Origin of the sequence: Paenibacillus tianmuensis (genome assembly GCF_900100345.1) — a bacterium.
In the GTDB taxonomy this organism is placed as follows: domain Bacteria; phylum Bacillota; class Bacilli; order Paenibacillales; family NBRC-103111; genus Paenibacillus_G; species Paenibacillus_G tianmuensis.
This window is the reverse complement of sequence record NZ_FMTT01000016.1, coordinates 1-50248: the sequence shown is the minus strand read 5'-3', so window position 1 is coordinate 50248 and position 50248 is coordinate 1. Positions and strand designations below refer to the sequence as shown.

Annotated in this window: 37 protein-coding genes, 1 pseudogene and 1 riboswitch; of the genes and pseudogenes, 33 read left to right on the top strand and 5 right to left on the bottom strand. The window is 56.4% G+C overall.

Features of this window, described 5'->3' with window-relative positions; translation table 11 throughout:
- Both BLO51_RS12570 and BLO51_RS12565 read left to right on the top strand, forming a co-directional pair.
- On the top strand, positions 1 to 1625 hold a 1625-nt coding region (locus tag BLO51_RS12570; RefSeq protein ID WP_483825084.1), incomplete at its 5' end, for a coiled-coil domain-containing protein.
- A gap of 3 nt (positions 1626 to 1628) precedes the next feature.
- Positions 1629 to 2195 carry a CvpA family protein gene (locus BLO51_RS12565; RefSeq protein ID WP_090671949.1) on the top strand — a complete coding sequence of 189 codons (567 nt, stop codon included), beginning with the start codon at positions 1629 to 1631 and terminating at the stop codon, positions 2193 to 2195.
- A gap of 173 nt (positions 2196 to 2368) precedes the next feature.
- Here the strand turns inward: BLO51_RS12565 and BLO51_RS12560 are convergent, their stop codons facing one another.
- Both BLO51_RS12560 and BLO51_RS12555 read right to left on the bottom strand, forming a co-directional pair.
- The gene (locus BLO51_RS12560; protein WP_090671945.1) at positions 2369 to 2743 is read right to left on the bottom strand and encodes a cupredoxin domain-containing protein; all 375 of its coding nucleotides are present in this window, start codon (positions 2741 to 2743) and stop codon (positions 2369 to 2371) included.
- A 139-nt stretch (positions 2744 to 2882) separates the two neighbouring features.
- Positions 2883 to 4331 (bottom strand): aminotransferase-like domain-containing protein, encoded by a 1449-nt coding sequence (locus BLO51_RS12555; RefSeq protein ID WP_090671942.1) that lies wholly within the window; start codon positions 4329 to 4331, stop codon positions 2883 to 2885.
- Positions 4332 to 4490: 159 nt separating this feature from the next.
- Here BLO51_RS12555 and BLO51_RS12550 point away from each other — a divergent pair, with 159 nt between their 5' ends.
- Positions 4491 to 5108, top strand: a complete 618-nt coding sequence (locus BLO51_RS12550; protein WP_090671939.1) for a LysE/ArgO family amino acid transporter — start codon at positions 4491 to 4493, stop codon at positions 5106 to 5108.
- Between the two features lie 60 nt (positions 5109 to 5168).
- On the opposite strand, the gene BLO51_RS12545 is transcribed toward BLO51_RS12550, so the two are convergent.
- On the bottom strand, positions 5169 to 5537 hold the full coding sequence (locus BLO51_RS12545; RefSeq protein ID WP_090671936.1) for a phage holin family protein: 369 nt from the start codon (positions 5535 to 5537) through the stop codon (positions 5169 to 5171).
- Between the two features lie 193 nt (positions 5538 to 5730).
- On the opposite strand from BLO51_RS12545, the gene BLO51_RS12540 reads away from it, so the two are divergent.
- The 21 genes from BLO51_RS12540 (at position 5731) to BLO51_RS12435 (ending at position 27735) form a co-directional block, all read left to right on the top strand.
- Positions 5731 to 8118, top strand: a complete 2388-nt coding sequence (locus tag BLO51_RS12540; RefSeq protein WP_090671933.1) for an endonuclease MutS2 — start codon at positions 5731 to 5733, stop codon at positions 8116 to 8118.
- A gap of 177 nt (positions 8119 to 8295) precedes the next feature.
- The gene (locus tag BLO51_RS12535; RefSeq protein WP_090671930.1) at positions 8296 to 8976 is read left to right on the top strand and encodes a PspA/IM30 family protein; all 681 of its coding nucleotides are present in this window, start codon (positions 8296 to 8298) and stop codon (positions 8974 to 8976) included.
- Positions 8977 to 9067: 91 nt separating this feature from the next.
- Entirely contained in the window at positions 9068 to 9490 is a 423-nt protein-coding gene (locus tag BLO51_RS12530; RefSeq protein ID WP_090671927.1) for a DUF350 domain-containing protein, read from the top strand.
- Positions 9491 to 9686: 196 nt separating this feature from the next.
- The gene (locus tag BLO51_RS12525) at positions 9687 to 10193 is read left to right on the top strand and encodes a hypothetical protein (RefSeq protein ID WP_174551241.1); all 507 of its coding nucleotides are present in this window, start codon (positions 9687 to 9689) and stop codon (positions 10191 to 10193) included.
- 126 nt (positions 10194 to 10319) lie between these two features.
- Complete coding sequence (locus tag BLO51_RS12520; protein ID WP_174551240.1) at positions 10320 to 11630, top strand: MFS transporter; 1311 nt, start codon at positions 10320 to 10322, stop codon at positions 11628 to 11630.
- 72 nt (positions 11631 to 11702) lie between these two features.
- Positions 11703 to 12632, top strand: a complete 930-nt coding sequence (gene cysK, locus BLO51_RS12515) for a cysteine synthase A (protein WP_090671922.1) — start codon at positions 11703 to 11705, stop codon at positions 12630 to 12632.
- A gap of 147 nt (positions 12633 to 12779) precedes the next feature.
- Positions 12780 to 13076 (top strand): hypothetical protein, encoded by a 297-nt coding sequence (locus tag BLO51_RS12510; protein ID WP_090671919.1) that lies wholly within the window; start codon positions 12780 to 12782, stop codon positions 13074 to 13076.
- A gap of 280 nt (positions 13077 to 13356) precedes the next feature.
- Complete coding sequence (locus BLO51_RS12505) at positions 13357 to 13833, top strand: Lrp/AsnC family transcriptional regulator (protein ID WP_174551243.1); 477 nt, start codon at positions 13357 to 13359, stop codon at positions 13831 to 13833.
- Between the two features lie 15 nt (positions 13834 to 13848).
- On the top strand, positions 13849 to 15042 hold the full coding sequence (locus tag BLO51_RS12500) for an aminotransferase class I/II-fold pyridoxal phosphate-dependent enzyme (RefSeq protein WP_090671913.1): 1194 nt from the start codon (positions 13849 to 13851) through the stop codon (positions 15040 to 15042).
- A gap of 136 nt (positions 15043 to 15178) precedes the next feature.
- Complete coding sequence (locus BLO51_RS12495) at positions 15179 to 15448, top strand: aspartyl-phosphate phosphatase Spo0E family protein (RefSeq protein ID WP_090671910.1); 270 nt, start codon at positions 15179 to 15181, stop codon at positions 15446 to 15448.
- A gap of 125 nt (positions 15449 to 15573) precedes the next feature.
- The gene (locus tag BLO51_RS12490; RefSeq protein ID WP_090671907.1) at positions 15574 to 16092 is read left to right on the top strand and encodes a hypothetical protein; all 519 of its coding nucleotides are present in this window, start codon (positions 15574 to 15576) and stop codon (positions 16090 to 16092) included.
- A gap of 56 nt (positions 16093 to 16148) precedes the next feature.
- A riboswitch (cobalamin riboswitch) is annotated at positions 16149 to 16350 on the top strand.
- A gap of 182 nt (positions 16351 to 16532) precedes the next feature.
- The gene (locus BLO51_RS12485) at positions 16533 to 17558 is read left to right on the top strand and encodes an ABC transporter substrate-binding protein (protein WP_090671904.1); all 1026 of its coding nucleotides are present in this window, start codon (positions 16533 to 16535) and stop codon (positions 17556 to 17558) included.
- A 1-nt stretch (position 17559) separates the two neighbouring features.
- Positions 17560 to 18600, top strand: coding sequence for a FecCD family ABC transporter permease (locus BLO51_RS12480; RefSeq protein ID WP_090671901.1), 1041 nt, complete (start codon positions 17560 to 17562; stop codon positions 18598 to 18600).
- A 175-nt stretch (positions 18601 to 18775) separates the two neighbouring features.
- Positions 18776 to 19558, top strand: a complete 783-nt coding sequence (locus BLO51_RS12470) for an ABC transporter ATP-binding protein (RefSeq protein WP_090671896.1) — start codon at positions 18776 to 18778, stop codon at positions 19556 to 19558.
- Complete coding sequence (cobT, locus tag BLO51_RS12465) at positions 19555 to 20637, top strand: nicotinate-nucleotide--dimethylbenzimidazole phosphoribosyltransferase (RefSeq protein ID WP_090671892.1); 1083 nt, start codon at positions 19555 to 19557, stop codon at positions 20635 to 20637. Before BLO51_RS12470 ends, cobT begins: the two co-directional genes overlap by 4 nt.
- Before the next feature lie 29 nt (positions 20638 to 20666).
- Positions 20667 to 21212, top strand: a complete 546-nt coding sequence (gene cobU / locus BLO51_RS12460) for a bifunctional adenosylcobinamide kinase/adenosylcobinamide-phosphate guanylyltransferase (RefSeq protein ID WP_090672131.1) — start codon at positions 20667 to 20669, stop codon at positions 21210 to 21212.
- Between the two features lie 266 nt (positions 21213 to 21478).
- Positions 21479 to 22459 (top strand): adenosylcobinamide-phosphate synthase CbiB, encoded by a 981-nt coding sequence (gene cbiB / locus BLO51_RS12455; protein WP_090672125.1) that lies wholly within the window; start codon positions 21479 to 21481, stop codon positions 22457 to 22459.
- Entirely contained in the window at positions 22438 to 23280 is an 843-nt protein-coding gene (cobS, locus tag BLO51_RS12450) for an adenosylcobinamide-GDP ribazoletransferase (protein ID WP_245719643.1), read from the top strand. The genes cbiB and cobS overlap by 22 nt, the downstream gene beginning before the upstream one ends.
- A gap of 11 nt (positions 23281 to 23291) precedes the next feature.
- A complete protein-coding gene (locus tag BLO51_RS12445; RefSeq protein WP_090671889.1) occupies positions 23292 to 26072 on the top strand; it encodes a cobyric acid synthase in 2781 nt (926 codons plus the stop codon).
- Positions 26069 to 26638 carry a cob(I)yrinic acid a,c-diamide adenosyltransferase gene (locus BLO51_RS12440; RefSeq protein WP_090671886.1) on the top strand — a complete coding sequence of 190 codons (570 nt, stop codon included), beginning with the start codon at positions 26069 to 26071 and terminating at the stop codon, positions 26636 to 26638. Before BLO51_RS12445 ends, BLO51_RS12440 begins: the two co-directional genes overlap by 4 nt.
- Positions 26635 to 27735: an RluA family pseudouridine synthase gene (locus BLO51_RS12435; protein WP_090671883.1), complete on the top strand. Its 1101-nt coding sequence runs from the start codon at positions 26635 to 26637 to the stop codon at positions 27733 to 27735. Before BLO51_RS12440 ends, BLO51_RS12435 begins: the two co-directional genes overlap by 4 nt.
- A 74-nt stretch (positions 27736 to 27809) precedes the next feature.
- Here the strand turns inward: BLO51_RS12435 and BLO51_RS12430 are convergent, their stop codons facing one another.
- A complete protein-coding gene (locus tag BLO51_RS12430) occupies positions 27810 to 28550 on the bottom strand; it encodes a YdcF family protein (RefSeq protein ID WP_090671881.1) in 741 nt (246 codons plus the stop codon).
- Between the two features lie 165 nt (positions 28551 to 28715).
- Here BLO51_RS12430 and BLO51_RS12425 point away from each other — a divergent pair, with 165 nt between their 5' ends.
- The 6 genes and pseudogenes from BLO51_RS12425 to BLO51_RS12400 all read left to right on the top strand — a co-directional run bounded on the left by BLO51_RS12425 (position 28716) and on the right by BLO51_RS12400 (position 33918).
- On the top strand, positions 28716 to 29093 hold the full coding sequence (locus BLO51_RS12425) for an arsenate reductase family protein (protein WP_090671878.1): 378 nt from the start codon (positions 28716 to 28718) through the stop codon (positions 29091 to 29093).
- Between the two features lie 26 nt (positions 29094 to 29119).
- A complete protein-coding gene (locus BLO51_RS12420) occupies positions 29120 to 30205 on the top strand; it encodes a site-2 protease family protein (protein ID WP_090672121.1) in 1086 nt (361 codons plus the stop codon).
- A 267-nt stretch (positions 30206 to 30472) separates the two neighbouring features.
- Positions 30473 to 30691 (top strand): annotated as a pseudogene (locus BLO51_RS30295) (LL-diaminopimelate aminotransferase); the annotation flags it as partial.
- A 141-nt stretch (positions 30692 to 30832) separates the two neighbouring features.
- Positions 30833 to 31915: a Gfo/Idh/MocA family protein gene (locus BLO51_RS12410; protein ID WP_090671876.1), complete on the top strand. Its 1083-nt coding sequence runs from the start codon at positions 30833 to 30835 to the stop codon at positions 31913 to 31915.
- Positions 31916 to 31939: 24 nt separating this feature from the next.
- Positions 31940 to 32959 (top strand): Gfo/Idh/MocA family protein, encoded by a 1020-nt coding sequence (locus BLO51_RS12405; RefSeq protein ID WP_090672119.1) that lies wholly within the window; start codon positions 31940 to 31942, stop codon positions 32957 to 32959.
- A complete protein-coding gene (locus tag BLO51_RS12400) occupies positions 32956 to 33918 on the top strand; it encodes an AraC family transcriptional regulator (RefSeq protein WP_090671873.1) in 963 nt (320 codons plus the stop codon). The genes BLO51_RS12405 and BLO51_RS12400 overlap by 4 nt, the downstream gene beginning before the upstream one ends.
- Before the next feature lie 146 nt (positions 33919 to 34064).
- Here BLO51_RS12400 and BLO51_RS12395 read toward each other — a convergent pair whose 3' ends face one another.
- Entirely contained in the window at positions 34065 to 35303 is a 1239-nt protein-coding gene (locus tag BLO51_RS12395) for a cytochrome P450 (RefSeq protein ID WP_090671870.1), read from the bottom strand.
- Between the two features lie 624 nt (positions 35304 to 35927).
- Here BLO51_RS12395 and BLO51_RS12390 point away from each other — a divergent pair.
- The 3 genes from BLO51_RS12390 to BLO51_RS12380 all read left to right on the top strand — a co-directional run.
- Positions 35928 to 37721, top strand: coding sequence for an ABC transporter ATP-binding protein (locus BLO51_RS12390; RefSeq protein ID WP_245719642.1), 1794 nt, complete (start codon positions 35928 to 35930; stop codon positions 37719 to 37721).
- Positions 37696 to 39480, top strand: coding sequence for an ABC transporter ATP-binding protein (locus BLO51_RS12385; RefSeq protein WP_090671864.1), 1785 nt, complete (start codon positions 37696 to 37698; stop codon positions 39478 to 39480). The genes BLO51_RS12390 and BLO51_RS12385 overlap by 26 nt, the downstream gene beginning before the upstream one ends.
- A gap of 48 nt (positions 39481 to 39528) precedes the next feature.
- A partial coding sequence (locus tag BLO51_RS12380) for a non-ribosomal peptide synthetase (protein ID WP_167670188.1) occupies positions 39529 to 50248 on the top strand: 10720 nt, incomplete at its 3' end.

Sequence of the window (50248 nt, the reverse complement as noted above, 5' to 3'; positions counted from 1 at the left end):
TGCTGACGGAGCAGACGCGCGAAGCGGAAGCGCAGGCGGCAGCGGCGAAAGCGCAGCAAGCGGAGCTGGAGCGACAGCTCGCAGCCGAGCGGGAGCGCGGCCGCGAGGAAGCGGCCGCAGCAGAGGCGCTGCTGGCGGAGCAGGCGCTCGAAGCGGAGGTCCAAGCGGCCGTAGCGAAAGCGCAGCAGACGGAACTGGAGCGGCAGCTCGCAGCCGAGTGGGAGCGCAGCCGTGAGGAAGCAGCGGCAGCGGAGGCGTTGCTGGCGGAGCAGGCGCGCGAAGCGGAGGCGCAGGCGGCCGCGGCGGTAGCGCAGCAAGCGGAGCTGGAGCGGCAGCTCGCAGCCGAGCGTAATCGCAGCCGCGAGGAAGCAGCCGCGGCAGAGACGCTGCTGGCGGAGCAGTCATGCGAAGCGGAGGCGCAAGCGGCAGCGGCGAAAGCGCAGCAAGCGGAGCTGGAGCGGCAGCTCGTAGCCGAGCGTGAGCGCAGCCGCGAGGAAGCAGCCGCGGCGGAGGCGCTGCTGGCGGAGCAGACGCGCGGAGCGGAAGCGCAGGCGGCCGTGGCGAAATCGCAGCAAGCGGAGCTCGAACAGCAGCTCGCAGCCGAGCGGGAGCGCAGCCGCGAGGCGGTAGTCGCGGCGAAGGCGATGCTGGCGGAGCAAGCGCGCGAAGCGGAGATGCACTACGCCGAGCGTGCGGCGGAGCTGGAACAGCAGCGCGCCGCCGAGAGTGCGGAGCTGAAGGAACAGAAGCGTCGGCTGGAGGTGCAGCTTGGCGAGCAACTGGAGAAGACACGCGAGCAGTTGCAGCTCGGCGACGGACTGCAGTCAGAGCTGGAAGCCCTGCGCGGAAAGCGGCGAGAGCAGGAAGAGGAGCTGGCGCTGCAGCAGGAGCTTTACAACGAGCTCGAAGGCGAGCTGGCCGAAGCGAAGCAGCGGTTCGACGAAGAAGCGGCCGCCTTGGCGTCGCGCGTCGCGCAGCTCGGACAGAGTCTTAGCGAGCGGGAAACTGAGCTGCAGGCTAAGCTTCGTGAGCAGAAGGAAGAGATTGGCCTGCATGAGGAGCTCTATGACGAGCTGCAAGGGCAGCATGACGAGCTGGTGCGGCGTTTGGCTGAGCAAGAAGCGGGCGTGCGCGAAGCGGCGGCTGCGCAGGAGGCGCGTCACGAGGAATTCCAGCGCCTTCTCAGCGAGCGTGAACGCGAGCTTGGCGAACTGCTCCGGGAACGCGAAGCGGCCGTAGAGTTGAGCCGCGCCCTGCAGGAGCAGTGTGCCGCGCTAGAGGATCGGCAGCAAACGACACAGAGCGAGCGGGTGACGTTAGAGCATCGATTGGCTGCGCAGGAAGCGAGAATTGCCGAGCTGACCGAGCAAGCGGTGCAAGGAGCTCAGCTGCGGATCGAGCTGGCAGAGCAAAAGGACGAGCTAGAGCTTCAAGTCGAGCTGTATAGGGAGCTTCAACAGCAGCTCGCTGAGCAGATAAAACAGCACAAAGCGTTGCAGGCCGAATACGGACAGCATCAGGGGAAGGCGGAGCAAGTATTCGAAGAATTGCAGAACTTGAAATCCGAGTACGAGAAGCTCCAGATCGAATATAATGAATGGATCGAGCTCGTGGAGAAGGAATAGCGAATGAACGGATTGGATTACACCGTTCTGGCAGTGCTCGCCGTCGGAACGGTTCTAGGGTTCGCGCGCGGCTTTATCGGCCAACTGATATCGGTCATCGGTCTCGTGGCCGCGTACTTGATCGCCTTTTTCTTTTATAATGATGTGGCGCCGCTGGTGGGAAGTACGCTTGCGTTATCTGGACATGAAACGTACCAGAAGTATGAATTTTTAGCCAAAGGCTCGAAGCTGGATACTTACGTGTATAATGCGTTGGCGTTTGCAATCTTGTTCTTCGGAGTCAAAATCGCATTCAGCATCGGCGGGCGACTGCTGAACTGGCTGGCGGCGGCGCCGGGACTCAAGCAGGTCAATCAATGGAGCGGCGCAGCGCTCGGCTTTGCGGAAGCGGCAGTTATCGCGGTGATCGCCGTCCATGTCATGACCGTGATCCCGAACGACGGCGCGCAAAATCAGCTTAAACACTCCATGCTGACGCCATACGTTCTGGAACATACGCCGATTTTGACCGATAAGCTGCAGGAGCTTTGGAACAACCGCAGCGGTCAGGTCAAAGCGGGGGAATCCTGAAACCGCAGATCGCATAACAGAAAAAAGGGCTTGCTTCATCGCTTGGAATAAACCAAGCCGCGGAGCAGGCCCTTTTATATACTTTAATGAACCAAATTTTAGATAAAAAATGGCCCCGTCTGTCCCGCAGGACAAACGAAACCGCTTTGGAAAAATTCGCCGTCAGGCTGTTCTTATTCCACAATAAGCTTGGATTTCATCGTAGCATGACCTGACCCGCAAGGTAGCGAGCAGACGATATCGTAGGTGCCGGTCTTGTCGATTTTTACCGTTTTGGTCTTGTTATTATTGTCCAAACCGACGTTTACACCACTGATTTGAACGGCATGCATGCCTTGCTTGTTTTCCAGCGAAAACGTCACATCCTCGCCTTTTTTCACTTTATATTCTTTTTGATCGAACTGGAAGTTCGTGGCCACCAATTTTACCTGCTGAGCCGCCGAATTGCCGTTGGCCGGCTCGGAAGCCTTCGGGGCTTCTTTCGCACCGCACGCGGACAAGGCAAAGATCAACCCGACTGCTGCCATACTTACAATCCATTTTTTCATTCCAGTAAGTCCCCTTTCACAACCATCATGGAATATTTTTCTTACCCCATGATACAGCAATCATCGGCCTTATGGCTGTGTCGGAACGGTGACAACAATATGAAAACATCGTGTCGCCCCCTGTCAAACCTTACTTTGGTTAGGAGCTAAGCTCCCGGATCAGTCCTGCAAGCTTCCGAAGGCCAAAATTAAGGCGTTCTGTCGATTCGAAGGAATAAGAGAGCCGGATGAAAGGGCCGCCGAGCGAATCGTACACCGTCCCGGGGTTAAATAGAATGCCCTCCTGCAGCGCGCGTGCGAACAGTGCATTCATGGAGACGGGAGGCACGATTCGCAGCCATATGTAAAAGCCGCCCGCGGGCACATTCCATACCGCAAGCCCCGACAAATGCTTCTGCAGCATGTCCAACACATCGTCGCGTCTTTGCCTTAGCACGGTACGCACCCGGTTTAAATGCTCTTCATGAAAGCCGCGTTCGAACCATTCCGTCAGCGCCCATTGGGAAAGCGAGCTTGACCCGTAATCGGTCTGCATTTTGAGATCCGCAAGCCGCCGGATGACCGGCTCCGGTCCGACGATCCAGCCGGTGCGCAGGCCCGGACCAACCGTCTTGGAGACGCTTCCCAAGTAAAGGACGAGTCCGCTTGGATCGCGCGCTTTCAAGGGCGGAGGCGGCGGGGCATCCAACCATAGCTCGCGATAGACGTCATCCTCGATCACCGGCAGCTGCAGCCGCTCGCATTCCCGCAGCAGCTCGATGCGCCGCCGCTCCGACATGACGATGCCCGTCGGGTTGTGGAAGGACGGAATCGTATACAGCATCCGGTTCGGCTGGGGCTTCAGTTCGGTCAAACCGCGAAGGCGAATGCCCTCCGAATCCATCTCCAGCCCCGTTAACCGGACCCCGGCGGAGTGAAATACATGCAGGGAATGCAGATAGGAGGGGCTCTCCGTAATCATGGTGGCTCCCGGTTTGACGAGTCCGAGGGAAATAAGCTGCAGGGCTTGCAGCGCTCCTGAGACGATCAGGATGGAGGCCGGAGAAGCGACGATGCCGAGCGCTTGCAGGTGGTGACTTAGCTGCTCCCGCAGCGGCAGCAGCCCACGCGGTTCTTCGTAGCCGAGCGTGTGAATGCGGGAGGCAAGCCGTCCGAACACCTCCCCGAGCAACTGCTGCGGATATAGCGACGGAGACGGCTCTCCCGTACTTAAACGGATGATCCCGGCTTGAAATTCCGTCTCATTGATCGTTTGGATAGTTGGCAGATTCGGCCGGTGCCAGCCAGCCTGAACATACGAATTCCAGTCAGGCGGGGTGAGCGAGGTTAGCAGGGACCACGGATTGTTCACCACTTTCGTGCCGCGGCGGCCGTCGCCTTCAAGCAGCCCGTCGGCGATCAGCTCCTGAAGCGCCGTGACGACTGTGGACCGGTTGACGCCGAGCGCCTCGGCCAATTGTCGCTGCGTCGGAATGCGGCTGCCGACCGGCCACTCGCCGTTTTCGATTTTGCGTTTCATATAGGTCTTGATTTGCAAATAGAGCGGCAGCGGCGAATTCTCGTCCGGCTGCCAGTCGATGCGATACATAAGCGGCCATCCCTCCGTACGAAGTCGGTTACTCTAATTGTAGCAAACATTGTTTTGGTTGGGTACTTTACCAACCGTTTGGTTGAAGACTTTTTCGCCGGGGGAGGTATGATGGACGAAGACCAGATTTATTCAGATAGCTTCAGGAGGAGAGAGGACATGCAAGCGGTACTGCACGGATTTATTTTGGCTTTGGGGTTGATCCTCCCATTAGGGGTACAAAACCTGTTTATTTTCCAGCAAGGGGTTGTTCAGCGGAGGTTCGTCCTTGCGCTGTCTGCTTCGGTTACAGCGGCCCTATGCGACACGATTCTGATTTTGGCCGCCGTTTTAGGGGTTTCCGTCGTCATTTTGGCGTTTGCTTGGGTGAAGACGGTGCTGCTTATCGCGGGCGCCGCCTTTTTGCTCTATTTGGGCTGGAACGCTTGGAAGGCCGCATCGGCTTCAGGACCGTCCGTCCAAAGCTCGCCCGAATCGTTCCGGATTTCGAAGCAAATTGCCTATACGGCGTCAATCTCGCTGCTCAATCCGCATGCGATCCTCGATACCGTCGGCGTGATCGGGACGAGCTCGCTGAACTATACGGGAGCGGACAAAGTCGGTTTTACCGCTGCGGCCATCATCGTATCGTGGCTATGGTTTATCGGGATCGCCACCGTCGGGCGGATCACCGGAAAGCTGGATGCTTCCGGACGTTTCCACGCTTGGTTAAACCGGATATCGGCTCTGATGATTTGGGGGACGGCTTGTTATTTGATTTACTCCTTATTTGTATGACCATATTCCGTGAAGACGAAGAAAATCGGCCGCAGACGCTCATGCCTGCGGCCGACTTGCTTACTTGGCGTTCTCACGACCGGAACGGCCTTGCTCAAACGGTGTTTTCACCGGAATGAACAGGTCGATGATTCCGATAACCAAGGCAGCCAAAATTGCACCGATAATGCTTGTCGATACGCCGCTCACGATAAACTGGGCGAGCCAAATGATCAGCGCGCTCGTTAGAAAACCGACAACCCCCCGGCCAAACGGAGTGATCTTTCTGCCAAAGATTCCTTCAATGACCCACGCCGCGATCGCGATGACCAAGGCCAGGAAAAAGGCGCTCCAGAACCCTCCGACCTTAAATCCGGGAACGATCCAACTGACAATCAGCAGCATTAAGGCGGAAACGATAAACCTGACGAGATGTCCAAGCAAGTGCATCGTGCAGCTCCTCCTTCGTGTCTTTGCGGTATTCATCAAACGCTTTCGGTGCACCTTATAGGTTTTCCCAAGTCTTCGGCTTTATGAATGGTAATCCTTAGCGGAAATTCATTAGCTTTACTCCCCCGACTTGGATATAATAGCAATTAAGAGCTTTTATCGGCAAGAAAGGCAGGTTTCTATAACGAAAACGATGAATACGAACAAGACATCATACAATCAAAAAATATTGGCTACGCTGGATTTCCGGGCGGTGCTTGAGCGCTGTGCGAACTATGCCGCGACATCGCTCGGCAAAGGCCGGGTGGAGGAGCTTGAACCGAGCGGCGACTTTCATGAAGTGAAGCGCAGGCTGCAGGCGACTGACGAAGCGGTCAACGTGGACCGCTTGAAGGGCGGCGCGCCGTTCGGCGGCATCCGCGACATCCGGACTGCGGTTCATCGGGCGCGGATCGGCGGCATGCTGAACCCGGTCGAGCTGTTGGATATTGCGATGACGAATCAAGGCGGCCGCCGGCTGCGCAGGTTTCTGGAAGCGACGAACGAAGATTACAGCATTCCGCTGCTGCTTGACCTGCTTGAACCGATGACCGACCATAAGGAATTGGAAGAACGGATTCGCGGGTGCGTCGACGAGAACGCTCAAGTGATGGATACCGCAAGCCCGGAGCTGCTGAAAATCCGTCAAGAGCTGCGGTCGAGCGAATCGAAAGCCCGCGAGCGGCTGGAACAAATGGTGCGCACGCCGTCCATTCAAAAGATGCTGCAGGACAATCTCGTAACGATCCGGGGAGACCGGTACGTCATTCCCGTAAAACAGGAATACCGCGGTCATTTCGGCGGCATGATCCACGATCAATCGGCTTCCGGGGCGACGCTGTTTATCGAGCCGGAAGCGGTCGTGCAAATGAACAACCGCGTGCGTGAATTAAAGCTGAAAGAAGAGGCGGAGGTCGAGAAAATTCTCCGCATGCTGTCCGCCTTCGTAGCGGATAGCGCGGATACGCTGCTCGTCAACGTAGAGTCGCTGACGGAGCTTGACTTTATTTTCGCCAAAGCGGGCGTCGCGCGCGAGATGAAGGCGACGCTGCCGCTGCTCAACGACCGCGGCTTCATCAAGCTCAAGCGCGGACGACATCCGCTCATTCCTGCGGAAAAGGTCGTTCCTCTTGACGTGGAGCTGGGCAACCGTTATTCGACGATCATTGTGACCGGACCGAATACGGGCGGCAAGACTGTTTCGCTTAAGACGATCGGTCTGCTGTCGCTCATGGCGATGGCGGGGCTGTTCATCCCGGCCGAGGAGGGCAGCCAGCTTTGTGTGTTCGATACGATCTTTGCGGATATCGGGGACGAGCAAAGTATCGAGCAGAATCTTAGTACGTTTTCCAGCCATATGACCAATATTATCCGGATTCTCAAAGAAATGACGCCCAAGAGCCTTGTGCTGCTCGATGAGCTGGGAGCCGGGACCGATCCTGCGGAAGGCTCGGCGCTGGCCATATCGATCTTGGAGCATATGCACCAGATGGGCTGCCGGATCGTAGCGACGACGCATTACAGCGAGCTGAAGGCGTATGCCTTTGATCGGCAGGGCGTCATTAACTCCAGCATGGAGTTCGACGTGCAGACGCTGCGTCCGACGTATCGGCTGCTTGTAGGCGTTCCCGGACGAAGCAACGCGTTCGCGATTGCTGAGCGCCTCGGTCTGGCGAAAACCATTATCGATCATGCCCGCGGCCAGGTCGGCGAGGAGGATCAGCGCGTCGAATCGATGATCGCTACGCTCGAAGAGAACCGGCTGCAGGCCGAGGCCGAGCGCGAATCGGCGGAGCGTAACCGCCGCGAAGTCGAAACGTTGCGCGAGCAGCTTGCCGCCGAACGCCGGCGCTTCGAGGAGCAGAAGGATAAGCTGTTCGAGCGTGCGGAGCGCGAGGCGGAGGAGGCGGTGGTGAAAGCCCGCCGCGAAGCCGACGAGATCATCACTGAGCTCCGCAGAATCCAGCGCGAGGAAGCGGGCGGAGTGAAGGATCATAAGCTCAGCGAGCTGAAAAGGCGGATGAACGATGCGGCTCCCGAGCTCCGAAGCAACTCCAAGGCCGGTACGCCGCGCAAAAAAGCCGATCGTATCGAGCCGGGCGACGAAGTGCTGGTGACGAATCTCGGCCAGCGGGGACATGTGGTCGAGATCGTGAGCGAGACGGAATTTACCATACAGCTCGGTATTCTCAAAATGAAAGTGAACAAAGCGAACCTGGAGCTTCTGAAGCAAGCCTCCACCCAGAAAAAGCCCCAGCAGCAGGCTACTTCCAGCCTGAAGCGGACGCGCGACGAGAACGCCAAGATGGAGCTGGACTTGCGCGGGACCAATGTGGAAGAGGCGATTATCGAAGTGGACCGCTTCCTGGACGAATCGTACTTGGCGAATTTCGGCCAGGTGTTCATCATTCACGGCAAAGGCACCGGCGTGCTGCGGACCGGCATTCAAGAATTTTTGCGCAAGCATAAGCACGTCAAGAGCTTCCGCATGGGAGCTTACAACGAAGGCGGCGCAGGGGTCACCGTGGCCGAACTGAAATAGAAGCAGCCCGCTCTTCCTTCGGTCGTAGCGGGACCGCACTCATCGTTAAAAAAAATTTTTCGACAACTGAAACTCCGGCCCGCATCTTCCGTAATATACGAGTGTAAGCATCGATGTTTGTGAAGCTCTGCAGGCTGAAGCGATATTTTCAAACCAACGTACAGGAGGAATTTTAACATGGGAATTTTCAAAAGATTGCGTGACATGACGATGGCTTCGATTAACGATCTTCTGGACAAAGCGGAAGACCCGGTAAAAATGCTCAATCAATTCCTTCGGGATATGGAAGAAGATATTTTGGAAGCCGAGTCGGCGGTTGCAAAGCAAATCGCGATTGAGAAGAAGTTCAAGCAGCAGTACGAGGAAGCGCAAGAAATGGTTCAAAAACGCGAGGAGCAAGCGCTCAAGGCGCTGGAATCCGGCAACGAGGATTTGGCCCGCCGCGCGCTGCAGGACAAGAAAGAGCATCAATTGCGCTTTGACGAAATGAAGCAGCAGTACGATACGGCGAAAGCCAACGCCGATCGTCTGCGTAACCAATTGTCCGAGATGAAGGACGAATTCAGCAAGATGAAGAACAAAAAGGATATTTTGGTAGCCCGTGCGGAAGCGGCCAAAGCCCAAAAGCAAATCAATCAGGCGATGAACGGCTTCGGTACCGACAATGCGGCGAAAGGCTTCGACCGGATGAGCCAAAAGGTGATGGAGCTTGAAGCGCAGGCTGAAGCGAGCAACGAGCTGCGGTCCAAAGACAAAAGCCTCGACGACGAGTTCGAAGCGCTCAACAAAAACGCTGGCGTCGACGATGAACTGGCAGCGCTTCGTGCGAAGCTGGCGGCCAAGAAGCAAGCGGAGTAAGCGACATAAGGAGACTGAAGGCCTGACGCCTTCAGTCTCTTCGATGTTAAAAACTCACCTTGATTGAGGCGAAAGGCAGGGCGGATTGTTAATGGCGGATAAAGAGGTGGATTTTTTGCTGAGCAACCCTTATGTTGAGACGCTGGCGTTTTTTTCGATCGCTGTGCTGGCGCTGATTGTCTTTTTGGCGATTTTCGAGCTGGTAACCAAGTATAAGGATTGGGACGAGATCAAGAACGGCAATTTGTCGGTAGCGATGGCGACCGGAGGCAAAATATTCGGGATATGCAACCTGTTCCGTTTTGCGATCTTGAATAACGATTCGGTGCTGCATGCGTTGATTTGGGCAGTGTACGGCTATTTACTGCTGCTGGTGGCTTATTTTATTTTTGAGTTTTTGACGCCGTATTTCAAAATCGACGAGCAAATCCAGAAGGACAACCGGGCCGTAGGCTTTCTTTCCATGGTCATTTCAGTTTCGCTGTCCTATGTGATCGGCGCCAGCGTGACCTGATGCCGGGGGCCGGCGAAGGGCCGGCCACAACCGGATCGTTCTTCAAGACCGGAGGAGGAAGAGTCCTTGTGAAATATTTATGGGGCACCTTATTTGCGCTTGCGCTTGTTTTTTTGGGCGCGGGCGTTTACTATTTTATTAAATTTGCATAGCGTGAAGGCGTAAAACAGACCTTCACCCGCCGCCGCTAAGGGGGATGACGCGCTTGTCGCAATCAGAGAATCAGGTTTGCCCGTGGTGCCATACAGAGATCGTATGGGACCCTGAAATCGGTCCGGAAGAGGAATGTCCGCACTGCTTTAACGAGCTGGGCGAGTACCGTAGCCTTAATTTGCAGGTGGAGCGTTCCGAATCAAGCATCCAATATGACGAAAAGGAAGAACCGGATAACGAGCTGGAGTTGTCGGATGAGGAATTGCAGCTGGCAGACGACTACGGGGAAGGCGTTCAGCAGCTGCTGGATAGTCAAGAGGAAGCGCCGGAATGTTCATCTTGCCACAGCTTTATGCTGCTGGCCGGCACCGAACCGGCTTCGGAGGCCTTTGTTCCGTTCGTGCATCCGGCGCTTGGCAAGCCGCTTCAAGCTTCATTCGGCGTTCAGGTTTACTTGTGCCCGTCCTGCTTCAAAGTTGAACGGCAGTTGACGGAAACAGACCGGCTCGCGTTGGTCGAGCAGCTTCGGGAGCATGGAGCCAAAAAATAAGAACTACTAAAAAAGGAATTCGGAGCAGGCGTTTGCCGGCATCCGGGTTCCTTTTTTTGGCCTTCATTCATGATTTCCGCCGAACAGGGAAGCTTAATTAAGACATTACGGATACAAGGTGAGAGCATGCATTCCGGAGCTAAACATTTTCCGCACGATTGGGTGCGAGGCAAGGATCGTGCGGGGGAGCACAGCTGGCGTGACGTGGAGCAGGCAGACCCGGCCGGCGGAGAGCCGAAGAAGAAAAAGGGCGGCCCGTTGTCAGGGCAATCCCGGCTTCTGCTGACGGTGAGCGGCTTGTTTGCCACGGCCAACGCCCTGTCCGGCACATTCGTCAATGTGTATCTATGGAAAGCGAAGCATGATTTTACGGTTATCGGATGGTTTACGCTCATTCATCATTTGACGATGGCGCTAACGTTCTGGATTGCTGGCAAATGGGTCAAAGAGCATAACAAAATGAACTGCTTGCGCACGGGGGTTGCGGCTGCGGCTGTCTTTTACATGCTGGTGCTGTGGTTCGGAGGGAGAGCGGCAGACTATTTCGTGCTGCTCGGAGCCGTTCAAGGCCTGTCATCGGGCTTGTTCTGGCTTGCGTTCAACGTCGTCTACTTCGAGGTGACGGGTCCGAACGACCGCGACCGGTTCAACGGCTGGGCGGGCCTGCTCGGATCGGGCGCCGGGATGATCGCGCCTTGGATTTCCGGTTATTTGATCGTCCGGATGCAAGCGGCGACGGGCTACCGGCTCATTTTTACCTTGTCGCTGATTGTGTTTGTGGTCGGGGTGATTTTCAGCTTTTTCCTGAAAAAGCGCAAAATGTCCGGGACCTACGAATGGTTTCTGGCCTGGCGGTGCTTAAGATATCAGGATACGGCTTGGCGCAAGGTCGGGCTTGCGCTTGCGGCCCAAGGCGTGCGGGAGGGCGTATTCGGCTTCATGATCGGGCTGCTGGTGTATGTTCATACGGGGAGCGAAATGTCGCTGGGCAATTTCTCGCTTATCACTTCTGCGGTAGCGCTGCTTAGTTTTTTGGTGGCGGGCAAGCTGCTCAAGCCCCGATTTCGGGGTAAAGCGATGCTGCTCGGCGCGGTGATGCTGGTGCTTGTTATTTTACCGTTTTTTTGGAAAGTCAATTTTTTTACGCTGCTGCTGTTCGGGGTGGGCGCGGCCGTGTTTTACCCGCTGTACAGCATTCCCATGACCTCCATCGTCTTCGATCTCATCGGGCGGGAGGAGGAGAGTGTGAAGAAGCGGGAGGAGTATATCGTCATGCGGGAGCTGGCGCTGAATACGGGCAGATTATTCGGCACCGCTGTGTTTATTGCCGTCGTATCGTTTACGCAGTCGGCCGCCGCCATGAACTGGCTGCTGCTTGGCATCGGCAGCTCGCCGCTCGCCGTATGGTATTGGATGCGCAAGGCCGAGGTGGCGTGAACTCCCGTTAGCTTGCTAAAACCATACCTTCCCGATAAAATAAGAGGGATAGGGAAGGGAGCGGCAGGCAGCATGAAGAGGACTACCGGAAAAATGGTGAACAGCATTACGGAACTGATCGGCGATACACCGGCTGTGCGCATCCGCAGGCTCGTTCAGGAAAACGATGCGGAGCTGTATGTGAAGCTGGAATATTTCAACCCGAGCGGAAGCGTCAAGGACCGTGCGGCGTTCAATCTGATCGTGCAGGCGGAGAAGGACGGCCTGATCGGCCCGGGCGCGACGATTATCGAGCCGACCAGCGGCAATACCGGGATCGGCCTGGCGATGAACGCCGCGGCCAAGGGCTATAAGGCGATTCTGGTTATGCCGGACAATATGACGAAAGAGCGGATCAATCTGCTGAAAGCATACGGAGCGGAGGTTGTCTTGACGCCCGCCGAGCAGCGGATGCCCGGCGCGATCCGCAAGGCGGTGGAGCTGCAGGCGCAAATTCCGAACAGCTTTATCCCGCAGCAGTTTGAGAATCAGGCGAATCCGGACATTCACCGGACGACGACGGCGCTGGAAATCATCGAGCAGATGGAGGGGCGGCTGGATGCGTTCGTCGCGACGGCCGGAACGGGCGGTACGATTACAGGCACGGGCGAAGTGCTTCGCGAGAAGCTTCCGGGAGTGCAAATCTACGTCGTCGAGCCGCAAGGCTCTCCGGTTTTGTCGGGCGGCGAGCCGGGACCGCACAAGCTTGTGGGTACCAGCCCTGGTTTCGTGCCAAAAATTTTGAACACCGGCGTCTATGACGAAATTGTGCAGGTATCCGACGAGGATGCGTTGCAAACGACGCGGGACCTGGCGCGTCTCGAAGGCATTCTGGTCGGCCCGTCCGCCGGAGCGTCGGTATGGACGGGACTTCAAATCGCCCGCAAGCTCGGCCGCGGAAAGCGCGTGCTGTGCATTGCTCCGGATACCGGGGAGCGCTATTTGAGCATGGTCATTTTTTAAAGAACGGCAGGCTTGTCCGATATGGGCAAGCTTATTTTATTTGTAAACTGTACGAGGCGTGTTGAATAAATATTCAATTAAATGTATAATAATCAATAGAGATCAATCTCGACAACGAAAAGCAGTATGGAAGAGAGGGAACCAAGGATGAAAATCGCGCTGCATAACGAGCTTCCGGGCGAAGCGCAGTTTCAGCAGTTGATCGACTCCGTGTCCGAACGGACCGGCGAGCGCCGGCCGCTGGCTTACGAAGCTTTATGCGACGGAGGCCCTGTCATCGCGGCCTACGACCAAGGAGTGCTGATCGGCCTCGGGCGGCTGGTAAGCGACGACATCGGACAGCAAGCGTTTGAATGCAAAATCAGGCCCGGCTATGAACGGCGGGAAATTGAAGCTTATATGTGCAAACTGCTGGCCGTTTCCCCGGTACCGAGTCCCTGCTGATACGGGCTGCCCATAAGCCGTTATCGACCTCCGAGCGTTCGGAGGTTTTTTGCTGTGGATGATGAAGTCTGTTCCCGTTGGCCGCCCAAAGGCGAGCCTGCATAATTTTACTTTGCCAAAGCGTGGTTGACGGGTGTAATATGGAGTAATAAGCCATTGGTTCAGGCACTCGTTACGAGGCTGCGACCCCGCAGGCTTTCCGGCTCACGGTCGATTCGCCGGGTGAGGCCGTTTGCTTCGTATAACTAGTAGGAGGGCGTTGTCATTGGAACAATTCAAAATGAAAATCATCGATCTGCTGAAGGAAGACGCGAGACGTACGCCGGCTCTGATTGCGACTATGTTGGGGGCGTCCGAAGCCGAAGTAGCGGAAGCCATCCGCGAGCTGGAGGAAGCGAACATTATCGTCAAATATGCGACGGTCGTCAACTGGGCCAAGGTGGACGATGAGAAGGTCACCGCCCTGATTGAAGTGCAGATTACGCCAGAGCGAGGGCGGGGCTTCGATGCGATTGCCGAGCGCATTTACTTATATCCGGAAGTCAAATCGGTTTATTTGATGTCGGGGGCCTACGATCTGCTGGTGGAAATCGAAGGGAAGACGCTGAAGGAAGTGGCGTCGTTCGTTTCCAACAAGCTGTCTCCGATCGACCGGGTGCTTTCGACCAAAACGCATTTTATTCTTAAAAAATACAAACAAGACGGAATCGTCTTTGAAGATCATGAGGATGACCGCCGTCTTTTAATCTCGCCGTAAAGGACGCTGAAAAGCATGATTGAGTCAAAACAGGTACAGCAGGTCAAGTCAATGCGCGGGTATTTGGCGCCGCTCGTGCAGGAAATACCGCCTTCGGGGATTCGCAAGTTTTTTGACTTGGTAAGCGGGAGCAAGGATATTATTTCTCTTGGCGTCGGGGAGCCTGATTTTCGTACGCCTTGGCATGTCCGGGAATCGTGCGTTTATTCGTTAGAGCGCGGCAATACGAAATATACGCCTAACGCCGGCCTGCTCGAGCTGCGCGAGGCGATCGCGGAGTATTTGTACGAATCGTTCCAACTGCTCTACGAGCCGTCGGACGAAGTCATGGTGACGGTCGGAGGCAGCGAGGCCATCGATCTTGCGCTGCGCGCTTTGATCGCCCCGGGAGACGAAATTCTCATTCCGGAACCGACTTACATTTCTTACAGTCCGATCGCGCGGATCAGCGGCGGCGTTCCCGTCGGAATCGAAACATTCGCCAAGGACCAGTTCAAGCTGAAGCCGGAAGCACTGAAAGCGGTCATTACGCCCCGCTCGAAGGTGCTCATCTTGTGTTACCCGAGCAACCCGACCGGCGGTATCATGACGTACGAGGACTGGCTGCCGATCGTGAAAATTGTGGAAGAGAACGACTTGGTCGTCATTTCCGACGAAATCTATGCCGAGCTGACCTACGAGCAAAAGCATGTCAGCTTCGCGTCGATGCCGGGCATGCGGGACCGCACGATTCTCGTGAGCGGCTTCTCCAAGGCGTTCGCCATGACCGGATGGCGGATGGGGTATGCTTGCGGGCATCAGGACCTCATTTCGGCGATGCTGAAAATCCATCAGTATACCGTGATGTGCGCTCCGTCCATGGCGCAGGTGGCTGCGCTCGAAGCGCTCACGAATGGGATGGAGGAGAAGGACAAGATGGTCGAGTCCTACAACCAGCGGAGACGTTTAGTCGTCCATGGCTTTCGGGAGATCGGCCTGCCGTGCCATGAGCCTCAGGGCGCGTTTTACGCCTTCCCTTCCATTGAGTCCACGGGACTGAGCTCGGAGGAATTCGCCCAGCAGCTGCTGTTTGAGGCCAAGGTCGCAGCGGTGCCGGGACATGTATTCGGCCTCGGCGGAGAGGGCTTTATCCGCTGCTCGTATGCGACATCGGTCAATCAATTGACTGAAGCAATCGACAGGATTGGAAATTTCATAAAAAAGTTGTAATTTCGTCAAAATAAATCATTTTCAAATCCCCCAAAAACTGGTATCTTATAGGTATGAAAGTTTTATGTCTTATGACTTAATCATAAAACTTGTCAACTTAGGTCTGATGACGACGAACCAGTGGGAGGGATGGGGGATGGCTTTTCCGGAATATCAGCTTCGGCATTATCTGAACGTCGGCTGGATTCGCGACAGCGAGCACAAGGCCAAGTGGACTTTTGGAAAAAGAAAACAGGCCTCATCCGCCGTTTCGCTGGAAGATGACATCTACAAGCTCCGGCGTCAGCTGGAACAGCTTGTACAGAACGGGAACAGCCTAACGTCTCCCCAAGTTGTCGAAATCAGCATGCAGTTGGATATCAAAATCAATGAATATATGTATCGCCCCAAAGGGGACCGTCGTTGAGCGGTCCTTTTTTGCTTTGTCGAAAAAGCTTTGAAAGCGCAGCTCCGACTATGGTAAGATACAAGGATAGAGAGCCGCGGAGACGAGCTTCCAGCGGCACGGTTAGAGGGGGAGACAAAGGGACGATGAGAAGGAGATGGCTTCTCGGTTTGCTGCTGATCTTCGTGCTTGCGGGCTGCGGAGGACCGAAGGCAGACGTGACGGTGTTTTTAATGGGGAAGAGCGGCATTCCGACGGAAATCGGGGAAAAGCTTCAAGCGTCGCTGCAGAGCAAAATCGGACAGACGCCCACCGTTCAAGTCGTGACGTCGCCGCTGTTTTCGCTCGAGAAAATGATGGTCGAAATTGCCGCCGGAGGGCACGGGGTGTTGATTATACCGGCGGAGCAGTTCAAGGGTATGGCGCAGCAGGGCGGATACGTGTCGCTCGACGACTTGGCGAAGCCGGAGGATTTTGCCGAAGGCATCATGGAAATTCCCGTAGGCGACAAGAAGGAGAAGCATCTGTACGGCATCCCGATGGAGAAGTCCCTTTGGTTCAAGGAGCTTCAATTGAACGGCAAAGAGCTGTTTGCGTTCATTCTGCAGAGCGCTCCGGACTTGGAGAAAGCAAAGCAAATGTTAAAAATTATTGCGCAGAAGTAGCCGTTCGGGCGATGCTGATGTGGGGAAAAAGCCCATGGAAATCCGCAGCGGACGAATAATCGAATAGCGGTTCGGGTGCTTGCGGGCGGATGGAAGCTTGCAAGTTAAAAGGGAAGCCGGTGCGACTCCGGCGCGGTCCCGCCACTGTGAACGGGCGAATGCTCTCCGGGAAGCCACTGCTTGATGCAAAGCGGGAAGGGGGAGAGCTCCGGAAGGAAGCCTGTAAGCCAGGAAACCTGCCTGAACGGCAAGCGAAGCGTCCTTCGAGGAAAAGGAGCGGAATCGGGCAGCCGGCCAGCGGAGCGCCGTCTTTGGACAGGCGGATTCGCGGGGCGGCGGTCCGCCTGTGCTCTTCGCCCTGGAGATGTTCCCGGGGTGAGGGGCCTTTTTCGTTTTAGGCAGAAACAAAATATACCATATATCCAGAGGAGTTTTGGAAGATGAAAGCTAAACTTACAACAAAGGTTCTACGCAAACGATGGTTAGCTGCGATCTTGAGCTTGGCGTTGGCCGCATCGCTGGCCGGCTGCGGAAGCGCGACGAAGACGCCGGGGCAGGGAGAGCTTGCCAATCCGCCGAAGGCCGACGGCACGAAGCAGGATGGAGCGGCAGCGTCGGCCAAACGAACGTCGTATCCTTTGAAGGTCAAGGATGCTACGGGCAAGGAATTCGTGTTTGAGAAGGCGCCGGAGCGAATCGCGTCCACCTCGCCGAGCGAAACGGAAGCGCTCTTCGCCCTGGGTCTCGGAGATAAGGTGGTCGGCGTATCGGACTTTTGCGATTACCCTGCGGAGGCGAAGTCGAAGCCGAAGATGGGCAGCATCGTCAAGCCGAATGAGGAAGCGCTGATCGGGGCCAATACGGATCTGGTCATGACCGGGGTGTCGATGAAGCCGCAGGTGGTCGACAAGCTGCGCGAGCTGAAGATCAACATGTTCAAGGTCGAACCGAAAACGATGGACGACGTGATGAACAATCTGCTGACGATGGGGCAAATCTTCGACCGTCAGGAGCAAGCGCAAAAACTCGTGGATTCGATGAAAGCCGACCGTCAGAAGGTCGTCGATGCCGTGAAGGATTTGAAGCCGGAGCAGAAGAAAAAGGTATTCATCGAGTTTTCCCCGGGCTGGACGGTCGGCAAAGGCGAATTTATCGACGAATTGATCGCGTTGTCCGGCGGGATCAATGTAGCCGGCGGCGAGAAGGGTTATGTTCGAATCAGCGAAGAGAAGGTCATTGCGGATAATCCGCAGGTGATCATTTACCCCAATGGCATTACTGACGACAAGTTGAAAAAGCCGATGGACCAGTTGATCCGTGAACGCAGCGGCTGGGACAAAATCGAAGCGGTCCGGTCGGGCAAGCTGGCCGGTGTCGACAAAGATTTGATCAGCCGTCCGGGACCGCGCATTACGGCCGGACTCGTGGAGATCGCCAAAGGGATTTATCCGGATTTGGTGAAATAAAATGAAGCGCAAGCTGTGGATATGGGGCGGAGGCGCTATCGTCCTGCTTCTGCTGTCCGCGACGGCTGCCCTGTCCGTCGGTTCGGTTCGCGTGCCGTTCGGGCACGTGTGGGGGATCCTCCTGCATCAGCTTCCATGGCCTGGCGAGCGCATCCCCGAGACTTGGAGCGTGGCGTCGGAGCAAATTATATGGAAGGTGCGGCTGCCCAGGGTGGTGCTCGGACTGCTGGTCGGCGCAGCGCTCGGGCTGGCGGGCGCGGCATTTCAAGGCGTGCTGCGCAACCCGCTTGCCGATCCGTACACGCTCGGCGTTTCGTCGGGGGCATCCGTAGGGGCTTCCTTCCTGATTTTGTTCGGGCTGCAGTTTTCGCTGCTCGGGGAATGGAGCGTGCCGGTTGTCGCGTTTGCGACCGGGATGCTTGCGCTGAGCGCGGTGCTGCTGCTGGCTCGGACGGAAGGTAAGCTGCGGATAGAAACGGTCATTTTGTCCGGCGTCGTGATGCAGGCGTTTCTCGGCTCGTTCGTTTCGCTGATGGTCTCGATGTCCAAGCAGGTCATTAATGAAATCGTATTTTGGATGATGGGCAGCCTGGCGCTGCGCGGATGGACTTATTCGCTTGTACTGCTTCCTTATCTGGCCGTCGGAGCGGCGATATTGCTCGGATTCGGGCGGGCCATGAATCTGTTTGCTCTCGGCGAGCGGCAGGCGGCCCACTTGGGCGTTCACGTGGAACGGACGAAGCTTGTCGTCTTGATCACTTCCACTTTGATTACGGCCGCTGCGGTATCCGTGTCCGGCGTCATCGCTTTTGTCGGCTTGCTCGTGCCGCATCTGCTGCGTTTACTGGTTGGTCCGGACTATCGTCTGCTGCTGCCGCTGTCGCTCATCGGAGGCGCGATCTATATCGTGTTGGCGGATACGCTTGCGCGAACGCTGCTCAGCCCGACGGAACTTCCGCTCGGCGTCGTCACGGCTTTTATGGGAGCGCCCTTCTTCGCTTATTTGCTGCGGCGGCGGAAGCGGGCGATTCGGGAAGGATAATGCCGGAGCCGCTGCGTCTGAAGTCGGGGTCAATCATGCGGGCGCGCGGTTGGGAATGGTTTTGGTGGAAGCGGAGCGTCGTTCAAGATAGCTGCTGCGGACAACGACCGGAGGAAGTCCGTTCATACGGCGCTCCTCATGTATCGGACTTCAGGAAAAAGGGGGAGCGAAGCGGGTGATACGGGTGGAAGTGGAGCAGGCGGCCAAAGCGTTCGGCGGCAGGCCGGTGCTTCGACAGATCGGCTTCTCGGTAGAGCCGGGCGAATGGTTCGGCATTCTCGGCCCAAACGGCAGCGGAAAGTCGACGCTGCTGCATATGATATCCGGCGCTGAGCGTGCCGACGCCGGAACGGTGAGGCTGGACGGCCGTCCGGTGGAAGCCGTCTCCCGCAAAGAGCTGGCCCGGCAGCTCGCCGTGCTGCATCAGGATGCGCTGCCGCCGCTCGGGTTCACGGTGCGCGAAATCGTCGAGATGGGCCGTTACCCGTACCAAAACTGGTTAGGGGACGAGCTCGGGGATTCGGCAGCTTTAATCGAGCAAATTCTCGATTGGCTGAAGCTCAGACCTTTGGAGGAACGTACGGTCGACGGGCTGAGCGGCGGCGAGCGGCAGCGGGTGGCGCTGGGCAAAGCGATGGCGCAGGAGCCGAAGCTGCTGCTGCTGGACGAACCGACAACCTTTCTGGATATCGGATACCAGGTGGAACTGATGGATAAGGTCCGTCAATGGCAGCAGGAATGCGGGATGACCGTCATCTCGGTACTGCACGATTTGAACTTGGCCGCGCAGTATTGCGATCGGCTTATGCTGCTTTATAACGGTGAAGTAGCCGGAATCGGCACGCCGGAGGAAGTGCTGCGCGCCGATCTTTTGGAGAACGTATACGGCACGCGTCCGTACGTGCTTCGGCACCCGGACAGCGGAGTGCCGCAAATTTTGCTCGGAAAAGGGGAATGACCGTGTCGGATCAAAGCCGGTTACAACAAGTGCTATCGGACATTCAGCCGCTTGATGCGGGGATCATGGAAGAGGCGGTCCGCAGACTGGACCAATTGACTAAGCCACCCGGCAGCCTAGGTCGGCTGGAGGAAATCGCGAAGCAGCTCGCAGGCATTCGCGGCGAGGTGATGCCGGAGCTGACGCGAAAAGCCGTCGTCGTGATGGCGGGAGATCATGGTGTGTGCGAGGAAGGGGTTAGCGCTTTTCCGGCCGAGGTGACGCCGCAGATGGTGCTCAATTTCCTGAACGGCGGGGCGGCCGTCAATGTGCTGGCTAGGCAGGCCGGGGCGGATGTCGTCTGCGTGGACATCGGTGTCAACGCCGAGCTGTCGCATCCGCTGCTGCGTTCGCGCAAGATTCGCATGGGCACGGCCAACATGGCGAAAGGACCGGCGATGACGCGAGCGGAAGCGGAAGCCGCGATCATGGTCGGCGTGGAATTGGCCCAGGAGCTGGCGGGCGAAGGCTATCGGCTGCTCGCTACCGGCGAGATGGGCATCGGGAATACGACGGCCAGCTCGGCGCTGTTGGCCGTGCTCGGAGCAACCGACCCCGCCGCTGCGGCAGGACGCGGAACCGGAATCGACGACGAGCGGCTGCTGCACAAGCAGGTGGTCATTCGCCGGGCGATTGAAACGAACCGGCCGGACGCTTCTGATCCGCTGGATGCGCTCGCCAAAGTAGGCGGCCTTGAGATCGCCGGATTGGTCGGCCTTATTCTTGGTGCGGCGCAGAGCCGCATCCCCGTCGTCATCGACGGTTTCATCTCGTCGGCCGCCGCCTTGGTCGCGGCAAAGCTGGCGCCGCTCAGCGCGTCGTATATGGTCGCATCGCATCTTTCGCAGGAGCAGGGCCATGAGCGCCTGCTCACGGAGATCGGCTTGACGCCGATGCTTCGGATGGATATGCGGCTGGGTGAAGGCACCGGCGCGGTGCTGGCTTTCCCAATGATCGAAGCGGCGGTCCGCATTATGAAGGAGATGGCGACCTTCGAGGATGCCGGTATTTCAGGCGCATCGGAACGGGCAGGCGTATGAACGCCGGTCAACGGGAAGGAAACGCGCCGATGAAAGTGCTTGTCACCGGAGGGGCGCGCAGCGGCAAAAGCGGGTTCGCCGAGCGGTACGCGGCGGTGCTGGGCCATGAGGGCCTATACGTCGCAACCGCGCAAGCGTATGACGACGAAATGCGGCGGCGCATCGCCCTGCACCGCCAATCGCGCAGCGAGCGCGGCTTCCGCTGGACGACGGCCGAGGAGCCCTTCGCCTTGGCGGAACTGCTCGAACGTTCGTCAGCGCCGGTCGTGCTCGTCGATTGCCTGACGCTCTGGCTATCGAACTGGCTGCTGCGGCTGGAACAGGAGCCGGATGCGGAAGCGCAGCTCGAAGCGAAGATCGACAGCCTCGCCTCCGTCTTCGCGACGGTGAAACAACCGACTGTTCTTGTGACGAACGAAGTCGGAGCTGGGCTAGTACCGGAATACAAGCTCGGCCGCCTGTTCCGCGATTTATCCGGCCGGATGAACCAACGTCTTGCCCGCGAGGCGGACCAGGTTTTCCTTGTCGCCTCCGGTATTCCTCTTGAACTCAAGAGCATGGCTTTTAAACTGTAGCCTTGCGTTTATATCCCCTCTTCCGTGGAAGAGGGGTTTGGGGGCGAGCGGGTGTGCTTTCTTGGGAGCGACTTTTGACGAAGTCAACGGAGCGAACCAAGAATCGTGCCCGGCTCCCTGCCCGCCGCCGTCAGCGCATGAAAAATAGCGCCCTGCAAGGCGGCGCGTCAAGCTTTTAGTCTTTTATAGGGAGGAGGTGTATCTCTTTGAGAGCGACTTTTGACGAAGTCAAGCGGAGCGAACAAAGAGATACACCCGCGCACAGTATGAGTGAAACGCTAATCATGGTGCTGGCCGCCATCGTCATCGATTGGGTGCTCGGCGATCCGGCCTGGCGCTGGCTGACACATCCCGTCATCTGGATCGGGCGGTGGATTTCCGCCGTGGAAAGGCGGCTGTGGCCGGACGAGGCGCAGTCGGCGGGTGTCCACGGCAAATGGGCCGTACGCTGGCGAGGCATTGTGCTTACCGTATCGACGGTAGGCATGGCGTTCGGCGCGATGTATTTCATCGTCTGGGCCGCGTCGCAGGTGCATCCGTGGCTCGGCTACGCGGTGAACACATGGTTCATTTCGACCACGATCGCCATCAAAGGACTGAAGGATGCGGCAATGGCGGTTTACCGTCCATTGGTCGAAGGGCGTCTGGATGAAGCGCGTAAATATGTCGGCTACATCGTCGGACGGGATACGACGCGGCTGGACGAGCCGGAGATTACGCGGGCGACCGTGGAGACGGTGGCTGAAAATATCGTGGACGGTGTCGTGTCGCCGATCTTCTTTGCGTTGCTCGGCGGAGCTCCGCTGGCGATGCTGTATCGCGCGGCGAATACGCTGGACTCGATGGTCGGTTATAAAAATGAGAAGTACCTGCACTTCGGCTGGGCCTCGGCCCGGTTCGACGATGTGCTCAACTGGATTCCGGCGCGGCTGACCGGAGGGCTGCTTGTCTTGGTTGCGCTTGCAAGTCCCGGACTGGCTGCCGTTCGCGCGGCAAAAGCCGTCCTGAAGTTTGCCCGGCTGCACCCGAGTCCGAACAGCGGGATTCCGGAGTCGGCGGTGGCCGGAGCGCTTGGCATCGAGCTTGGGGGCGTGAACGTATATCACGGCCGGACAAGCGAGCGGGCCCGGATGGGTTGGCCGCTGCGGGAGCGCACCCGGGAAGATATTAAGCGGACCGTGCGCATGCTGTACGGCGTCAGTTACGTCATTGCGGGGGGATTGCTGTGCGCGCTTTTATTCGTTTGATGCGGCTTTGGGGCGAAGCCTGCGCGGCTGCGTTTCAATTTTTAAGCCGATTGCCCGTACCGGTGAAGCTGGACTATAACGACGCTTTGTTTCGGCGGAGCGTCGTTTTTTATCCGCTCGTCGGTCTGGTGCTGGGGCTGATCACAGCGGCAGCCGGTCTGCTGCTAACCAGCGTGCTGCCACCGTTGCCGACAGCCGCTCTGCTGCTTGGGATCTGGGTGCTGCTCACCGGGGCGCTGCATCTCGACGGGCTGATGGATACGGCCGACGGCATCCTGAGTCACCGTTCGCGGGAGAGAATGCTGGAAATCATGAAGGACAGCCGGGTTGGCGCGATGGGCGTCATCGCCGCCGTGCTGGTGCTGCTGCTGAAATGGTCGCTGCTGACGGAACTGCTGCCTGCTGCGGTAACCGGCAGCCAGTGGAATTTGTGGCTCCTCTTGGCGCTGGTTCCGTTGTGGAGCCGCTGGTACATGGTCGTAGCGATAGCCTGCTGGCCGTATGCGCGGCAGGCGGGGAGCGGAATGGGCGGCTTTTTTCGCGGTGTCGGAGCCGGGCATGCCGTGGGCTCGGGACTGGTAGCGCTGCTGCTGTCGCTATGTGTTGTCGCGGCGGGAGAGGCGTTCGGAGGGCTTTCGCTGCCGTTTTGGCATATGGTAGGGATAATCGTCATTCTGCTCGCCGTGACGATGGGAGCAGGGGTTCTGATGAGCGTTTCGATTCACCGGAAATTAGGCGGACTGACGGGTGATACGTACGGCGCGATGAATGAATTGCTTGAAGCGGCTCTGCTGCTCGTGCTTGTGTTGATTAAGGGATAGGAGAGGTTGCAATGCTGGAACGATACGGACACGGCGGCGATTTGTGGACGGCCGCGGAAGCATTCGGCAGGCCGCGGGAGCGGTTTGTCGATTTTAGCTCGAATATGAACCCGCTCGGGCCGCCTGAGGCGGTAGGACGCATTTTGGCCGAGCAGTGGCGGGAGGTCGTCCATTACCCGGACCCGGCGGTGCGGGAGCTGACCGGCAAGCTGGCGGCCAAGCACGGCGTTCCGGCCGAATGCGTGCTCGTCGGCAACGGGGCGGCGGAGCTGATCGATTTGGCCGTCCGGGTGCGCCGTCCCCGGGTGACGGGACTGGTTCGTCCGTCTTTTGCCGAATACGAGGAAGCTGTGGAGAAAATCGGGGGGCGTATCGTCGACATCCCGCTCGATGAAGCGAACGGCTTTGCGCTTCATCTGGCCGATGTGCAGGCGGCTACCGGCCGGTGCGATCTGCTGTTTCTGGGTCATCCGAACAATCCGACCGGGCGTCTGCTACCAGATGACGTGGTGCAAGCGCTGGCGGACGGACAGATTCCGGCTATCGTCGATGAGGCGTTTCTGGATTTTTGCCCGCGGGAGGAGGAGCTTACGCTGGCCCGCGCTGCGGCGCAAAATCCTCACTTGACCGTCATCCGCTCGATGACGAAGTTTTATTCGATTCCCGGACTTCGTCTCGGGTACGTAGTAGCGCATCCGCAGCAAATCCGCGAGATGAAACGGCTGCAGGTGCCATGGAGCGTGAATGTTTTATCCCAGTGGATCGGCTCAGCCGTTCTGGAGGAGCGGGAGTTCGCGCGCCGGACGCTGAAGTGGGTGAAGGAAGAGAAGGAGCGCTTGCGCGCCGGGCTGCAATCGCTCGGCCTGACCGTGTTCGAGAGCGATGTGAATTTTGTACTGTTTTCGTTGCGGTCGCTGGGACTCGACGTGCGATCACTGCAAGCGGCGATGGGGCGGCGGGGCATTTTGATCCGGGACGCTTCGCTCTTTCCCGGGCTGGACGAAACGTACTGCCGGGTGGCGGTCAAGCTGAGGGAGCAGAACGAAGCGCTGCTGGACGGCCTTAGGCAGTCGATTGCCGACCTGCTTGAGGCGCGAGAGCGCGCGACGACGGGTGAAGAAGTCGCGGCGGCCAAGAGGCCGGAACGCTCGCAGAGCAGCGGCAGGTCCGTGTCCAATGCCTGTCCGCCTTCGCTTCCAGCCGATTTCGCATCGCTGAAGCTCGCTCCGACCTTCATGCTGCAGGGAACCGCCTCCGATGTCGGCAAAAGCTTGCTGACGACGGCATTGTGCCGCATCCTGCTGCAGGACGGCTTGCGTGTGGCGCCGTTCAAATCGCAAAACATGTCGCTCAACTCCTACGTGACGCCGGACGGCAAAGAAATCGGCCGGGCGCAGGGGATGCAGGCGGACGCCTGCCGGGTTCCGGCCACGACGGACATGAACCCGATTCTGCTCAAGCCCAAAAAGGATATGGTGTCGCAAGTGGTCGTCCACGGCAAGCCTTACCGTGATTTGGATGCGCGGACTTACCGGGAAAAATATTTGCCGGAAGCCGAAGCGGTCGTGAAGGAAGCGCTCGTCCGCCTGCGGCAAGCCTATGACGCGGTCGTGATCGAAGGGGCGGGCAGCCCGGCCGAGGTCAATCTGAAAGACCGGGATATCGTCAACATGCGGCTGGCCGGATGGGCGGACGCCCCGGTACTGCTTGTCGCGGATATCGACCGCGGAGGCGTGTTCGCTTCCCTCGTTGGGACGCTGGACATTTTGTCTCCGGAGGAACGCGACCGGGTGAAGGGCTTTATCATCAACAAGTTCCGGGGAGACGTTACGCTGCTTACGCCGGGGATCGAATGGCTGGAGAAGCGGACGGGCAAGCCGGTGCTGGGCGTTATTCCTTATTTGCCGCAGCTTGGGCTGGAGGATGAGGATTCGGCGTCGCTCGAACGGAAGATAGCGGAGGGCGCTCTGGGCCGCACGGATTTGGCGCTGTCCGAAGACATGCTTGATATCGCCGTCATCCGGCTGCCGCGCCTGTCCAACTTTACGGATATTGATCCGCTGGAATACGAGCGCGATGTCCGGCTTCGTTTCGTGGATAAGGCGGAGACGTTCGGTTCCCCGGATGCGGTTATCGTGCCGGGCAGCAAAAATACGGTCGACGATCTCTTGTATCTTCGCGATTGTGGTCTTGACCGGAAGCTGCTCGATTTTGCCAAAAGCGGTGGATGGGTGACGGGGATCTGCGCGGGGTATCAGATGCTGGGGGAAAAGCTGCTCGATCCGAATGCGGTCGAATCGGATCGGCCGGTGCTCGACGGACTCGGCTTATTCCCGACGCAAACCGTATTTGCCGCGGAGAAACGGACCGTAAGAGCCGCAGGTATGACACAGCTATATGCTGATCCCGGGCAAACATTTGAAATCCAGGGCTATGAGATTCATATGGGCGTCACTTCATTCTTGCGGCCCGTCGACCACCCGTTCGAGTTATCGCATCCCGATACCGGATCGACCGAATCCGGTTCGTCGCTGGACGGCGCGGTTTGTTCGGACGGGCGGCTGTGGGGCACGTATGTGCATGGCATTTTGCATAACGACGATTTCCGCCGCGCTTGGTTGAACCGGATTCGCGCAGCGAAAGGACTGGAGCCGCTGCCGGCGGAGCTGCGCTTTCAGGAACGCCGGGAGGCGGCCTTCGACCGGCTCGCGGCTCATGTACGGGAGCACTTGGATATGGAGCGTTTGTATGAGATGATAGGGTGGAATAAAGGTCGGGAGGGATTGCGGTGAAAATTTATACGAGAACGGGCGATGCCGGAAAAACCGGGGTGATCGGAGGCCGCGTAGACAAGGACGACGTCCGCGTCGAGGCGTATGGTACGGTTGACGAGCTGAATTGCTTTATTGGCCAGGCGATGGGGTTTCTGGATGCGGAACGCGATGCGGATCTGCTCGCCGATCTGCTGCAAATCCAGCATGAGACGTTCGACTGCGGCTCCGATCTGGCGCTGCTGAAGCAGGAGCTGCGGCCGTATAAGGTGACGGCCGAGATGGTGGACCAACTGGAGGCGTGGATCGACAAATACGATGCGGAGACGCCAGACATCCAGCGCTTTATCCTTCCGGGCGGGAGTCAGGCGTCGTCGGCGCTTCACGTATGCCGGACGGTATGCCGCCGCGCCGAACGCCGGGTCGTCACGCTTGCGCGCACGCAGCCGATCAACGAAGAGGTTCGCCGTTATTTGAACCGGCTGTCGGACTTGTTCTTTACGATCGCCCGTGTGTCCAATCTTCGGGCCGGAAACGGCGACGTGGAATATATTCGGAGCGCCGAGGTGTTCAGACGCAAGTCATGAGCTATTATAAACCGCTGGAATATATCGTCCCGACAGAAGACGACGGCATGGTGCTGAGGACGATTTTGCAAAAACGAATGGGCGTTTCCCGCAAGCTCCTCTCGCGGCTGAAGCTGACGGAGCAAGGCATTACAGTCAACGGGGAACGCAAATATATCGATGTGAAGGTACGCGCCGGAGACCGGGTCGCCGCGCGGATGGAGATGGAAGTGTCGGACGATATTTTGCCGCAGCCGCTTCCGATCGACATTTTGTATGAGGACGACGAGCTGTTGGTGCTGAACAAGGAGGCCGGGATGATCGTGCATCCGACGCACGGACATTACACGGATACGCTGGCGAACGGCGTCGTTCATTACTGGCGGGAAAAGGGCGAAAGCTTCCGCTTCCGCCCCGTGCATCGGCTCGATCAGGAGACGTCCGGGGTGCTGGCCGTCGCCAAAAATCCTTATGTGCACCAGCAAATTTCGGAGGAAATGCAGGCGCACGGGCTAAAAAAGGAATATGTCGCGCTCGTTCACGGCGTGATCAGCAGCGATGAAGGCACGGTCGACGCGCCGATCGACCGCAACCCGCTTGCGCCGCATGTCCGAATCGTCACACCAACCGGCTATCCGGCGGTCACGCATTACCGCGTGGAGCGGAGGTTTCGCGAAGCGACGCTCGTGCGCTTGTGGCTGGAGACGGGGCGGACGCACCAGATTCGCGTGCATATGCGGCATCTCGGCCACCCGCTGCTCGGCGATAAGATGTACGGTCCGGGCGGCACGGCGGACGAGGTGGATAAAGCGGCCGCGGAGGGACGTATCCCGGAAGCCGACGGTTCGCAGCAGTGGGATGGGGCTTCGGCGCCATTATCCGAGGGAATCCCCGTCGCCGACCGCAGCGCAACGCAGCCGCAGGCAGCGTCAAGCGTCTGTCAAGCCGCTTCGCCCGCAGCGGACTACGGGCTGGAGCGTCAAGCGCTGCACGCCTGCACGCTCGGGCTGACGCATCCCGTCACGCGCCGGCGGATGGAATTTCACGCGCCGCTGCCGGCGGATATGGAGTGCTGCATCAAGCAATTAGCGCAGTCGGAAGGCGCGCACGAAGCATAAAAAATCCGCCGTTCCCGCGTATTGCAAGATACGATCAGGGGAACGAGCGGATTTTTGTTTTTTGGTGTCGTCCGTTACTGGAGTTGTCCCAAATACTCTTTCAGCGCGAGGCTCAGATCGTCCATGGCCGCTGAGGTCGGAATCCATAGTCTCCCCGTCCAGCCTGTGGCGCGGCTGATCTTGTAATCGACCGGATACGGAACGACCTGAATGTGCTGAGCGACAAAATGCTTCACCGAGCGCGGCATATGAAAAGCCGACGTCACCAGAATCGGCCGCTTACAGCCGCTTTCGTCCAGAAGCTGCTTCGCGTATCGCGCGTTCTCTTGAGTCGTGCGGCTCCGGTCGTCCAACCGGATCGCATCGGCCGGGACACCCAGCGCGATAAGCTTGCTGCGGGCCAGTTGGCCCTCGTTGGCTGTATCGGCATACACCTGCCCGCCGGAGACGATGACCGGCAGCGGCTTGGCGGCGTACAGCTCGGCCACCGCGACGACCCGGTGCAGCGTGCTGCCGCTCAAGTGGCCGGTGCCGCTTACGTCCGGGGTCCCCGACACCGCTCCGCCGGTCAGCATGACGTAGACGTCGCCCTCAAGAACCGCGGGCGGCGAATAACGATTTTCAATCGATTGCAGGGCCGTTTCGCCGACAAGCGGGATCGAGAGCAAGTAGACGAGGAAAGCCGAGGCGAACAGAACGACGCCGGCCGAGCGGCGGACGCGGGCGTAAAGCCACCATCCGATCAGGAGCAGCAGCGGGACGAAGCAGCCGGGAGGCGTCAAGAAACTGTAAATGAGTTTAAGAACATAAATCATGGCCTAAGCTCCTTTTGTGGGACTCTTTTCCATTATCTGCGCTTCACCGCTTTTTTTCAACCATTGGCTGGCCTGTGGCGATTTGCAGGACCTGCCGATTCCTCGGTATAATGAATTCATGTCATAGTTAACCATTTTAGGATAGGATAAGGATGAGAGAAAATTATGAGCAAGAGCAAATCGATCAAAGTTTTTCAATACCCTGCTTGCAGCACTTGCCGGAGCGCATTGAAGTGGCTCAAAGAGCACGGATGGGAAGTGGAGGCAATCCACATCATGGAGCAGCCGCCGACCGTGGAGGAGCTTCGGACGCTAATCCCGCAAAGCGGGCTGGACATCAAAAAGTGGTTTAACGTATCCGGCGAAGTGTATAAGGAAATGCAGCTCAAGGACAAGCTGCCGCAGCTGAACGACGAGGAGAAAATGGAGCTGCTTGCATCGAACGGCAAGCTGATCAAGCGACCGGTCGCGACGGACGGGAAGCAGGTGACGGTCGGCTTTAAGCCGGAGCTGTACGAGGGAAATTGGGGGAACGAATCGTAAGGTTTGACTAAGGAGTGTGAATCTTGTTGCAGCAAAGACCTAAACCGAAAAAACAAAATCCGCTTTGGTATATCGGCGCAGCCGTAACCTTCATTCTGACGCAGTTGAAAACGCTGCTGCCGCTGCTAAAGCTCGGCAAATTCGGGGGAGCGATCATCTCGATGGCGGTGACCATCGGTGCTTATGCAATTATTTTTCCGTGGCAGTTCGCGATCGGCTTTGTACTGCTGCTGCTCATCCACGAGCTCGGCCACGTCATTGCCGCCAAGCAAAAAGGGCTGCCGGTATCGGCCCCGGTGTTTATCCCGTTCCTGGGCGCGCTGATCAACATGAAGCGGCATCCCCGGGATGCGGTGACGGAAGCATACGTCGCTTTGGGGGGCCCCGTTCTTGGAACGGTCGGCGCCTTAGTCGTATTCGGCGCAGCCTATGCGCTGGGTGACCCGCAGCATAGTAAACTGCTTTATTCCATCGCTTATGTCGGCTTTTTCCTCAATCTGATCAACCTGATGCCGATTCATCCGCTTGACGGAGGGCGGATCGCGACGGCGGTGACACGCTGGCTTTGGCTGGTTGGCCTGATCGGAGGGCTGGTCGTGATCATCTACCTGCGCTCGATCTTGTTCTTCATCATTTGGGCGATGTTCGCCTACGACCTGTACAAAAAATTCGTCAAGGACCGCAAGCAGGGCGAGGAGCGGTTCGTCAACGCGAGCTTTCTGGTGGCGGCCGAGCCGCTGCTGGCGCAGGGCTATCTGATTCCCGGCCCGGAGCATAAGCGGGAACTGCCCTTTGTCACGTTCTCGGATTTGGACGGGCAGCAGTATGTCAATGTTTTCTGGGAAGGCCTTCATTTTCAAGGCACGGTGCCGCTGATGCATCAAGGAATCATCAAGCGTACACACGTGACCCGCGTGGAGCATCTCCAGAAAGAAGACGGTCTGCATCTGATGATCCACTGCCAGATCGATTACCAACTATACGAAAATGACAAGTACTATGACGTCCCTACGTCGGCGCGGTGGAAGTTCGGGACGGCGTATGCGCTGCTTGCGGCGTTTTTAATCGGCATGATGTGGTACGTTCACGAGGTAACGGGGCTGAATGGATAATCAACATTTCGAATCGGCGTTCGGAAGGAAAACGAGGTAGCGCATCAATGAAACGATGGGAATCGAAACGATTGGCCGAACTGGGTTCGGCCATTTTTTCTGAGGTGGCGGCGTGGAAGCGGGAAGTGACGGCGCGCGGCGTCGATGTAATCGACCTGGGCATCGGGAGCCCGGACCATCCGCCATCCGCCCGTGTCATGGACGCGCTGACGCGCGCGGTGAACGATCCGGGCCTGTACGGCTATCCGACATCGGAAGGGAGTCTGCAAGGCGACGATGTTCATCTGGGCGCCGATCCCGGAAGGCTGGACGTCTCGACAGATTTCCCGGGAAATGCTGTATTCCGCGGGAGTCGTCGTTATTCCGGGCGACGCGTTCGGCAAAGAAGGCGAAGGCTACGTCCGCATCGCTCTTGTTCAGGAAGAGGATCGGCTGCGGGAAGCGGTCCGCCGGATCGGACGGTTTTTGCGGGAGGCTTCCCGCTAACAAACGCTTGTGCCTTAGTTGCAGCGTATTTTTAGAGATGTCGTAATATCTTACTTTTTCCTGTCGCCAAATTGCAATTTCATCGCCGCTTCAATCGTGCTACTATGAAGGCATGTCGTACAATAATAGGAGGCGTATCAAGTGTCCAAGAAGCTCAAAATAGCCATTATCGGTTGCGGCGGTATTGCAAACGGAAAGCATTTGCCGAGTCTGTCTCGTTTGGAGCAAGTTGAACTTGTCGCATTTTGTGATATCATTTCCGATCGGGCCGAAGAAGCGAAAGCGAAGTACGGCAGTGCGGAAGCGAAGGTCTATGAAGAGTATAAAGCGCTGCTGCAGGATGCGTCGATCGATGTCGTCCACGTATGTACGCCGAACGATTCCCATGCGGAGATCACGATTGCGGCGCTGGAAGCCGGCAAGCATGTGATGTGCGAGAAGCCGATGGCCAAGACGGCGGCCGATGCGCGCCGGATGGTCGAGGCGGCCAAGCGGACAGGCAAGAAGCTGACGATCGGCTACAACAACCGTTTCCGGGAGGACAGCCTTTATTTGAAACGCATCTGCGAGGAAGGCGAGCTTGGCGACATCTACTATGCGAAAGCGCATGCCGTTCGTCGCCGCGCCGTGCCGACTTGGGGCGTCTTCCTGGATGAGGAGAAGCAAGGCGGAGGACCGCTGATCGATATCGGCACGCATGCCCTCGACCTGACGCTCTGGCTGATGGACAACTACGAACCGAAGATTGTGCTTGGAACGGCTTTTCATAAATTGTCCGGCAAAGAAAACGCTGCCAATGCTTGGGGGCCTTGGGACCCGAAAAAGTTTACGGTGGAGGATTCGGCCTTCGGCATGATCGTGATGAAGAATGGCGCGACCATCATGTTGGAATCGAGCTGGGCGCTCAATACGCTCGATGCGAAGGAAGGGAAGACCACCTTGTGCGGAACGGAAGGCGGCGCGGATATGGAGGAGGGCCTCCGGTTGAACGGCGAGAAGCTGAGCCGCTTGTACATGAACAAGATCCAGCTCGGCAGCGGCGGGGTCGATTTCTACGACGGTCAAAGCGAGAGCGCGCCGGATACGGAAATGCGTCTGTGGATTGATGCCATCCTGCATGACAAGCAGCCGGTCGTCACGCCGGAGCAGGCTTGCGTCGTGTCCGAAATTCTCGAAGCAATCTACGAATCGGCGAAAACGGGCAAAGCCGTAACCTTCGACTAAGCGCCGGAAGAAAGGATGGGAACGATGATCAGAGTAGCGATGCTCAGCTTTTGGCATGTGCATGCCGCCGATTACGCGAAGCAGGTGGAGGAGCATCCGGACACGGAAATTGTGGCCGTATGGGATGAGCTGCCGGAACGCGGACGCCGGGAAGCGGAAGCGCGGGGCGTCCGGTTTTACGACAAGCTGGAGGAGCTCCTCGCCCAGCCGGATATCGACGCGGTGATTGTCGATACGCCGACCAACCTGCACCGAGATGTGATGGTGGCAGCGGCGCAGGCGGGCAAACATATTTTTACGGAAAAAGTCGTTGCGCCGACGTTGAAGGAAAGCAACGAAATTATGGAGGCGATCCGCAAGGCCGGCGTCAAATTAACGGTGTCGCTTCCGCGATTGAACGAAGGCTATACGCTGGCCGTACAGGACGTGCTGAACCGGGGACTGCTCGGCGAAGTGACGCTCGTCCGCACGCGGCTGTCTCATAACGGCGCGATTCCGAACGACCAATCGGCGAACGGCTGGCTGCCCGCGCACTTCTACCATGCCGAGCAATGCGGCGGCGGCGCGATGATCGATCTCGGCTGCCATCCGATGTATTTGGCCCGCTTGTTCCTCGGCATGCCGGAGAGCGTAACGGCCAACTACAGCTTCGTCACCGGCAGAGAAGTCGAGGACAATGCGGTGTCCGTGCTGCGTTATTCCAGCGCGGCGCTTGCCGTTGTGGAAGCGGGCTTCGTCAACCGGCATTCGCCGTTCGTGATCGAAGTGCACGGTACGGAAGGCAGCCTGCTCTATTCGACGCACGACAACCGTTTGCTCGTGCGCACGGCGAAGGGCGGAGCGGCGTCGGAGGAGGAATGGCGCGTGCAGGAGCTTCCGGCCGGTCTTCCGTCGGCGTTTCATCAGTGGGTAGCCCATATTCAGCAGGGGACGACGGCGGAGGAAAATATCGGGCTGGCGCTGGACCTGACGAGGTTAATGGAAGCTTCGAACTTGTCCGCACGCTCTGGGGCGGTCTGCCGGCTTAACGATTTGCAGCCATGAACGGTCAGTCCCGAATCGGCGCGAGGCCGTATCCGTTCGAGCTGATGCTGGAAAACCCGACGGCGCTTGACCGGCTGGAGGTGGAGTTCAAATGGGGTCATTACGGCATTCGCATGCTGAACTTTCACCATACCAGCTTTGCTCCGGGCCGGATCGTTCATTTTCATAAGCATTCGGACTTCGAGTTTCATTTTATCCCGCGGGGCAAAGGGAAGGTCATTCTCGGCAGCGAGCCGTACTCGCTGCAGGAAGGTCAGATGTATTTGACTGGTCCCGGTCTCCTGCATTATCAGGAGGCGGATGCCTTCGAGGCGATGGATGAGCTGTGTCTGCATATCGATATTCGGAAGCTGGAAGCGGAAGAGACGGCAGATTCGGAGGCGTGGGGAGCCCGGTGGGAGCAGGCGGAGGCGGAAGCGTGCATCCGCCGCTTGGAGCAGCTGCCTCCGCGGCCGATGGCCGACAAATACAAGGCGATGGAATGCTTTAAGACGGCTTACCGGGCCTGGTACGAAAATCAGCCGGGTGTCCTGACGGTGATCAAGCAATCGATCATTCAGGTGCTGCTGCGGATGACGCGGGCATACGACGAAACGCCGCAGCGGGACCTGCCGTCCCGCGATATGAAAAACTACCGCTACCAGCTTGCTGCCCAGTTTATCAAAGACAACTACATGGCCCCGTTAACACTGGAGGTGGTAGCGGAGCGGGTGCAGATCAGCCCGAGACAGCTACAGCGCATTTTTCGCGAGCAAACGGGAGGCACGTTCAGCGAGTACATCGAGCATGTGCGGCTCGCGCAAATCTGCAAGGAATTGGCCGAGAGCGAGTTCACCATCGATCAGATCGCGGTTCAGAACGGCTTCTCCAGCGCCAACTATTTGCATTACGTATTTAAGAAAAAGCTCGGCACCACGCCGATGCAGTATCGTTTGCAGCATGACGTTAAACAGAATTAGCCGTTTCCAAGCAACTGAGAAAAACACCTGAAGCCGTTCTCCTTCGTTCGCGTATCAATGGGGGAAACGCCTGTCAGGTGTTATTTTTTCTTGGGAACGAGTAGACGTTCATTCCAAGAGTTCATCGTATATAAAACTTTTTGCTTTTAGCGTTGATACCCGCGTACAGGCATATGCTTAATTCCTGAAATAAAATTAGAGCCTAGGTATTCAACAGGGCCAATCACATCAAAATGAGTAAAATTTGTTGTGAGCTCATCAAATAAAAAGGTCATCGTATGCTTGGCTATTCTGCTTCCGATGCAATGATGGACACCTGTGCCAAAGGAAATATGAGGGTTGGGATGCCGCTGCATATTGAAGGTATAAGGATCTGCAAAAATCTCCTCATCGCGATTCGCCGACCCTACCCAGACGGCAACAGCATCTCCCTCTTTAATCGGCACTCCCCGGATTTCCGTATCAATCGTGGCATATCTCAAAAAGTGGCTGCCCGGAGAAGACCAACGAAAAGCCTCTTCGACAAAGCTGTCCATAGATTCAGGGTGTGCGGCAAGCTCCTCAAGCCCATTTATTTTCGTCTGCTCCAGTACCGTTGAGCTAGCGACATGCGGAGTCGTAGCTGTAGCTCCGAGCAAAATGCTGTAGCAGTTGGAAATGACCGTTGGTATGTCCATCTTCTCGCCAGCGATCTCCAGCTGTAACAATGCGCTAATCAGGTCATCTCCCGGAGAACGGCGGCGCTGCTTGACCATATCTTGAAAGTAACCAAACAACTCCCTGTGTGCCAATTGCAAAGTCGCTGTGATATCGCCATCTGCCAATTTAAATTCCTCATCCTCAGGAGCAACGGACATGATGGTTAGCCGTGTCAGTGTTGGCCAATCCTCCGGAGGCAGCTCCAGGATGCATCCGCCTACACAAATCGATAAAGCAAACGCGGCACGAGCAAAATCAATCCCCTCATCTTCTAAGCTTGGCAGAACCAGCTTGCGGATTTCTTGGCGAATCTGATCTTCATGCTTGAGGATGGAGTCAGGAGTAAAGAATTGGTGCATGGCACGTCTCATTTGGGTATGGCGTGGCGGATCTGTCACGGCCATTTGCTTGCCGCCTGAGGGATCATCCTTTCCAAGCAAACTGAGCAAATTTCCCCGTTCGGAGGTAAACGTCTTATAATCCTTCAATACCTGCACAACATCCCTATATTTCGTAATCGACCAGAAGCCCAACTTGTCATCGACCTGCTGCCAATGAACAGGCGCCTGATGGCGCAGTGCGGCCCATACCGCATGAGGCTCTCCATGGCTGTATAAATAGGGATCGAGCAAATTGACATCTTTGATGTTGACTTGAGAAAAATCAATGGAAGCCGATGCTGTCATTTTCGTTATCTCCTCCAACTGTTAAATTCTTGGAAACCAATGTATATCCAAGAGTCAAGTGACCATATTTGAAACTGATTTTACCAATAATCCTATTTATTTTATATAGAGTAATTAAAATAATAATTATGTCAATATTTGTATTGTAAGGTTTTTAATTCATATGATCAATGTTTATTTTTATAATGCATGGATCAAACCTGTTCCGGGCTTATGAAACTCATTGTGTTCTTTATAAAACGTGCCATCAAAGTTTTCAACTGATCGAAACCATAACTTTGTAAAACTGCTTGTAATTCTTTTATCCTCCGTTATAATGTTAATGTATACTTTATATGGAAATAACATAGCGCTTACAAAATGTTGATACAATGTTCATGTTAGCAAGAGATAATGACAGGAAAGAGAGGGTGAGAGTAAGGCAAGTGTCGACAGCTTCAAAGGTTATGACTTCATTCATCATGAAACGGGCCACAGACTTGTTCACCTATTGTGGGCTCAACATTTTCTCGCCAGTCACCTCCTCCCACAACAGGAGTATTTCCGATTATACAGATATGAAAAATAGTAAATTGGCTAGCGAATTGGTGGTCAGTTGATACTTCATGAACGGAGGAAGATATGTTGACTGAAAGCTCGCCGGTTTTTCGCAGACTCGTGCGTTATGTGAAGCCATTCTCGTTCTGGGTGGCGGTAACAGTCGTTGCTTCGCTGGCGCTCGCTGCCATCGAGATCATGCTGGGCAAGTTTTTCGAATGGATAGTGAATGGGGGGGCAGCCTCTGCCTCTATGATTTTCTTCCTGCTGGTAGGGATGATCGCGATTGGCATGCCGTGCCGGTACCTGATCAAATATGCATCAGCCCGCTTTAGTGTCAAGGTACTTCGCGATTTGCGCAACGAGCTCGTGCGCAGATTTGGCGATATGCCGCTTTCCCAAGCGGAACGCAAATTAACGGGCGATTTGATTTCCCGGTTAACGGGCGATACGGCGCTGCTGCAAAATTTTTTCATTCAGCACTTCGCCAATTTGTTTTATTTGCCTGTCGTTTTTATCGGCGCGCTGACCCTGCTTTTGCTTACACACTGGAAGCTGGTGCTGATCAGTCTCGTGCTGTTTCCTTTAGGCATGCTGGTTGCCGGACTGCTGACCCATACGCTGCGCTCGACTTCCGAGCAGATCCAGAATACCATGGGTCAATTGAATGCACTGGCGCAGGACTCTATCGGAGGCTTGGCAGTGATGAAAGCGTTTAACGCGCAGACGATATTTTATCAAAAGTATAGCGAACTGACGCAGCATGCCGTAAAGCTGGGCTTGCGCCTTGAAAAGCGGTATGCGGCGCTCGGGCCCATCGCTATTCTGTTCCTTGCGGTGCCTGTTATTTTCGTCGTTGTGTATGGCGGGCATTTAATCCGAATCGGTGAATTGAATGCCGGTAGTCTCATCTTGTTTCTTTACTTGCTGCCACTTGCCTTGCAGCCGGTCAGCTTGGCTCCTACACTGGTTGCCCAATTGCAGGAGGCTTCGGGCGCCTCCCGGCGGCTTTTCCATGCGCTTGACTGGCCTGTCGAAAGGCAAACCGGTTCCAAAGAGCAAGCTGGCTCGTGGGATGTTCCGGTCAGCGTCGATCGTGTATCCTTTTCCTACGATGGTAAAACGAACGTACTGAACGACATCAGCTTTCAGCTAAACCGGGGAGAAACACTGGCTATCGTCGGCGCAAGCGGCGGCGGGAAGACGACAATCTTTAAGCTGCTGTGCGGCTTTTACGAACCTGAACCGGGCGAAGGCACGATTCGTATTTTCGGCAGGCCTTTGTCCGAGTGGGATTTATCCGCGCTGCGGTCAAATATTTCCGTTGTCTCCCAGGATGCTTATCTATTTCCCGCTACGGTCGCTGACAATATCAGATTTGGGCGGCTGGGAGCTACCCGTGAGGAGATTATGGCCGCAGCCCAAGCAGCGAATGCCCATGACTTTATCGAGCAGCTTCCGCAAGGCTATGATACGATGCTGGGCGAGCGGGGCGGCGGATTATCCGGGGGGCAACGGCAGCGGATGGCCATTGCCAGAGCGATGCTTCGGCAGTCCCCGCTCATCCTGCTGGACGAGCCTACTTCGGCGCTTGATACGGTGTCCGAATCCCTAGTGCATAGCGCCTTAAAGCGTTTGGCTGATGACCGCAGCGTTATGGTGATCGCCCACCGGCTGTCAACGATTTTGCAGGCTGACCGTATCCTTGTCCTTGATCAGGGACGTATTGCGGAAAGCGGTACGCATGATGAGCTTTTGGCGCAAAACGGTGTTTATAAAAAGCTGTATCTCCATCAATTAACGAAGGAAGATGAGACAGCGCAGGGCACGGCAAGCAGGAAGGGGGGAGCGGACGATGTCCTTCAAACAAGCGTTCCTTGATTTCAAGCAGCTCATGAAGTTTATGCGCCCCCGACGCCATCTTTATTATACCGGACTGATCGGCGATAGCTTGGCCAACTCCGGACTTTCGATACTTATTGCTTTTGTGATCAAAGACCTGTTGAATTTTGCAGTCGGCGGGCAACTGGAAGATCTGTATGCGGCTATTACGATTGTGGTCGTCTCCGTTGTCGGATTGTGTATCTTATCGCCTATATTCAGCTATTTGTATTTGCGAAGCATCAGGCTGACCTTAGCCGAGATGCGGATGCAGTTATACAAGCATATTGGTAAAATCACGTTTCGTGCTGCGGAAGAACACCACTCCGGCGACCTGCTTTCGCGGATGACCAGTGATGTGCAAGTGGTCGAAAAAACGTACCATGAGCATTTAAGATCGATTGTTTCACAAATCACCATGGTAACCGGATCGATTCTTGTCCTATGCGCGGTCGATTGGCGTTTTGCCCTTGTCCTCGTCGTCCTGGCACTGTTGACCATAGGCATTAACGCGCGTTTTGCTCCCCGGATGCGCGCGATCGGCGACAAGCTGCAAGCGCAAATGGGCATATTGACAGAGCGCGTAGGGGATTTAATCGGCGGTCTCCAGATCACGAAGCTATTCGGTTTGAGGAACCAGATCGGCAAGCTTTGCGAGGAGGCCAGCGAGGAAGTTAGCGAGTCTGGCCTCAAGCAGGGCCATCAATCCGGTGTGCTGGAAGCCTGCAACTTCGCCGTTCAGTTTCTCAGCATGGGGGGGATTCTCGCCATCGGCTTATATCTCGTGTCCACACAGCAGCTTGAACTGGGGACGCTTGGTTTAATTCTTTACCTGCAAATTGGAATTTCAAGCACCTTTCTCCAGGTTGGGGCTGCGATTACGCTGATGCAAAACTCGCTTGCCGGTGCTGCCCGAATCCATCAACTGTTGGATGAACCTGTGGAGCCGGAAGGTGACAGGGCTACCGCTGCTCTGGCTGAGCTGGCCTATCAAGAGGCATCCGGCAATGTCCCGGCGCTGGAGCTTTGTAACGTTACCTTCGGTTACGAGCCGGGCCGCCCGGTGCTGCGGTGTCTGTCTATGTCTGTAACGGACGGGAAAGTGACTGCAGTAGTCGGACCAAGCGGGGGCGGTAAAAGCACGATCATGAAGCTGCTGCTCAGCTTTTACGAGCAGGAGTCTGGTCTGATAACCATTCAGGGCAAACCTCTAGAGCTTTATAGTATTAAAGAACTGCGAGAGCTCATTGCGTATGTCCCTCAGGAAGCATTTCTTTTCCACGATTCGATTGCCGGGAACATCCGTCTTGGACGCCCGGATGCTAGCGATGAAGAAGTGGAGAATGCGGCCCGGATGGCGCATGCCCATGCATTCATTACAGAGCTGCCGGATGGTTATGCGACAATTGTCGGGGAACGCGGTTCAACCTTATCCGGAGGGCAGCGTCAACGGATTGCGATTGCCAGAGCCCTGCTCAAAAATGCGCCCATTCTGTTATTGGACGAGGCTACATCCGCTTTGGATGCGGAGTCGGAGCATGAAGTCCAGCTAGCGCTTCAAGAGCTGATGAGGGGGAGAACAACGCTGGTCATCGCCCATAGGCTGTCTACCATAGAGCAAGCCGATTGCATTTGCGTGGTTGCCGATGGCAGCTTGGTCGAGCAAGGAACACACGAAGAACTGCTGGCCAAAGATGGCGTGTACGCCAAGCTTCACGATTTACAATATCACGCAGAGCAGGTCTTGGTGTCTGTATAACCTCTACAGTATCACTTTACGATGCGAATAGGAGTGTGTGAATTTGTCATGAAACAAGAGCTGGCAAACAATCAGATCTTTGATCGCGAGAAGGTGAAGCTGTATCCGTTGACGCAACCGCAGCAGCGTATTTGGTATACGGAACTGCTGTATCCAAATCGCAATGCGTCAACGATCATTCTTAACATCAAAATGAATGGCGCTGTAAATACAGATATTTTGAAACAAGCGATCGGTATTGTCGTGCAGCGCAGCGACTCATTCCGTATTCGTATTGCCAGTGATAACGGTGTCCCTTGGCAGTACATCGTGCCTTATGCCGAAGAGGATCTCGTGATTGGACACTTGGAGATGCCCCAAGAGCAGGCGGCCGAGTGGCTAAAGAAGAATAACGTTGTGCCGTTCAAGCTGCTGCATGCACCGCTGTATCAGTTTACGATTATCCGTATCCATGAAGAGGAAATTTGGCTTAGCTTGAGGATGCATCATATCGCCACGGACGGTGTGTCGATGATCGAGACGCTCGACCAAGTGACGGGCTTTTACCAAGAGCTTGCGAATGGGACCTTCGATGCCGCCAGTAGCTTGAAAGCTAATTCCTACCTTGATTTTATTCAAGCGGAGCAGGAATATGAGCAGTCAGACCGGTATCAGAAGGACAAAGCTTATTGGTTCGATAAGTTTAGCGAGTTTCCGGAGACGATCGGGCTCAAAACTTACAATCCCTTAACGCTTAGCACAGCAGGCAGAAGGGAGGGCGCCGAACTCAGCGAGGAGCTCCACAAGGGGATAAAGGCATTTTGCGAGGAGCACCGTATCAGTCTCTTTACTTTCTTTTTATCAGCCTTATATATTTACGTGCACAAGGTTACGCAAGAGCAGGATATTCCAATTGGTACGCTTTATGCAAACCGGACAAACAAGAAAGAAAAGGATACGATCGGCATGTTCGTCAGTACGGTAGCGACCCGGGTTCGCGTGGAGCCGGAGACCGGGCTGTTGGCCTTTTTGCAAAGCGTTGCGAAAGAGCAATCCTCGATTTTGCGCCATCAGCGGTATCCGTATAATAAAGTCATTCAAGATTTGCGCGAAACCCGTCGCAGTCAGGATATACAGCGTTTGTTCGGCGGGTCCATTCAATACCGGACGTACAGCTTTGCCAAATTTGGCGAATTCACCATGCAGCCGGACAATGATTTTTGCGGCGATATCGTGAACGATTTTGACATTCATATGGTGGATGAGCTCGACCGGGGAAAAATGATGCTCTATTTCGACTACCGGACCGAGCTGTTTGATGAGCAGGAAGTGGCGCAAATCATTCGTCAATTTCTAGCCGTTGCGGAGGGCATGATTAAAAGTCCGACGCAGACGATCCAACAGTTGTCTCTCCTAAGCGAAACGGAAAAGGAAACGATTCTTAACGTATTTAACGATACGGCAGCCGATTATCCAAGCGGACAAAGCATTGCTGCGCTTTTTGAAGAACAGGCGGGACGAACGCCAGAGCAGACGGCCATGGTCTGCGAAGGAAAGGCCTTGACCTACGGCGACCTCAACGAGCGAGCAAACCGGCTGGCCCGCACGATTCGCGCCCTTGGCGTTACGGCGGATGATACGGTTGGAATGATAGCGGAGAGGTCCACGCAAATGGTCGTCGGCATCTTAGGGATATTAAAAGCCGGAGGCGCTTATGTACCGGTTGATCCGGACTATCCTGAGGAACGCGTGCGTTATCTGCTGGAAGATTCCGGGGTCAACGTGCTGCTGACCGAGCGGAAGGAGTTAGTTACCGAACACTTTAAAGGAACGACCCTGGATATAAGCAGAAAGGAGGTTTATGACGAGGATGGTTCCAACCTGGAACCGGTAAGCGGACCTAACCATTTGGCTTATGTGATTTATACGTCCGGAACAACCGGTAAGCCAAAGGGAGTTATGGTTGAACAGCGAAATGTAGTCCGATTGGTTAAAAATACCGATTATGCTGCGCTGGATGAAACAACGCGCATCCTGCAAACCGGATCGGTCGTCTTTGACGCGTCCACGTTTGAAATCTGGGGCGCGCTGCTGAATGGCGGACAGCTTCATTTGGTGAATAAGGACATGATCTTGCATGCGGCCAGCTTGAAGCAGACGATTCAGGAAAAAGGCATTACAACGATGTTCTTGACCACTGCGCTATTTAATCAGCTCACACAGCAGGACAGCCGCCTGTTTGCAAGCTTGGACACCCTGCTTGTCGGGGGCGAGGCGCAGTCCGTGCCGCACATGAACCGCGTGCTTCAGGATAACCCCGGCTTCCGGCTCGTAAACATTTATGGTCCGACGGAAAACACGACCTTCTCAACGGCGTACGTGATTCCTGCGGAGCGGTCCAATACGGTGCCGATTGGCGGTCCGATCCGCAACTCAACGGCCTATGTTGTCGACAGCGCTATGAGGCTTCAGCCTGTCGGGGCATGGGGCGAGCTGCTGGTTGGCGGCGATGGGGTGGCCCGTGGCTACTTGAATCAACCGGAGCAAACGGCGGAGAAATTTATCGACGGCCCGTTCCGTAAAGGCGAGCGCTGCTACCGGACCGGTGATCTGGTACGCTGGCGGGCGGACGGTACGCTGGAGTATAAGGGACGGATTGATCAGCAGGTGAAAATCCGTGGATACCGCATTGAGCTTGGCGAGATTGAGGAGCATCTTCTGCAAGTGGAGGCGGTACAGGAAGCGGTGATCATCGCGCGTGAGGATGAAAACGGACAAAAGCAGCTGTGCGCTTATTATGTGGCAGAACGCGAGCTTGGTGCCAATGAGGTCAGAAGCGCGCTGTCCCAGGAGCTGCCGGGTTACATGGTGCCGTCGTACTTTGTACAGGTTGAACAGATGCCGCTTACGCCAAATGGGAAAGTGGACCGCCGGGCACTTCCCGCTCCGGAGGGCAGCCTTCAAACAGGTGCGGAGTATGTGGCGCCACGTACCGCCGTCGAGCAGGCGCTTGTCTCGGTCTGGCAGTCTATTCTTGGCGTGAAGAATGTCGGTGTGCTGGATAATTTCTTTGAGCTGGGTGGCGATTCGATCAAAGCTATCCAGGTTTCTTCACGATTGCTTCAAGCCGGGTATAAGCTGGAAATGAGAGAGCTGTTCCAATATCCGACCGTGGCGGAGTTGAGCAGATATGTACAAGAAGCCAGCCGGATTGCCGATCAAGGCGAGGTTTGCGGACTTGTTACGCATACCCCGATCCAGCTCTGGTATTTAGAGCAGAACCCGGCTGAACCACATCACTTTAACCAGGCGTTTCTGCTTTACCGGAAAGCGGGCTTTGAGGAAGCTGCGCTTCGCTCGGCGGTGGAGGCCATCGTCAAGCATCACGATGCCCTTCGCATTGTGCTCCGCAAGACAGAGAACGGCGTTTATGAAACCTGGAATCGCGGTACAGACGGGGAAGGCAGCGGACTATACGGGCTGGAGATCTTCGACTTTACGCAAGTGGAGCATGTAGCTGAAGCGATTGAAACGCAAGCAAACGCGATTCAAAGCAGTATCCCGCTTCATGACGGGCCACTGGTTAAGCTGGGCCTGTTCCGCTGCGCAGATGGGGACCACTTGCTGATGGCCATTCATCACTGGGTTGTGGACGGCCTATCGTGGCGCATATTGCTTGAGGATTTGACAGCGGGCTACGAGCAGGCACTCAGCGGTTCTGTGACGATCAAGCTTCCGCAAAAAACCGACTCGTTCCAAACGTGGGCTGACAAGCTGCTCGCCCATGCCGACAGCCCTGCCATGGAGCGCGAACGCCAGTATTGGCTGGAGTCGGGCGCTGCCGGATTCCTCCCGCTGCCCAAGGACTTCGCCGACGTCGGGACGCCGACGGTTGGCAGGAGCGAGGTTGTATCGGTCCGCTGGACCAATGAGGAAACCGAACGGCTGCTGAAGCAAGCGAACCGTGCTTACCATACAGAAATCAACGATCTGCTGCTTACTGCGCTTGGCATAGCTGTCCAGGATTGGACCGGGCATGACCGGATTGCGGTCAATCTGGAGGGGCACGGACGTGAGCCAATCCTTCCGGATGTGGATGTGACCCGTACCGTAGGCTGGTTTACAAGCCAGTTCCCGGTCGTGCTTGAAATGGGAAGCAGTGAAATGGAAAAGAACATTTCGCACCGTATCCGTACGGTGAAGGAAGGGCTGCGCCGGATTCCTCACCGGGGCATCGGGTTTGGCCTACTGAAATACCTGTCGTCCATGAACATTGGGGAACGAGTGTTTGCTCAAGAGCCGGAGCTTAGCTTTAACTATTTGGGCCAATTCGATCAGGACTTGGAGCAAAGCGGCTTGAGCTTATCCCCGCATCCAACCGGTGAAATGGTTAGCGTGCAGACGGTCATGAGGTACCCGGTTGACGTGAACAGCATGATCGTTGGCGGGGAACTGGAGATGACGATCCGCTATGATACGGAAGCGTTCCGGGCAGATACCATCAAACGGTTGGCAGGGCTTCTGCAAACGAGCTTGCGTGAAGTACTAGACCATTGCACGTCCAAGGAACAGCCGGAACTGACGCCAAGCGACCTGCAAATGAAAGGACTTTCCCTGGCGCAGCTTGAGCAAATTACGGAGTTGATGCGCCATGTCGGCGAGCTGGAGGATGTGTTTGCCCTGACGCCGCTGCAGAAGGGCATGCTGTTCCACAGCTTAATGGACCGGCAAGCCGGCTCGTACTTTGAGCAATTGACACTGGATCTGGAAGGAAGCTTCCGGGTGGAGGCATTCCGCCGCGGCTTTGAGCTGCTTGTGCAAAGACACCAGGTTCTGCGTGCCAATTATTTGACTGCGCTGGCTGACGAGCCGATTCAGGTGGTCATTCGCCATAAACCGGTCGACTTCAGCTACGAGGATCTGCGGCCGCTTGAAGCGGATGAGCGGTTGGCATACGCCGAAAGCTTCCTCCGCCAGGATAAAAAACGGGGCTTCGATCTTGAGCAGGGCGCGTTAATGCGCGTTTCCGTGCTGCAAACCGGCGATCAGTCGTACCGCTTGGTATGGAGCTTCCATCATATTTTGATGGACGGCTGGTGCTTATCGATCATGTTAGGCGAGGTGTTCGAGAGCTACCACGCTTATCTTAGCTCGAAGCAGCCGAAGCTTGCCTCTGTTACGCCTTACAGCCGGTATTTTGATTGGCTGGAAAAGCAGGAAGATCAGGAAGCGAAGCAATTCTGGTCTCAGGTTTTGTCCGGTTATGAGCAGATGACGTTACTCCCTCAATCGGACGCTGGGGATGCCGCAAGCGGATTTGCACCCGTTAAGCATATCTTCTTGCTGAACCGAGAATTGACCGAGAGGTTGAACCGTGTGGCCAAGCAGCACCAGGTTACCCTATACACGTTGATCCAAACGGCATGGGGCGTCATCCTGCAAAATTACAACAACAGTCCCGATGTTGTGTTCGGCAGCGTCGTGTCGGGCCGTCCTGCGGAAATTCCAGGCGTGGAGAGCATCGTCGGTCTGTTCATCAATACGATACCGGTCCGTCTTCAAGCAGTGCCGGGCGAAAGCTTCGCCCAGGCGATGATCCGCAGCCAGGAGCAGACCTTGAAAACGCAAAGCTATGATACGTATCCGCTCTTTGAAATCCAGAAGCTGACGGAACAGAAGCAGGATTTAATTAACCATATTATTGTATTTGAAAACTATCCGATGGAAGAGCAAGCCGAGCAATTGCTGATGAAGGGCGGCGGCGAAAGCGGATTTGCGATTTCGAACGTCGTGATGTCCGAGCAAACGACCTATGATTTCAACATGATTGTCATGCCGGGCGACGAGCTTCGCTTCCAGTTTGAATATAACGCGAACGCCTTTGATTTGGCTGAAATTGAGCAAATGCAGCACCATTTCGTGCATGTGCTGGAGCAGATTGCAGCGAACCCTGCTATTCCGGTGGACAAGCTGGAGCTGGTAACTGGGCAGGAGAAGGAGTTGCTGCTGCACGGCTTCAACGACACGGCCGCGGAGTATCCCCGGGAGCGGACGATTCATGAGCTGTTCGAGGAGCAAGCGGCCCGCACGCCTGAGCGGACAGCGGTGCTGTTCGAGGACGAGCGGCTGACGTACCGTGAGCTGAACGAGCGGGCGAATCGTCTGGCGCGGACGCTGCGCGCTGAAGGCGTTGGCGCGGATGTGCCTGTAGCGATCATGGTTGAGCGCTCGCTGGAGATGCTTGTCGGCATCTACGCGATTCTGAAGGCGGGCGGCGCTTACGTGCCCATCGATCCGGAGTATCCGGCCGAGCGCATCCGCTATATCGTCGAAGATTCCGGAGCCCGGTTGCTGCTGGCACAGAGCCGCTTTCTGGACCGCGTGCCGACGGAGCTGGAAGGCCGGGTTCTTGATTTGAACGAGGTGACGGTTTACGCCGAAGATGCGACGAACCTGCCCCTTGGCGCCGGTCCGCGCGACATGGCTTACGTGATCTATACGTCGGGCTCGACCGGCAAACCGAAAGGCGCGGCGATCGAGCATCATTCCGCACTCAACCGTATCCTGTGGATGCATGAGCGCTACCCGATTGGCGAGGCGGACGTGATTCTGCAAAAAACGACCTTTACGTTCGACGTGTCGGTGTGGGAGCTGTTCTGGTGGGCCATGGTCGGCTCAAGCGTTTGCCTGTTGACGCCGGGCGGAGAGAAAAACCCGGAGCTTATTTTGCAGGCGATCAGCCGTTATGGCGTGACGACGATGCACTTTGTCCCGGCCATGCTTCATGCGTTCCTGGATTACGCGGAGCAGCAGCCGAAGCCAACGGTCACGGAACAAACGTCCAGCCTGCGCCATGTATTCGCCAGTGGAGAAGCGCTGCCGCCGCAGCACGTGGCCCGCTTCCAAGAAGCGATTGGCCGGGTGAACCGGACGCAGCTGATCAATCTGTACGGACCGACGGAAGCAACGGTGGACGTGTCGTACTTCGATTGCGAGCCGGATGAGTCCTATGCGGTGATTCCAATCGGCAAGCCGGTGCACAATACACGGCTGTATATCTTGAAGGAAGGCACGGAGCAGTTGCAGCCAGTCGGGGTGGCAGGCGAGCTGTGCATCGCCGGGGTGCAGGTGGCAAGAGGCTACTTAAACCGTCCGGAATTAACGGCGGAGAAGTTTACGGCTGATCCATTTGTGGCAGGGGAGCGGATGTACCGGACCGGAGACCTGACCAGATGGCTGCCCGATGGGAACATCGAGTATCTGGGCCGGATCGACCATCAGGTGAAAATCCGCGGTTACCGGATCGAGCTGGGCGAGCTGGAAACCGAATTGCTCCGCATCGAATCGGTGCTGGAATCGGTCGTAGTGGCCCGTGATGACGGCCAAGGCCAGAAGTTGCTGTGCGCGTACTATGTAGCGACAAAAGAGCTGATGGCGGGCGAGCTGCGCGAGGCGCTGTCCAAGGAGCTGCCAAGCTACATGGTGCCGACGTACTTCATCCAGGTTGAACGGATGCCGCTTTCTGCTAACGGCAAGATCGACCGCAAGTCGCTTCCTGCGCCGGAAGCAAGCGTGCAGTCAGGCGAGGCCTATGCCGCACCGCGTACGCCAGAGGAGCGTGCGCTCGCGAATATCCTGCAGACGGTGCTCGGCTTGAGGACGGTCGGCATTCACGACAATTTCTTTGATTTGGGCGGCGATTCCATCAAGTCGATCCAGGTGGCGTCCCGCATGATGCAAGCCGGCTATAAGCTGGAGATGAAAGATATTTTCAAATATCCGACCATCGCTTCGTTGAGCGCTCATGTCCGTACAGCCGTCCGGCTTGCGGACCAAGGGGAGGTAACGGGTGAGGCGCCGCTAACCCCGGTTCAGCGCTGGTTCTTTGAGCATAATCCGTCTCAGCCGCAGCATTTTAACCAGTCGTTCATGATCTACCGTCCGGATCGTTTTGAAGAAGGAGCCTTGCGCCAGACGTTCCATAAGCTGGCTGAGCATCATGACGCACTGCGCCTGGTTGTCCAAGACAGCGGAAGCGGCTATCAAGTCCGGTACCGTGCCGTCACGGAGGGCGAACTGCTTGACCTTGCAGTCATCGATCTGCAGGACAGAGTGATGGACGATTCCTTAAACCATTGGATCGAGGAGAAGGCGACGGAAATTCAAGGCTCCATCGATCTAAACGCCGGACCGTTCGTCAAGCTGGGACTGTTCCGTTGCGCGGATGGCGACCACCTGTTGATCGCGGTGCACCATTTGGCTATTGATGTGGTGTCATGGCGTATCTTGTTTGAAGATTTCATGACGGGATACGAGCAGGCGTCAAAAGGTGAAGCGATCCGGCTGCCGCTGAAGACAGACTCGTTCCAAGCTTGGGCCCAGGGACTCGAACAATACACAGACAGCCCGGCTCTAGACAGCGAAAGGGCCTACTGGCAGCAGATCGAACAGGCATCCTGCCGCCCGCTGCCTAAGGACTATGCGTACGAACGCCCGCAGCTGCAGGACAGTGAGCTGATTACGCTAAATTGGACGCCTGAGGAAACCGTACAACTGCTGAAACAGGCGCACCGCGCTTATAACACGGAAATGAACGACTTGCTGCTCACGGCGCTCGGTATCGCTATTCAGCGCTGGAGCGGCCTGGAGGATGTGCTGGTTAGTCTGGAAGGGCACGGACGCGAGCCGATTATTCCGGACCTGGACATGACACGCACTGTCGGCTGGTTTACGAGCGTGTACCCGGTGCTGCTGTCGCAAGGAGCCGATATGACGCTGCGCGAGCGGATCAAGCGGACCAAAGAGCAGCTTCACGCCATACCGGATAAAGGTATCGGCTACGGCCTGCTAAGGTATCTATCACGGAAGCAGGAAGCTCCGGCGCTTCGGGCCGAGCCTGAAATCAGCTTCAACTATTTGGGACAGCTTGATCAGGACTTCCAGCAGCATGATATTCGCTTGTCTCCGTTTGCCGGCGGAATGACGGCGAGCGCTGATACAGCGCTGCGCTTTGCGCTTGATTTGAACAGCTTAGTCGTAGACGGGGCCTTGCAGCTCGCGATTAGGTACAGCGCTAAGCAGTACCGCAGGGAAACGGTGGAGCAGCTCGCTGGCCATCTCCATGCCAGCCTGCAGGAAGTGATTGCGCATTGCGTTTCGAAGGATCGCACCGAGCTGACGCCAAGCGATGTGTCCTTGAAAGGCGTAACGATTGAGGAATTGGAGCGGCTTATGCTGCAAACGGCGGCTATTGGCGAGATCGAGAACGTGTACAACTTGACGCCAATGCAAAAAGGCATCTTGTTCCACGGCCTGCTGGAAGCCGGCTCCGGGGCGTATTTCGAACAGACGTCGTTCGATTTGAAGGGCGAGTTCGAGCCGGGAGCATTCGCTCAAAGTCTCGACTTGCTGGTGCAGCGCCATGAAGCCCTGCGCACGAACTTCTTCACAGCGTGGAAGGAAAACCCTGTCCAGGTCGTATTCCGCAGCAAACGCGGCACACGGGTCTTCGAGGATCTTAGCGGGTTCAGCGCCGAGGAACGTGAAGCGGAAATCGCGCGGTTTAAGCGCGAGGATCGGGAGAAAGGCTTTGATCTCGCCCGTGATCCGCTGCTGCGCATCGCGATTTTGCGTACCGGCCCTCAAGAGCACCATATGATCTGGAGCTTCCACCATATCATCATGGATGGCTGGTGCCTCTCGATTGTGGCGCAGGAAGTGTTCGAAGCTTACTTTGCGCTAGTCGGGGGTAAGCAGCCTGAGCTATCCGAGGTATGGGCGTACAGCTCTTACATCGAATGGCTGGAGCGGCAAAACACGCAAGAAGCGTCTGCTTATTGGAGCAGCTACCTGTCAGGTTACGAAGAGCAAACCTTGCTGCCTGCCGGCAAGCCGGGGAACTCGGAGGACGTATCCGGTTATCGCGCGCAGCGTTACGACTATGAGCTTGGAAGCGAGTTGACAAAACGGATTCATCAGACGGCAAAAGCGCATCAAGTTACGATCAACACATTGATCCAAGCCGCATGGGGAATCGTGCTTCAACGGTACAACGGAACGGATGATGCGGTATTCGGCAGCGTGGTGTCGGGACGTCCTGCAGAAATTCCGGGCGTGGAGCGGATGATCGGACTATTTATCAACACGATTCCTGTCCGTATCCGCTGCGCAGGGGAGGAAAGCTTTGCTGACGTCATGAAGCGGGCGCAGGAGCAGGCGATTGCTTCCAATGCCTACGAAACGTTCCCGCTGTATGAAATCCAGACATTGACGGAGCAGAAGCAGGATCTGATTCGTCATATCGTGATCTTTGAAAACTATCCGGTGGACGAAAAGATGGAGCAGCTTGGCGGAGAGCATTCCGCGCTTCGATTGTCCGGCGTTCAAAGCATGGAGCAAACGAACTATGACTTCAACCTTGTTGTGCTGCCGGGCGAATCGATGAAGCTTTACATGGGTTATAACGCAGCCGCATTTGAGCCGAAAGCGATCGAACGGATTCAAGCCCATCTGACTTACCTGCTGGAGCAGGTCGTGGCGAACCCGGATATCCGCATCCGTGAGCTTGAGCTGGTGAGCGGGGCGGAGAAGGAGCAGATTTTGCATGCGTTCAACGACACCGCGGTCAACTCGCCACGCGAGAAGACGATCTACCAGTTACTGGAGGAACAAACGGTGCGGAGGCCGGAGCAGGTTGCTGTCTACTGCGAAGGCCAGCGGCTGACGTACCGCGAGCTGAACGAGCGGGCCAACCGCCTCGCCCGCACGCTGCGCAGCGCTGGGGTGCAGC

Bases quoted from the DNA above. Each gene is read 5' to 3' on its own strand.
- BLO51_RS12565 (WP_090671949.1), top strand. From the start codon at position 1,629: ATGAACGGATTGGATTACACCGTTCTGGCAGTGCTCGCCGTCGGAACG.
- BLO51_RS12560 (WP_090671945.1), bottom strand. From the start codon at position 2,743: ATGAAAAAATGGATTGTAAGTATGGCAGCAGTCGGGTTGATCTTTGCC.
- BLO51_RS12555 (WP_090671942.1), bottom strand. From the start codon at position 4,331: ATGTATCGCATCGACTGGCAGCCGGACGAGAATTCGCCGCTGCCGCTC.
- BLO51_RS12550 (WP_090671939.1), top strand. From the start codon at position 4,491: ATGCAAGCGGTACTGCACGGATTTATTTTGGCTTTGGGGTTGATCCTC.
- BLO51_RS12545 (WP_090671936.1), bottom strand. From the start codon at position 5,537: ATGCACTTGCTTGGACATCTCGTCAGGTTTATCGTTTCCGCCTTAATG.
- BLO51_RS12540 (WP_090671933.1), top strand. From the start codon at position 5,731: ATGAATACGAACAAGACATCATACAATCAAAAAATATTGGCTACGCTG.
- BLO51_RS12535 (WP_090671930.1), top strand. From the start codon at position 8,296: ATGGGAATTTTCAAAAGATTGCGTGACATGACGATGGCTTCGATTAAC.
- BLO51_RS12530 (WP_090671927.1), top strand. From the start codon at position 9,068: ATGGCGGATAAAGAGGTGGATTTTTTGCTGAGCAACCCTTATGTTGAG.
- BLO51_RS12525 (WP_174551241.1), top strand. From the start codon at position 9,687: ATGACGCGCTTGTCGCAATCAGAGAATCAGGTTTGCCCGTGGTGCCAT.
- BLO51_RS12520 (WP_174551240.1), top strand. From the start codon at position 10,320: ATGCATTCCGGAGCTAAACATTTTCCGCACGATTGGGTGCGAGGCAAG.
- cysK (WP_090671922.1), top strand. From the start codon at position 11,703: ATGAAGAGGACTACCGGAAAAATGGTGAACAGCATTACGGAACTGATC.
- BLO51_RS12510 (WP_090671919.1), top strand. From the start codon at position 12,780: ATGAAAATCGCGCTGCATAACGAGCTTCCGGGCGAAGCGCAGTTTCAG.
- BLO51_RS12505 (WP_174551243.1), top strand. From the start codon at position 13,357: ATGAAAATCATCGATCTGCTGAAGGAAGACGCGAGACGTACGCCGGCT.
- BLO51_RS12500 (WP_090671913.1), top strand. From the start codon at position 13,849: ATGATTGAGTCAAAACAGGTACAGCAGGTCAAGTCAATGCGCGGGTAT.
- BLO51_RS12495 (WP_090671910.1), top strand. From the start codon at position 15,179: ATGGCTTTTCCGGAATATCAGCTTCGGCATTATCTGAACGTCGGCTGG.
- BLO51_RS12490 (WP_090671907.1), top strand. From the start codon at position 15,574: ATGAGAAGGAGATGGCTTCTCGGTTTGCTGCTGATCTTCGTGCTTGCG.
- BLO51_RS12485 (WP_090671904.1), top strand. From the start codon at position 16,533: ATGAAAGCTAAACTTACAACAAAGGTTCTACGCAAACGATGGTTAGCT.
- BLO51_RS12480 (WP_090671901.1), top strand. From the start codon at position 17,560: ATGAAGCGCAAGCTGTGGATATGGGGCGGAGGCGCTATCGTCCTGCTT.
- cobT (WP_090671892.1), top strand. From the start codon at position 19,555: ATGACCGTGTCGGATCAAAGCCGGTTACAACAAGTGCTATCGGACATT.
- cobU (WP_090672131.1), top strand. From the start codon at position 20,667: ATGAAAGTGCTTGTCACCGGAGGGGCGCGCAGCGGCAAAAGCGGGTTC.
- cbiB (WP_090672125.1), top strand. From the start codon at position 21,479: ATGAGTGAAACGCTAATCATGGTGCTGGCCGCCATCGTCATCGATTGG.
- BLO51_RS12445 (WP_090671889.1), top strand. From the start codon at position 23,292: ATGCTGGAACGATACGGACACGGCGGCGATTTGTGGACGGCCGCGGAA.
- BLO51_RS12435 (WP_090671883.1), top strand. From the start codon at position 26,635: ATGAGCTATTATAAACCGCTGGAATATATCGTCCCGACAGAAGACGAC.
- BLO51_RS12430 (WP_090671881.1), bottom strand. From the start codon at position 28,550: ATGATTTATGTTCTTAAACTCATTTACAGTTTCTTGACGCCTCCCGGC.
- BLO51_RS12425 (WP_090671878.1), top strand. From the start codon at position 28,716: ATGAGCAAGAGCAAATCGATCAAAGTTTTTCAATACCCTGCTTGCAGC.
- BLO51_RS12405 (WP_090672119.1), top strand. From the start codon at position 31,940: ATGATCAGAGTAGCGATGCTCAGCTTTTGGCATGTGCATGCCGCCGAT.
- BLO51_RS12400 (WP_090671873.1), top strand. From the start codon at position 32,956: ATGAACGGTCAGTCCCGAATCGGCGCGAGGCCGTATCCGTTCGAGCTG.
- BLO51_RS12395 (WP_090671870.1), bottom strand. From the start codon at position 35,303: ATGACAGCATCGGCTTCCATTGATTTTTCTCAAGTCAACATCAAAGAT.
- BLO51_RS12385 (WP_090671864.1), top strand. From the start codon at position 37,696: ATGTCCTTCAAACAAGCGTTCCTTGATTTCAAGCAGCTCATGAAGTTT.